This is a genomic window from Arthrobacter rhombi (assembly GCF_900163545.1).
GTDB classification, from domain to species: Bacteria; Actinomycetota; Actinomycetes; order Actinomycetales; family Micrococcaceae; genus Arthrobacter_H; species Arthrobacter_H rhombi_A.
On sequence record NZ_FUHW01000046.1, the window covers coordinates 1 to 57,671 of the forward strand.

The 57,671-nt window shown below is 64.7% G+C and carries 52 protein-coding genes (1 of these 52 running past the window's edge); 43 read left to right on the forward strand and 9 right to left on the reverse strand.

The window, feature by feature from the left end; all coding sequences use genetic code 11:
* Window positions 1-345 precede the first annotated feature (345 nt).
* From rpsD to nusB, 13 genes are all read left to right on the forward strand, one after another.
* Window positions 346-972 (forward strand): 30S ribosomal protein S4, encoded by a 627-nt coding sequence (rpsD, locus tag FM101_RS13820; RefSeq protein WP_087000669.1) that lies wholly within the window; start codon window positions 346-348, stop codon window positions 970-972.
* A gap of 250 nt (window positions 973-1,222) precedes the next feature.
* Window positions 1,223-1,594 carry a DUF948 domain-containing protein gene (locus FM101_RS13825; RefSeq protein WP_087000671.1) on the forward strand — a complete coding sequence of 124 codons (372 nt, stop codon included), beginning with the start codon at window positions 1,223-1,225 and terminating at the stop codon, window positions 1,592-1,594.
* Window positions 1,595-1,603: 9 nt separating this feature from the next.
* Window positions 1,604-1,849 (forward strand): hypothetical protein, encoded by a 246-nt coding sequence (locus tag FM101_RS13830; RefSeq protein ID WP_342744405.1) that lies wholly within the window; start codon window positions 1,604-1,606, stop codon window positions 1,847-1,849.
* 54 nt (window positions 1,850-1,903) lie between these two features.
* On the forward strand, window positions 1,904-4,597 hold the full coding sequence (gene alaS / locus FM101_RS13835) for an alanine--tRNA ligase (protein ID WP_087000673.1): 2,694 nt from the start codon (window positions 1,904-1,906) through the stop codon (window positions 4,595-4,597).
* A gap of 32 nt (window positions 4,598-4,629) precedes the next feature.
* On the forward strand, window positions 4,630-5,118 hold the full coding sequence (gene ruvX / locus FM101_RS13840) for a Holliday junction resolvase RuvX (protein WP_281255521.1): 489 nt from the start codon (window positions 4,630-4,632) through the stop codon (window positions 5,116-5,118).
* A gap of 16 nt (window positions 5,119-5,134) precedes the next feature.
* Window positions 5,135-6,748, forward strand: coding sequence for an endolytic transglycosylase MltG (gene mltG / locus FM101_RS13845; RefSeq protein ID WP_087000678.1), 1,614 nt, complete (start codon window positions 5,135-5,137; stop codon window positions 6,746-6,748).
* The gene (locus FM101_RS13850; protein ID WP_245806709.1) at window positions 6,745-7,611 is read left to right on the forward strand and encodes a shikimate dehydrogenase family protein; all 867 of its coding nucleotides are present in this window, start codon (window positions 6,745-6,747) and stop codon (window positions 7,609-7,611) included. The genes mltG and FM101_RS13850 overlap by 4 nt, the downstream gene beginning before the upstream one ends.
* Window positions 7,612-7,637: 26 nt before the next feature.
* Window positions 7,638-8,837 (forward strand): chorismate synthase, encoded by a 1,200-nt coding sequence (gene aroC, locus FM101_RS13855; protein ID WP_087000682.1) that lies wholly within the window; start codon window positions 7,638-7,640, stop codon window positions 8,835-8,837.
* A complete protein-coding gene (locus tag FM101_RS13860; RefSeq protein ID WP_087000684.1) occupies window positions 8,837-9,370 on the forward strand; it encodes a shikimate kinase in 534 nt (177 codons plus the stop codon). The genes aroC and FM101_RS13860 overlap by 1 nt, the downstream gene beginning before the upstream one ends.
* Window positions 9,367-10,458 (forward strand): 3-dehydroquinate synthase, encoded by a 1,092-nt coding sequence (gene aroB / locus FM101_RS13865; RefSeq protein ID WP_087000686.1) that lies wholly within the window; start codon window positions 9,367-9,369, stop codon window positions 10,456-10,458. Before FM101_RS13860 ends, aroB begins: the two co-directional genes overlap by 4 nt.
* Window positions 10,455-10,958, forward strand: a complete 504-nt coding sequence (locus tag FM101_RS13870; protein ID WP_087000688.1) for a tetratricopeptide repeat protein — start codon at window positions 10,455-10,457, stop codon at window positions 10,956-10,958. Before aroB ends, FM101_RS13870 begins: the two co-directional genes overlap by 4 nt.
* 98 nt (window positions 10,959-11,056) lie before the next feature.
* Window positions 11,057-11,617: an elongation factor P gene (gene efp, locus FM101_RS13875; protein WP_087000690.1), complete on the forward strand. Its 561-nt coding sequence runs from the start codon at window positions 11,057-11,059 to the stop codon at window positions 11,615-11,617.
* Window positions 11,617-12,027 (forward strand): transcription antitermination factor NusB, encoded by a 411-nt coding sequence (nusB, locus tag FM101_RS13880; RefSeq protein WP_087000692.1) that lies wholly within the window; start codon window positions 11,617-11,619, stop codon window positions 12,025-12,027. The genes efp and nusB overlap by 1 nt, the downstream gene beginning before the upstream one ends.
* Before the next feature lie 95 nt (window positions 12,028-12,122).
* Here nusB and FM101_RS13885 read toward each other — a convergent pair whose 3' ends face one another.
* Window positions 12,123-13,352, reverse strand: a complete 1,230-nt coding sequence (locus tag FM101_RS13885) for a PrsW family intramembrane metalloprotease (RefSeq protein ID WP_179204339.1) — start codon at window positions 13,350-13,352, stop codon at window positions 12,123-12,125.
* Between the two features lie 262 nt (window positions 13,353-13,614).
* On the opposite strand from FM101_RS13885, the gene FM101_RS13890 reads away from it, so the two are divergent.
* Window positions 13,615-14,898: an MFS transporter gene (locus FM101_RS13890; protein WP_179204340.1), complete on the forward strand. Its 1,284-nt coding sequence runs from the start codon at window positions 13,615-13,617 to the stop codon at window positions 14,896-14,898.
* A gap of 4 nt (window positions 14,899-14,902) precedes the next feature.
* Here FM101_RS13890 and FM101_RS13895 read toward each other — a convergent pair whose 3' ends face one another.
* The gene (locus FM101_RS13895; RefSeq protein ID WP_087000698.1) at window positions 14,903-15,640 is read right to left on the reverse strand and encodes an SDR family NAD(P)-dependent oxidoreductase; all 738 of its coding nucleotides are present in this window, start codon (window positions 15,638-15,640) and stop codon (window positions 14,903-14,905) included.
* Window positions 15,641-15,880: 240 nt separating this feature from the next.
* Here FM101_RS13895 and pyrR point away from each other — a divergent pair, with 240 nt between their 5' ends.
* The 13 genes from pyrR (at window position 15,881) to FM101_RS13960 (ending at window position 30,609) form a co-directional block, all read left to right on the forward strand.
* Window positions 15,881-16,486 (forward strand): bifunctional pyr operon transcriptional regulator/uracil phosphoribosyltransferase PyrR, encoded by a 606-nt coding sequence (gene pyrR, locus FM101_RS13900; RefSeq protein WP_087000700.1) that lies wholly within the window; start codon window positions 15,881-15,883, stop codon window positions 16,484-16,486.
* On the forward strand, window positions 16,483-17,463 hold the full coding sequence (locus tag FM101_RS13905; RefSeq protein ID WP_087000702.1) for an aspartate carbamoyltransferase catalytic subunit: 981 nt from the start codon (window positions 16,483-16,485) through the stop codon (window positions 17,461-17,463). Before pyrR ends, FM101_RS13905 begins: the two co-directional genes overlap by 4 nt.
* 14 nt (window positions 17,464-17,477) lie before the next feature.
* The gene (locus FM101_RS13910; RefSeq protein ID WP_087000704.1) at window positions 17,478-18,812 is read left to right on the forward strand and encodes a dihydroorotase; all 1,335 of its coding nucleotides are present in this window, start codon (window positions 17,478-17,480) and stop codon (window positions 18,810-18,812) included.
* Window positions 18,809-19,354: a hypothetical protein gene (locus FM101_RS13915; RefSeq protein ID WP_245806710.1), complete on the forward strand. Its 546-nt coding sequence runs from the start codon at window positions 18,809-18,811 to the stop codon at window positions 19,352-19,354. The genes FM101_RS13910 and FM101_RS13915 overlap by 4 nt, the downstream gene beginning before the upstream one ends.
* Entirely contained in the window at window positions 19,351-20,538 is a 1,188-nt protein-coding gene (carA, locus tag FM101_RS13920) for a glutamine-hydrolyzing carbamoyl-phosphate synthase small subunit (protein ID WP_087000706.1), read from the forward strand. Before FM101_RS13915 ends, carA begins: the two co-directional genes overlap by 4 nt.
* Window positions 20,538-23,837 carry a carbamoyl-phosphate synthase large subunit gene (carB, locus tag FM101_RS13925; protein ID WP_087000708.1) on the forward strand — a complete coding sequence of 1,100 codons (3,300 nt, stop codon included), beginning with the start codon at window positions 20,538-20,540 and terminating at the stop codon, window positions 23,835-23,837. Before carA ends, carB begins: the two co-directional genes overlap by 1 nt.
* Before the next feature lie 3 nt (window positions 23,838-23,840).
* Window positions 23,841-24,689 (forward strand): orotidine-5'-phosphate decarboxylase, encoded by an 849-nt coding sequence (gene pyrF / locus FM101_RS13930; RefSeq protein ID WP_281255522.1) that lies wholly within the window; start codon window positions 23,841-23,843, stop codon window positions 24,687-24,689.
* A gap of 119 nt (window positions 24,690-24,808) precedes the next feature.
* Window positions 24,809-25,144 (forward strand): integration host factor, actinobacterial type, encoded by a 336-nt coding sequence (gene mihF / locus FM101_RS13935; protein WP_087000710.1) that lies wholly within the window; start codon window positions 24,809-24,811, stop codon window positions 25,142-25,144.
* Between the two features lie 11 nt (window positions 25,145-25,155).
* A complete protein-coding gene (gene gmk / locus FM101_RS13940) occupies window positions 25,156-25,734 on the forward strand; it encodes a guanylate kinase (RefSeq protein ID WP_087000713.1) in 579 nt (192 codons plus the stop codon).
* Between the two features lie 48 nt (window positions 25,735-25,782).
* Window positions 25,783-26,049, forward strand: coding sequence for a DNA-directed RNA polymerase subunit omega (rpoZ, locus tag FM101_RS13945; protein WP_087000714.1), 267 nt, complete (start codon window positions 25,783-25,785; stop codon window positions 26,047-26,049).
* 8 nt (window positions 26,050-26,057) lie between these two features.
* Window positions 26,058-27,326, forward strand: a complete 1,269-nt coding sequence (gene coaBC / locus FM101_RS13950) for a bifunctional phosphopantothenoylcysteine decarboxylase/phosphopantothenate--cysteine ligase CoaBC (protein ID WP_087000715.1) — start codon at window positions 26,058-26,060, stop codon at window positions 27,324-27,326.
* Window positions 27,327-27,335: 9 nt separating this feature from the next.
* The gene (metK, locus tag FM101_RS13955) at window positions 27,336-28,541 is read left to right on the forward strand and encodes a methionine adenosyltransferase (protein ID WP_087000716.1); all 1,206 of its coding nucleotides are present in this window, start codon (window positions 27,336-27,338) and stop codon (window positions 28,539-28,541) included.
* Between the two features lie 10 nt (window positions 28,542-28,551).
* Window positions 28,552-30,609, forward strand: coding sequence for a primosomal protein N' (locus FM101_RS13960; RefSeq protein WP_087000717.1), 2,058 nt, complete (start codon window positions 28,552-28,554; stop codon window positions 30,607-30,609).
* Here the strand turns inward: FM101_RS13960 and FM101_RS13965 are convergent.
* A complete protein-coding gene (locus FM101_RS13965; protein WP_087000718.1) occupies window positions 30,575-31,486 on the reverse strand; it encodes an alpha/beta fold hydrolase in 912 nt (303 codons plus the stop codon). The two genes, FM101_RS13960 and FM101_RS13965, sit on opposite strands and share 35 nt — an antisense overlap.
* A 64-nt stretch (window positions 31,487-31,550) precedes the next feature.
* Complete coding sequence (locus tag FM101_RS13970) at window positions 31,551-32,573, reverse strand: sugar-binding transcriptional regulator (protein WP_087000719.1); 1,023 nt, start codon at window positions 32,571-32,573, stop codon at window positions 31,551-31,553.
* Window positions 32,574-32,699: 126 nt separating this feature from the next.
* On the opposite strand from FM101_RS13970, the gene FM101_RS13975 reads away from it, so the two are divergent.
* The 8 genes from FM101_RS13975 (at window position 32,700) to holA (ending at window position 45,232) form a co-directional block, all read left to right on the forward strand.
* Window positions 32,700-34,403, forward strand: a complete 1,704-nt coding sequence (locus tag FM101_RS13975; RefSeq protein ID WP_245806711.1) for a glycerol-3-phosphate dehydrogenase/oxidase — start codon at window positions 32,700-32,702, stop codon at window positions 34,401-34,403.
* A gap of 147 nt (window positions 34,404-34,550) precedes the next feature.
* Entirely contained in the window at window positions 34,551-35,279 is a 729-nt protein-coding gene (locus FM101_RS13980) for an MIP/aquaporin family protein (protein ID WP_087000721.1), read from the forward strand.
* Between the two features lie 47 nt (window positions 35,280-35,326).
* Window positions 35,327-36,841 carry a glycerol kinase GlpK gene (gene glpK, locus FM101_RS13985; RefSeq protein WP_087000722.1) on the forward strand — a complete coding sequence of 505 codons (1,515 nt, stop codon included), beginning with the start codon at window positions 35,327-35,329 and terminating at the stop codon, window positions 36,839-36,841.
* A 253-nt stretch (window positions 36,842-37,094) separates the two neighbouring features.
* Complete coding sequence (leuS, locus tag FM101_RS13990; protein WP_087000723.1) at window positions 37,095-39,599, forward strand: leucine--tRNA ligase; 2,505 nt, start codon at window positions 37,095-37,097, stop codon at window positions 39,597-39,599.
* Between the two features lie 9 nt (window positions 39,600-39,608).
* On the forward strand, window positions 39,609-40,661 hold the full coding sequence (locus tag FM101_RS13995) for a DegV family protein (protein WP_087000724.1): 1,053 nt from the start codon (window positions 39,609-39,611) through the stop codon (window positions 40,659-40,661).
* Window positions 40,662-40,752: 91 nt separating this feature from the next.
* A complete protein-coding gene (locus FM101_RS14000; protein ID WP_087000726.1) occupies window positions 40,753-41,556 on the forward strand; it encodes a ComEA family DNA-binding protein in 804 nt (267 codons plus the stop codon).
* A gap of 19 nt (window positions 41,557-41,575) precedes the next feature.
* Window positions 41,576-44,173 (forward strand): ComEC/Rec2 family competence protein, encoded by a 2,598-nt coding sequence (locus tag FM101_RS14005; RefSeq protein WP_087000728.1) that lies wholly within the window; start codon window positions 41,576-41,578, stop codon window positions 44,171-44,173.
* A 6-nt stretch (window positions 44,174-44,179) separates the two neighbouring features.
* Window positions 44,180-45,232, forward strand: coding sequence for a DNA polymerase III subunit delta (holA, locus tag FM101_RS14010; protein WP_087000730.1), 1,053 nt, complete (start codon window positions 44,180-44,182; stop codon window positions 45,230-45,232).
* An 83-nt stretch (window positions 45,233-45,315) separates the two neighbouring features.
* Here the strand turns inward: holA and rpsT are convergent, their stop codons facing one another.
* Together rpsT and FM101_RS16225 are read right to left on the reverse strand one after the other, a co-directional pair.
* On the reverse strand, window positions 45,316-45,576 hold the full coding sequence (rpsT, locus tag FM101_RS14015; protein ID WP_087000732.1) for a 30S ribosomal protein S20: 261 nt from the start codon (window positions 45,574-45,576) through the stop codon (window positions 45,316-45,318).
* 292 nt (window positions 45,577-45,868) lie between these two features.
* Entirely contained in the window at window positions 45,869-46,174 is a 306-nt protein-coding gene (locus FM101_RS16225; protein WP_428844167.1) for a type II toxin-antitoxin system PemK/MazF family toxin, read from the reverse strand.
* Between the two features lie 366 nt (window positions 46,175-46,540).
* On the opposite strand from FM101_RS16225, the gene lepA reads away from it, so the two are divergent.
* Together lepA and hemW are read left to right on the forward strand one after the other, a co-directional pair.
* Window positions 46,541-48,394, forward strand: coding sequence for a translation elongation factor 4 (gene lepA, locus FM101_RS14025; RefSeq protein WP_179204342.1), 1,854 nt, complete (start codon window positions 46,541-46,543; stop codon window positions 48,392-48,394).
* Between the two features lie 5 nt (window positions 48,395-48,399).
* Window positions 48,400-49,629 carry a radical SAM family heme chaperone HemW gene (hemW, locus tag FM101_RS14030; RefSeq protein ID WP_087000741.1) on the forward strand — a complete coding sequence of 410 codons (1,230 nt, stop codon included), beginning with the start codon at window positions 48,400-48,402 and terminating at the stop codon, window positions 49,627-49,629.
* Window positions 49,630-49,705: 76 nt separating this feature from the next.
* Here the strand turns inward: hemW and FM101_RS14035 are convergent, their stop codons facing one another.
* Together FM101_RS14035 and FM101_RS14040 are read right to left on the reverse strand one after the other, a co-directional pair.
* A complete protein-coding gene (locus FM101_RS14035) occupies window positions 49,706-50,119 on the reverse strand; it encodes a DUF4870 domain-containing protein (RefSeq protein WP_087000743.1) in 414 nt (137 codons plus the stop codon).
* 97 nt (window positions 50,120-50,216) lie between these two features.
* Entirely contained in the window at window positions 50,217-51,074 is an 858-nt protein-coding gene (locus FM101_RS14040; RefSeq protein ID WP_241895232.1) for a DUF3097 family protein, read from the reverse strand.
* Window positions 51,075-51,254: 180 nt separating this feature from the next.
* Between FM101_RS14040 and hrcA the strand changes: the two genes are divergently transcribed.
* From hrcA to FM101_RS14055, 3 genes are read left to right on the forward strand one after another with little or no spacing between them, the layout of a single operon-like run.
* Window positions 51,255-52,268, forward strand: coding sequence for a heat-inducible transcriptional repressor HrcA (hrcA, locus tag FM101_RS14045; RefSeq protein WP_087000747.1), 1,014 nt, complete (start codon window positions 51,255-51,257; stop codon window positions 52,266-52,268).
* A gap of 59 nt (window positions 52,269-52,327) precedes the next feature.
* The gene (gene dnaJ, locus FM101_RS14050; protein WP_087000749.1) at window positions 52,328-53,434 is read left to right on the forward strand and encodes a molecular chaperone DnaJ; all 1,107 of its coding nucleotides are present in this window, start codon (window positions 52,328-52,330) and stop codon (window positions 53,432-53,434) included.
* Window positions 53,434-54,237 carry a 16S rRNA (uracil(1498)-N(3))-methyltransferase gene (locus FM101_RS14055; RefSeq protein ID WP_087000751.1) on the forward strand — a complete coding sequence of 268 codons (804 nt, stop codon included), beginning with the start codon at window positions 53,434-53,436 and terminating at the stop codon, window positions 54,235-54,237. The genes dnaJ and FM101_RS14055 overlap by 1 nt, the downstream gene beginning before the upstream one ends.
* Window positions 54,238-54,252: 15 nt before the next feature.
* Here the strand turns inward: FM101_RS14055 and FM101_RS14060 are convergent, their stop codons facing one another.
* A complete protein-coding gene (locus FM101_RS14060; protein WP_179204343.1) occupies window positions 54,253-55,143 on the reverse strand; it encodes a GerMN domain-containing protein in 891 nt (296 codons plus the stop codon).
* Between the two features lie 305 nt (window positions 55,144-55,448).
* Here FM101_RS14060 and FM101_RS14065 point away from each other — a divergent pair, with 305 nt between their 5' ends.
* The 3 genes in view from FM101_RS14065 to FM101_RS14075 are tightly spaced (at most 3 nt apart) and all read left to right on the forward strand, a layout consistent with a single transcriptional unit that may run on beyond the window.
* Window positions 55,449-56,591 (forward strand): PhoH family protein, encoded by a 1,143-nt coding sequence (locus tag FM101_RS14065; protein ID WP_087000755.1) that lies wholly within the window; start codon window positions 55,449-55,451, stop codon window positions 56,589-56,591.
* 3 nt (window positions 56,592-56,594) lie between these two features.
* A complete protein-coding gene (gene ybeY, locus FM101_RS14070) occupies window positions 56,595-57,068 on the forward strand; it encodes an rRNA maturation RNase YbeY (protein WP_087000757.1) in 474 nt (157 codons plus the stop codon).
* A protein-coding gene (locus FM101_RS14075) for a hemolysin family protein (RefSeq protein ID WP_087000759.1) crosses the window boundary here: on the forward strand, window positions 57,065-57,671 show its 5' end (the start). Its footprint extends 719 nt past the window's final position; 607 of the gene's 1,326 nt are visible here — the first part of the coding sequence; it begins with the start codon at window positions 57,065-57,067; the stop codon falls past the right edge of the window. Before ybeY ends, FM101_RS14075 begins: the two co-directional genes overlap by 4 nt.

Genomic DNA, 57,671 nt, shown 5'->3' on the forward strand with positions numbered 1-57,671 from the left:
GCTCCGAGCGCCCGGCCTTGGACCTCCACCATCCGGAGCTCTCGGCGAGGGTGACGCCCACGGCCGCCGCAGCCTCCGTCTTCGGACCTGCCGACCAAAGGGATCGAGAGGAACGACGATAAGGGGTTTCCGACGGTCCAGGGGTTTGAGCACGGGGCAGGGCCGTCGGGAGTGTTAGGATGGTTCCTTGGCTGGCAAGCCGATCACATCCGCATGACCTTTTGGGTGGCACCTTCGTGCCGCGGATGGAGATCGAGTTGTAGTACCAAGGGAGCGGCTTCCCTTAACTCTCCGACATGGAGGCCAGTTACACACAGCCGCCGATAGAAAAGAAGAAGGACACCAGTGGCTAATAACACCCGTGCCCGCCGTAAGGTTCGCCTGTCGCGTTCCCTCGGCCTCGCCTTGACCCCCAAGGCAGAGAAGTACATGGAGCGTCGTCCCTATGGCCCCGGCCAGCATGGACGCGCCCGCAAGAAGCAGGACTCCGACTACGCCGTGCGTCTGCGTGAAAAGCAGCGCCTACGCGCCCAGTACGGCATCCGCGAATCGCAGATGGCCCGCTACTTCGAGGATGCCAAGCGCTCAGCTGGCGACACCGGCGAAAACCTGGTGGAGTTCCTCGAAATGCGTCTGGACGCCCTGGTTCTGCGTTCGGGCATTGCCCGCACCATCGCCCAGGCCCGCCAGCTCGTCGTTCACCGCCACATCGTGGTTGATGGACAGCGCGTTGACCGTCCGTCGTTCCGCGTAGGCGAAGGCCAGCTGGTCGCCGTCCACGAGCGGTCCGAGACCATGGTCCCGTTCCAGATTGCCGCCGCTGGCGCGCACCGCGACGTCCTGCCGGCCGCACCGGCCTACTTGGACGTCAAGCTGGAAGCACTTCAGGCACGCCTCGTGCGCCGCCCGAAGCGCTCGGAGGTCCCCGTGACCTGCGAAGAGAACCTCGTCGTCGAGTACTACGCACGCTAAGAACCAGCCACCGCTGATTCTCGGCACGTAGTCCGCGTCAAGCAGGGAGTCCATGACCTTCGGGTCGTGGGCTCCCTGCTTTCGTGTGGCCGGTCGGGGGAGTCACCGCGCGGGGCCGACCAATAACTCCCATGGGCTACTTCCCCCGGAAAACACGGTACCGGGTGAGCCGACTGCGTCACCGGTGACGTAAAAAGGTAATGTTGTCCTTTGTTTGTTGATTAGTACCTAGTAAGAGGAGCAGTTCCATATGACCGGGTCCGATATTGCCGGCCTCATCGCCGCAGGGGTCTTTGCCATTCTGGTGGCGCTGCTGGCCGTTCCCGTGATCAAGCTGGGAAGGGTCTTTGATGAACTGCGTCTGGCCGTGCGCGAGCTCTCGGAAGGGACCAGCCCGCTGTTGGAGGAAGTGACCACCACGATCTCCACCACCAACGCCCAACTGCAGAAGGTCGATGGCATCACCAATAATGTCTCCGACGCCTCGGCAAACGTCACGGCACTGTCTTCCTTGGCCGCCACCGTGCTCGGCGCCCCACTGATTAAGATCGCAGCATTCAGCCATGGCGTCCGCAGTGCCATTAATACCCAAACGGGCGGCACCGGCCGCCGCAGCCGCTAGGAGGCCAGCATGATCAAGAAACTCTTTTGGGTGGGGATCGGCGTCGGCGTCGGCGTGCTCGCGGCCCGTAAGGTCGCCAGCGTGAAGCAGGGGTTGGGACGCGAGAACCTGAACCGTTCCGTCGGACGACTGGCCGACGCCATGACCGCGTCCGCCGAGGCTTTCCGCGACGGCATGCACGGTCGCGAAACCGAATTACGCACCGCTCTGGGGCTGGACAACCCACAGGACACCGGAGCTACGCACCGCCGCTAAGGCCCAGCTCACCACACGTCGCAGTACCGTTCCATGAAGGGATCGCCAGCACTTATGAAATCGCAGGAAATCGCCAACCGTTGGGTTGAGTTCTTCGCCGCCAAGGGACACACCCCAGTGCCCAGCGCCTCGCTGATCTCCACGGATCCCTCCTTGCTGTTCACCGTTGCCGGCATGGTTCCCTTCATTCCCTACCTCACTGCCCAAGAGGAAGCCCCCTACCCGCGCGCCGTGAGCATCCAGAAGTGCCTGCGAACCGGAGACATCGAAGAAGTCGGCAAAACGGCCCGCCACGGCACGTTCTTCCAGATGTGCGGGAACTTCTCCTTCGGCGACTACTTCAAAGCAGAAGCCATCGCCTACGCTTGGGAACTGCTGACCGGCTCGGTCGAGGATGGTTGCTTCGGTTTGGATCCCGAACGCCTCTGGGTCACCGTCTATGAGGACGGAGAGGAACGCGACGATGAAGCCCGGGCCATCTGGCGCGACCAGTTGGGCGTTCCCGACGAGCGCATCGTGGGAACCGGCAAGGAAGACAACTACTGGAGCACCGGCCAACCGGGCCCCGGTGGGCCTTGCTCGGAAATTTATTATGACCGGGGTCCCGCCTACGGGCTCGACGGCGGGCCCGCGGTGGACGAAACCCGCTTCGTGGAGATCTGGAACCTGGTCTTCATGCAATACCAGCTCTCGGCAGTGCGCTCCAAGATCGATTTCGACGTCGCCGGGGAGCTACCGCAAAAGAACATTGACACCGGTTTGGGTCTTGAACGTCTGGCCATGATCCTGCAGGGCGTCGAAAACATGTATGAGACCGACCAGGTCCGCCCGGTTCTGGACCGTGCCGCCGAATTGGCGGGGCGCGAATACTCATCCACTGAAGACCCGGAAGATCCGCGGCATACCGATGATGTGCGCCTGCGGGTCGTAGGAGATCACATCCGTTCGTCGCTGATGCTCATCAGCGATGGCGTGAGCCCCTCCAATGAGGGACGCGGGTACGTCCTGCGCCGCCTGATCCGCCGCGCGGTGCGCGCCATGCGCCTGCTCGGAGTCGAAGACCCGGTCCTGCCCGAACTGCTTCCGGTCTCACGCGACGCCATGAAGGGCGTCTACCCGGAGGTCGAAACTGATTTCGCCCGCATCTCACGGATCGCTTACGCCGAAGAGCGGGCCTTCCTCCGCACCATCGCCAGCGGTACGGCACGGCTGGAACAAGCCGTCACTGCGTCGAAGGCCGCCGGCACCTCACTGTCAGGGGAGGAAGCCTTCGCCTTGCACGACACCTACGGTTTCCCCATCGACCTAACCCTCGAGATGGCCTCTGAAGCCGGTTTAGCGGTGGACGAGGGGGCCTTCCGTTCACTGATGACCGAACAGCGCCAGCGGGCCCAGAAGGACGCGAAAGACAAGAAGGCCGGTCACGCGGACCTGACGGTCTTTAGCCGGCTCCACGGCGCCGGGGATACCACCTTCACCGGCTACGACGAGCTGACCACCGGTTCCTCGGTACGCGGGATTGTCCGTGACGGTGAGCTGGTGCGCTATGCCGAACAGGGCCAAGAGATCGAACTGGTCCTGGATGAGACCCCGTTCTATGCAGAAGCCGGTGGCCAGGCCGCCGACGTGGGGCTGATCACCGGAGACGGCTTCGTGGTGGAGGTCCTGGATGTGCAAGCCCCCGTCAAGGGACTTTCGGTGCACCGTGCCATCGTCCGCGAGGGCGAATTGCCTTCCGACGCCCTGGTGACCGCGGAAGTCGACGCGCAGCGCCGACGTTCGGGGGAGCAGGCCCACTCGGCCACCCACCTGGTCCACGCGGCCCTCCACCAGATCCTCGGCCCCGAAGCCTTGCAGTCCGGTTCCTTCAATAAGGCCGGCTATTTGCGCTTCGACTTCAGCTGGACCGAGGCGCTTTCCCAGGCCGCCCGTTCGGAAGTTGAAGAAGTCACGAATCTGGCCATCCGCAACAGCCATGAAGTCCAGACCAACGTGATGGGCCTGGACGAGGCGAAGACCCTGGGGGCCACGAGCCTGTTCGGCGAAAAGTATGGGAACACCGTTCGTGTCGTGGAAATCAATGGAGCCTGGTCCCGCGAACTATGCGGTGGCACCCATGTGGCGAATACCGCCCAGATCGGCAGCCTGACCTTGCTCGGCGAGCAGTCGGTCGGTTCAGGTAACCGACGGGTCGAGGCGCTCGTGGGCATGGAGGCTTTCCGTCACGGTGCTGCCGAACGGGCGCTGGTCAACGAACTGACCGACCTGTTCAGGGTCCCTTCGGTGGAATTGACTGATCGGATTCATGCCACGTTGTCCCGGCTGAAGGCTGCCGAGAAGGAAATCGAGAAATTGCGGGCCGAACAGCGGGCCGCGCAGGCAGGCTCCTTGGTCTCTCAGGCACGCGAGGTATCGGGTGTGAAGGTCTTGGCCCACAACGTCGGAGTTGTCGCCTCCGCTGATGACCTGCGCGCCCTGGCCCTCGACCTGCGCAACCGGCTGGGCTCCGAGCCTTCGGCCGTGGCCTTGACCGGTGTGGCCAATGCGCGACCGTTGGTTCTGGTGGCCACCAATGAGGCCGCACGCGGTCTGGGTGTCAAGGCCGGCGCCCTGGTGCGCACGGCTGCCGGCATCCTCGGTGGCGGTGGCGGCGGAAAAGACGACGTCGCCCAAGGCGGAGGTTCCGACTCCACAAAAACTGATGATGCGCTGGCCGCTGTCCTGCACCAGATCGCGGAGCGACCCTGATCGGCTCGGCCGATCCGCGCCCTCCACGCGGTGTGAAATTCGGCGTCGACGTGGGCATGGCACGCGTCGGGGTGGCTCTTTGCGACCCCGACGGCGTTCTGGCCACACCGCTGAAGACTCTGAAACGAGATCTGAAAAAGCACAGTGACGTGCGCGTTCTACTCAAACTGGTGGCGGAGCACGAGGCAGTACAGGTCTTCGTGGGCTTACCCCGTTCCCTGCGCGGCCATGAAACCGGGTCCACGCAGATGGCACGTGAATATGCGGCCCTCGTGGCCGAGGGACTCCAGGACCCTGCTCCAGGGGTTTCCGTGCGCCTGATCGATGAGCGCCTGACCACGGTTTCCGCCCATCGTGCCCTCCACGAATCCGGGTTGGATGGAAGAAAACACCGTGAAGTGGTGGATCAGGTCGCCGCAGCGGATATTCTGCAACAAGCGCTGGATATGCAAAAATCACTAGGGCGCGATGTGGGGGACCCTGTGGTCCCCGGAGAACGTCCCACCAGCACAGATCTTTAGTGAAGGACATCAGACGATGAACGACCAGCAATCCGAGGGCCCCGGCGCCGAACCCGGGACTCCTCGGGAGCGCGCCCAGGACACCGACGTGCCTGATGCGCCCGCGCCGTTCCGTCGTCTACGTTCGGGCCGCCGCCGTGCGGGCGGCACAGCCCCCTGGGATGCCCCAGCCCAGCAGGGCGACCCCGCCTACTCGGTTCCTGCGCAACATGCCGCCGAACCCGTTGACCCCGTGGAAGCCGTTGACCCCGAGCCGACGGCCGCTCATCCGGCCCCGGCTGAACCCGCCGACGAGGTGGCTTCACCGGAGCTGCCGGTCCGGGATCATCATCAGGCGGAAGTCCTCCAGGCCCACCCTCCCGTAGATACCGAGAACGACGACGCCGCCGGTTCGGCAGCCGCGGACCACTCCACCGAACTGCCGGTCAATGACGCTGGGGCACCAACGGAAGATCCGGTCATGGGCTCGTCCACCGTGCTGGCCGACCCCGAGGAAGTCCCGGAGGAGGAGGAGAGTCCCACGGAATCCCTCCTGAATGGGGGGCATTCCGCTCCCGGAGTGCGTAAGCGTCGCCGGCGTCGCCGAAATGTCATCATGGGCATCGTCTTAGGCATCTTCGCCGTCATCTTGGCGGTCACCGTGCTGCTGCTGCAGAACATCCTGGGCATGTGGAGCGCCGAGGACTACCCGGGTCCCGGGGAAGGCGAAGTGACCTTCACCGTCGAACCCGGTTGGGGCCCCTCGGTCATCGGCGGGCACCTGACCGAGAAGGGCATCGTTTCGGATCGGAAGATCTTCCTCGAGGCCGTCCAGGAAGTGGATGCCGAGAATAAGGAAATCCATCCGGGGGAGTACCACCTCAAATACAAGATGGCCGCCAAGGATGCCGCAACCGTGCTGGTCGGCGAGGCCGCGGAAAAGGTCAGCTATGTGGCGGTGAAACAGAACGTCAGAACCAAGGCGGTCTTCGAAGAGATTTCCAAGGCCACCGAAATTCCGATCGGTGACCTCGAGGAACTCAACGACCAGCCTGAGAAGTTCGGACTCAAGAAACCGGTCAAGAATCTCGAAGGCTATTTGCATCCCGGCGAATACCGTTTCCCGCTCGATGCCAGCGCCCAAGACATCCTGCAGGAAATGGTCGATGCGACCCTGAAGGAACTCACCAGCCAGGACGTCACAGATCCGGCCAAACAATATCGGATCCTCAAGATCGCCAGTATCTTGCAGGCCGAGGCCAGCCCGAAGGACTATAAGATCGTTTCCGGTGCCCTGGATAACCGGCTGAAACCGGATAACAAGGAGACCGACGGACTGCTCCAGGTCGACTCCAGCGTGATCTACGGGTTGAACCGCTATACCTTGCAGCTGAGCAAGGAAGAGAAAGCGGATAAGGGTAATAAGTACAACTCGTACCAACATCGGGGTCTTCCCCCGACTCCCATCGGCTCGCCAGCCGATCAAGCCATCGAAGCTGCCATCCACCCGGATAAGAACGACTACTACTACTGGGTGACCGTGAACACCGAAACCGGTGAGACGAAGTTCGCCAAGACCTATGAGCAGCACAAGGTCTACCAGCAGGAATTTAGGGACTGGTGCGCCGACAACGAGGACACCTGCAAGTGATCGCGCCGGGAAAAGCCGCCGTCTTCGGCCAACCCATCGCGCATTCGAAGTCCCCGGCATTGCACCGGGCCGCCTATACGGCCCTCGATGTCCCGATCGACTACCAATGCCTCGAAGCTGGCGCCGGCCAGGCGCCGGAACTGGCAGAAAGGATGCGCGAGGAAGCGGGCTGGCGGGGCGCCTCGGTGACCATGCCACTGAAAAACGTCATGGTGCCGTTAATGGATAGTGTCTCCGAACGCGTCCAGCGGCTGGGGGTACTGAACACCATCGTGGTCAGTCAGGCTTCGGGTCGGGTCCACCTGCGCGGAGAGAACACCGACGTCGACGGGATCATCCGCGCCCTGGCCGAAGCTGGCGCCCAACACGTGAACACGGTGGCAGTCCTTGGCGCAGGTGGTACCGCTACGGCGGCCACTGCGGCCCTCCAAGCGATGGGTGCAACCACGGTTGACTACGTCGTCCGCGACGCCGGCAGGGCCACCGGAGTCATCGAACTGGCAACGGAGCTGGGGTGCACGGCCACGGCCATCGATGTGGCCGCCGCAGGCCAGGACCTGAACCGCTATGATGCGGTGGTCTCCACCTTGCCCCCACGCGCTGCTGATGCCCTGATCGCGGATCTACAACTCCAGAAACTGCGTCCGGGCACCGCCCTGCTCGATGTCGCCTACGACCCCTGGCCCAGTGCCCTGGCCACAGCCTGGGAAGCCGCCGGTGGGATGGTCATCGGCGGACTGTCCATGCTCTTGCACCAGGCCGTCGAGCAAGTGCAGATGTTCAGCGGGGTCACCGAAGCCGACTGGGGCCAAGTCACAAATGTGATGTGTGACGCAGTAGGGCTGCCTCACCCCCGAACCTGAGCCTTGGGCATGGCAGGATGGAGATCATGTTGCGATGGTTGACGGCGGGCGAATCACACGGACCCGCACTCGTAGGAATATTGGAGGGTCTGCCGGCTGGCGTGCCCCTGACCACATCCGATGTCCAGGACGCCCTGGCCCGTCGCCGGCTCGGTTACGGACGTGGTGCCCGGATGAAATTCGAGAAGGATCAGGTCACTTTCGTCGGCGGCGTCCGCCACGGACTCACCCAGGGCGGTCCGGTGGCGATCGAGGTCGCGAACACCGAATGGCCCAAATGGGAAAAGGTCATGAACGCCGACCCGGTGGACGACGCCGAATTGTCGTCCATGGCACGTAACGCGCCGTTGACCCGGCCCCGACCCGGCCACGCAGACTTCACCGGCATGCAGAAATACGATTTCGACGACGCCCGTCCCGTCCTGGAGCGAGCCAGTGCCCGGGAAACCGCAGCACGGGTCGCCCTGGGCACCGCAGCCTCACGCTTCCTAGCCGGCCTGGGCATCGAACTGATCAGCCACACCGTGGCCGTGGGCAGCGTTTCGGTCCCCGAGAACGCCGCCCTGCCCATCCCGGAGGACGTCGTCGCCCTCGACGCCGACCCGTTGCGCTGTTACGACCGCGATACCTCGGACGCCATGGTCGCCGAAGTCGACGCTGCCCATAAGGACGGCGAAACCCTCGGCGGGATCGTTGAGGTCATTGCCTATAACTTGCCCCCCGGTTTGGGCTCCTACGTCCACTGGGACCGCCGCCTCGACGGGCGTCTAGCCGCAGCCCTGATGGGCATCCAGGCCATTAAGGGGGTCGAGGTAGGAGACGGCTTCCTCACCGCCGCCCGCCGCGGTTCGGCAGCCCATGACGAAATCGTCCGTGGCGAAGACGGGATCATCCAACGCTCCTCCAACCGTGCCGGAGGCATCGAGGGCGGGATGAGTATTGGTGACCCGCTCAGGGTCAGGGCAGCGATGAAACCGATCGCGACCGTGCCACGGGCCCTGCGCACGATTGACACGGCCACCGGCGAAGCGACCACCGCCCACCACCAGCGCTCCGACGTCTGTGCCGTACCGGCCGCCGGGGTCGTGGCGGAAGCCATGGTCGCCCTGGTCCTGGCGCAGTCGGTCGTGGAGAAGTTCGGCGGCGACTCGTTGGGCGAGACCCGCAGAAACCTGGACTCCTACCTGGATTCCATTCCCGAGGCGTTGGGAACGGTCCGCCACTAATGGCGCAGGACATTTTCCTGATCGGCCCCATGGCCAGCGGCAAATCGGTGGTGGGCCGGGCCCTGGCACGCCGGCTGGGGTTCGATTTCATCGACACCGACGAGGAAATCACCGCCGAGCACGGCAGTATCGCCGGGATCTTCGCTGACGGTGGAGAGGCTGAGTTCCGGCAACTCGAAACCGCCGTCTTGTTCCGGACAGCTTCACGGGATCAACCCTCGGTGGTCGCCACCGGTGGAGGAGTGGTCTTGGCCCCGGGGAATCGGGACCTGCTGGCCGGGCATTTCACGGTCTACCTGGACACTGATCTGGAGACGGTTCGTCCCCGGATCGAGGCGGATACGGGCCGTCCCCTGCTGGAAGGTCATCCGGCGCAGCGCTGGACAGATATTCTGGCCGAACGCGAACACTTGTACCGCGCTTGCGCGAGCCTAACCGTCGACGCGCGGACGCAATCCGTCGCGGAGTTGGCGGAAATCATCGAGGGCGCCTACCGGCGTCGTGCATCAACATCTGGAGGCATCACCACATGAGCAGCGCTTCGACCCGCATTAGCGTGACGGGGACGGCCCCTGAAGACAACTACGACGTCGTCGTGGGAGAGCAACTGCTCGGGGAACTACCTGGCCTGCTCGGCGAGCGGGTCCGCAAGGTCCTGATCATTCACCCCCGTGCCCTGCGCACCACCGGGGATACCGTCAAATCCGATCTGGAGGCTGCAGGGCTGACGGCGATGACCGCTGAGATCCCCGACGCCGAAGAGGGCAAGCACATCGAGGTCGCCTCCTTCTGTTGGAAGGTCCTGGGCCAGAACGACTACACCCGTTCGGACGCCATCGTCTCCGTCGGCGGCGGGGCCGTGAGCGATCTTGCGGGGTTCGTCGCGGCCACCTGGCTGCGCGGGCTCAAGGTCATCCACGTTCCCACCTCGCTGCTGGGCATGGTCGACGCGGCAGTGGGCGGCAAGACCGGGATCAACACGGCCGAAGGCAAGAACCTGGTGGGTTCCTTCCACCCGCCGGCAGGGGTCCTGGTTGACCTTGACGCCCTGGCCACCCTGCCGCCCAATGAGCTGGTCACCGGGCTGGCCGAAGCCGTTAAATGCGGTTTCATCGCCGACCCGCGCATCCTGGAGATCATCGAAGCCGACCCGAAGGTGGCCTCCACGGCGGGAACACCAGAACTGCGCGAGATCATCGAGCGGGCCATCGCCGTGAAGGCCAAGATCGTTTCGAGCGACCTGCGCGAAGCAGGCCAGCGAGAGTTCTTGAACTACGGCCACACCCTGGCCCACTCCATCGAATTGGCCGAGCGGTACCAGATGCGCCACGGGGCTGCGGTATCGATCGGTCTGGTCTTCGCCGCCGAACTGGCCCGTTCCATGGGCCGGATCAGCGATGAGCTGGCGGACCGTCACCGGAACATCCTCGAGTCACTGGGGCTGCCGGTGTCCTACCGTCGGGACCGTTGGCAGTCCCTGCTCGATGGGATGCGCCGGGATAAGAAGGCCCGCGGCGACCTGCTGCGTTTCGTGGTCCTGGACGGGCTGGCCAAACCGGGAATGCTCGAAGTCCCCGATACCTCGCTGCTCTTTGCCGCCTACCAGGAAATTGCCGAATGAGTGCCACAGCGAATTGGATCCGCACCGGGATCCCCGGGCTCTCCATCGACCCCGAAACCTTGCTCGCCGAGGTCGTCGACGCGGAGGCCGCCCGGCAGGCCTATTCGACGGCCAACCCGGTCGAGAAGGTCATGATCCTGGTGGCCCGCGGCGATGTGGCCGACGCGGCGGAGCTGGTCACCGAAACCCGGCTCGTGGAACCGCAAAACTTTCCGATGCGCGTCGTGGACGCCGACGTGGTCCGCGCCAACGGTGACCCCCATCGGGCCATCGACCGGCTGCGCAACCTCCTCGAGGAATATAAGGACCTGCCCCATGAGTCGGTATTGCAGCAGCAACTCGGGGTCTTGTATTACACGGTGGGCGATTTCCATGCCGCGGTGACCCGCTTCAAGCGGGCGTTGGACCTGCGCCTGGAGGCGGGAGATGAGCAGTTCAGGATCGAGATCTCCCGCAGGTCCCTTGAGGCCGCGCAGGCCAAGGCCTCGCCTGTACGTTAGAATGGCTATGGTTTTTTGATAAGGCGACCCGAACCGCAGTCCTGCCCCCACCTGAGCGGGCACTGACCGCGGAGCGGGAATCAACAGAGAGAGTATTTGTGGCTACCACTAACGACATCAAGAACGGCACCGTGCTGAAGATCGACGGCCAGCTATGGACGATCACCGAATTCCAGCACGTCAAGCCCGGAAAGGGTGGAGCGTTCGTCCGCACCAAGATGCGCAATGTGCTCTCCGGAAAGACCGTTGACAAGACCTTCAACGCCGGCCTGAAGATCGAAACCGCGAATGTGGATCGCCGCGATTACCAGTACCTGTACCAGGACGGCGCGGATTACGTCTTCATGGACACTTCCGACTACGACCAGCTCACCGTCGAAGGCAAGGTCGTCGGGGACGCCGCGAACTTCATGCTCGAATCCCAGATGGTCACCATCGCCATGCATGAGGGCTCCGTGCTGTACGTGGAACTGCCCCCTTCGGTCACCCTGGAGATCACCTACACCGAGCCGGGCCTGCAGGGCGACCGCTCCTCGGCCGGCAATAAGCCGGCCACGGTGGAAACCGGCTACGAGATCCACGTCCCGCTCTTCCTCGAGCAGGGCACCAAGGTCAAGGTCGACACCCGCACCGGCGAGTACCTGGGACGTGTCAACTAGTGAGTGCCCGCACCAAAGCCCGGCGGAGGGCGCTGGACGTCCTCTTCGAAGCCGAGCAGCGTTCCGTCTCCCCGCTGGAGGCCATGCGTCTGCGTCGGGAGACCACCGACATCACGGTCAACGACTACACGTTGACGCTGATTGAAGGGGTCATGGCCCAGGGGGAGAGGATCGACGAGATCCTGAGCACCTATGCCAAGGGCTGGACACTGGAACGGATGCCGGCGGTGGATCGCACTCTGCTGCGGCTGGGGACCTGGGAGCTGCTCTATAACGACGACGTTCCCGACGCGGTGGCGGTGGCTGAAGCGGTCGCCACGGCGAAGGTCTTCTCCACCGATGACTCCCCGGAATTCATCAACGGCCTGCTCGGACGCATCCAGCAACTCAAGCCAACGCTGCTGGCCTAGCCGGCGCCGGGCTCTTCCCGGAAAAAAGACAGTGCACGACGGCGGGTGCCACCCCTGGGAAGGGGAGGGCACCCGCCGTTGCTCTCTGTGCCGCCTCAGGCGAGGCCCGGGGCCTGCGGGCTGCCGGTCAGCGCCAGCCGGTAGTCGAGGATGAGTGCCAGCAGTCTGGCCTCGTCGCGTTGGGCCTTCTGCCGGTGGGAGCCGGCAATGATCCGGTTCCGGGTGGCTGCCAGACGCATCGCCGTCCGGGTGAAACCGCGCATGGCCTTCCGACGTCCGGTGGCCGAAGCCCAGCCATTGGCTTGGCGGCGTCCCCTGCGGGTGGCGAACATTTCGACCTCCTCCGGGCTGAACCAGCCGGCCTGGGCATAATCGTTCAACCGTTGGGCCACCAGCCGGCGTTCGGCCCGGCGCAGCATGATCACCGCCACGATGGCACAGATGAACAGGGGGACCTGCAGCAGCACGTAGAACGTCCAGAAGTTGTGGAAGATCAGCCCCACCCCGCCGTTCCACAGGAAATGTCCGAGCATCGCCGGGATCAGACCGGCCAGGAAGTATAGGGGCCAGTAGCGACGGGCCCCGCGTTGCACGGCCAGGCCCAGGGCGAATCCGGTCCACGCGGTGAACATCACGTGGGCGAAGGGTGAGAACAGGCCGCGCAACACGAACACCTGCACCGCCCCGGATCCGGCCCCGGCAAAGGCGTCGGAGAAGTAGAGAATATTTTCGGTGAACGCGAAGCCTGCGGCAATCGTGCCCCCGTAAACGATCCCGTCGACCGGCCCGTCGAAGTTCCTCCGGGCGACGAAGAAGATCAGCAGCACCCCCAGACCCTTCATGGTCTCCTCGATGACCGGGGCCTGCACCACGGCGCCGAAGAGATCGGGTCCGGTGACCGCGGCCAGGGACGCGAAGGCCCGCTGGAACGCTGCCCCGAAGATCAGTGACCCGGCGACGGAGACCCCGGCACCCCAGGCGAACGCGCTGATCAGGATCAGTTTGGGTTCGGGATCCCACCGGTCCACCCAGGCCAGTCCCGCCAAACAAATACCGAGCGGAAACAAGGCCAGCAAGCCCACGACAAAGAGTGTTCCGGCCCCCAGGACCAGTCCCAGCCACAGAGCGACCCCGAGCAGGATCAGCCCGCTGAGCACCAGAACGACCACCAGCCCCGGGCTATAGCGCCGCGGCGGTTTCACGGGGGACAGCCGGGTCGGATGGAACAGGTTTTCGGCCGGCTCGTGATGGGGCCAGGCAGGAGTCGAGGGTGCCGACGGATCCACTCCGTGGAGCTGGGGTTCCCGGGGAGGGTATGCGTTCATGGTTTCCAGCATATCCATTCGTCGGATAGATTCGTTGACGCCCAGGCAGCGGGCAGGGACATACGGCGTCTTGGACATCGTGCCGGAGCGGCCCGGTCCGTAGACTGCTTGCGGCGCAGACCACCGCAGGAAATCCCTTCACGTTCCTGCGTGCATCCCCGGATGCGAGACACCCACCCTTTTTGGAGCGACCATGGTTTCCCCGACGCATCGCGAGACTCCCCCTCCCGCAGTGCAGCCCTCGTCCTCCACACTTCGGCGGGTGATTACCTCCGCCGCGCTAGGCCAGTTCGTCGAGTGGTACGACTTCGTGATCTATGCCTACTCGGCGGTGATCATCGCCAAATTATTCTTTCCCTCGGAGGACCCCGTGGCGGGGGTGCTTGCCGTCTTTGGCGTCTATGCCGTGGGTTTCCTCATGCGCCCGCTGGGCGGCATCGTCTTCGGGCTGCTGGGTGACCGGATGGGACGGCGGCAATTGCTTGTCATCGTCATCGTCACGATGGGTGCCGCGACCATGGGAATCGGTCTGCTGCCCACCTACGGGCAAGTCGGCGTGCTGGCGCCCCTTCTACTCATCTTGTGCCGAATGGTCCAGGGCTTTGCCGCTGCCGGGGAAACCGTGGGATCCAACGCTTTCGTGGCAGAGCATGCACCCACGGGCCGACGTGGACTCTATGTGGCTTTCACCTATAGTTTCTCGACTGTTCCGTCTGTGGCCGCTGCCCTCTTCGTCCTGTTCCTGACCAACACGCTCGGGGAGGCGACCTATAACGCGTGGGGCTGGCGCATCGCCTTCCTGATCGGTGGCCCCATGGCATTGATCGGGCTCTACATCCGCATGAAGGTCGATGAGTCCCCCGTGTATGAAGCGGCGCGAGCCGCTCAGGCGGCGGATGGCCAACCTCAAGAGCATCTCTCATCGACCCGTCCGGCAGTGGTGAGGACCATCGCCTTGGCAGCTCTGGCCAGTCTCGCGTTCTATACGCTCAGTGGATACTTCGTCACGTTCCTCACCACCGGTGCGAATTTGTCCAGCAGCGATGCCCTGCTGAGCAACGGCATCGCTCTGAGCATTTCCTTCATGGCCTTTTGGGTTGGGGGAGCGCTTTCGGATCGTTGGGGCCGCAGGCCAGTGCTGTTCACTGCCATTTGGGCAGTCATCGTGTTGTATTTGCCGGCTCTCTGGCTCGCCAGTCTGGGGACCTTCGCGTCGGCTTTGGCTGGACAGCTCGTCATCGGGATGGTCTTCGGCGTGTACTGGGGAGTTTTCGGTGTGACCGTGATCGAGCTCTTTCCGACGCGTAACCGGCTCAGCGGGGCAACGATCAGCTGGAATCTGGCCTACACGGTCTTCGGTGGCACGGCCCCGCTCCTGGCGACCTGGCTCATCGACAGGACCGGGAGTCTGGTGTCCCCGGGAATCTACATGATGGTCATTGCCTTCATCGCTTTTCTCTGCGTGCGCGGCATGCCCGAAACCGCCGGGTCCAATCTGCTGCATGAACAAGATCGAAGCCAGCCGAGCGGTTCCGAACGGCTCTAGAGGCCTACACGGCCAGGCCACCATCAACCGGCAGGAGGACCCCATTGATATAGGAAGCCTCCTCCGAGAGCAGGAAAGCCACCGTGGCAGCAATTTCCTCCGGCTCGGCCATGCGTTGCATGGGCCCGAAGCCCGAGAGATCCGCTGATTCGGGCATGCCCGCGGTCATGGCCGTCTTCACACCCCCCGGGCACACGGCGTTGATGCGCAGTCCATGCGGGCCGTACTCGCTGGCCGCCGTCACCGTCAGCCCCGCCAAGGCGTGTTTGGTCGCGGCATACATCCCCATCGTCGGTTCGGCGCGAATGGCCGCATGCGAAGCCGTGTTCACGATCGACCCCGAACCCTGGAGCATCATCTGCTCCAAGACGTACTTCATCCCCATGAAGGCCCCGCGCAGGTTCACCGCAACGATCTGGTCGAAGTCCTCGATGCTGGACTCGTGGAGCAGACCGGGGACCTGCAGGATGCCGGCGTTATTGTGGAACAGGTCGACCCGCCCAAAATTCTCGATCGCGGCCTGGACGTAGCCGTGCACGGCACTGGTGTCCGAGACGTCTGCGCCGACCGCATGGGCTTCCGCGCCATGGCCCGTGACCAGATCCAGCGTTTCGTTCAGGGCTTCCTCGTTGTAGTCGACCAGGATCAGCTTCGCCCCGTCTTCGGCCAGCCGTCGCGCCGTGGCACGCCCGATACCGCTCGCCGCCCCGGTAATGATCGCGGCCTGGTCTTTGAACTTCATGTCGGTTCCTTTCCTCGATGGTCTGTGCACCTTCAAGCCATCCTCGGTCGAAAGGTCCGTAAAGGCCAGCATCCTGATGAAGAACCAGCCGTCCGCCGCCGTGGCACGTGATCAACGCCTCCCGAGGCAGCTAGGTCACGCAGCTTCCCCGGGGCGAGAGCCGTCGTCCTCCTGTGGTAATTTTGATCGAGCAGTCACCCTTTAAATTCCGTCCAGTGAGGCGGGGAAGGAGGCGGCATCATGGAAACCTACGGCGCCACCGACGAGACCGGGTCCACCGGTCCCACCAGCGTTCGCACAGTACTTTCAGAAGCCGACATCTCGCGGGCGCTCACCCGCATCGCCCATGAAATCATTGAAGCCAATAAGGGCACCGAGGACCTGGTTTTGCTGGGTATTCCCACCCGCGGCTTCCCCTTGGCGCAGCGGCTCGCGGAACGCATTGCCCGCGCCGAACCGAGCACCAATCCCGCAGCGATCACCGGTCAACTCGATATCACCATGTACCGGGACGATCTGCGCCATTCCACCACCCGCACCCCGCTGCCCACGAAACTGCCGGCCGGCGGCATCGACGGCAAGGTCGTGGTCCTGGTCGACGACGTGCTCTACTCGGGGCGAACCATCCGCGCCGCCCTGGACGCCCTCTCCGATCTGGGCAGGCCGCGTATCGTGCGCCTGGCAGTGCTGGTGGACCGGGGCCACCGCGAATTGCCGATCCGTGCCGACCATGTGGGCAAGAACCTGCCCACCGCCTCCTCCGAAAAGGTGAGGGTCCGCCTGGGTGAATTGGACAGCGCCCACGGTGAACCAGTGAACGACGTCGTCATCGAGTCCCGCGCATGAGGCATCTGCTCTCCACCGCCGACCTGGCCCGCGCCGACGCCATCCGGATCCTGGACATCGCCGAAGACATGGCCGCCGTGGGCACCCGTGAGGTCAAGAAGTTGCCCGCTTTGCGCGGACGCACCATCGTGAACCTGTTCTTCGAGGACTCCACCCGCACCCGGATCTCCTTCGAAGCCGCCGCCAAACGGCTCTCGGCCGATGTCATCAACTTCTCCGCCAAGGGCTCCTCGGTGTCCAAGGGAGAATCCCTGAAGGACACCGCACAGACGTTGAAAGCCATTGGTGCCGATGGGGTGGTCATCCGCCACGGTTCCTCCGGCGCTCCGGCCCGGTTGGCAGCCGCCGGCTGGATCGATGCCCCCGTGGTCAACGCCGGAGACGGAACCCACGAACACCCAACCCAGGCACTGCTGGATGCGTTCACGCTGCGCAACCACTGGGCGAAGGTCCAGGGCGTGGAATCCACCGGCTCGGACCTGACCGGGATGCGCGTGGTCATCGTCGGAGACATCCTGCATTCGCGGGTGGCCCGTTCGAACCTGTGGCTGCTGCGCACCCTGGGGGCCGAGGTCACCCTGGTCGCACCACCCACCCTGCTGCCGGTCGGCGCCGCCGCCTGGCCGTGCACCATCAGCTACGACCTCGACGCCACCCTGGCCGCGGGGGCGGATGCGGTGATGATGTTGCGCCTGCAGGCCGAACGCCAGCACGCCTCCTTCTTCCCCAGCACCCGCGAATACTCGCGCATCTGGGGTTTCGACGACGCCCGCCTGGCGGCACTGGACGCGCAGCCGGGCCGGGAGACGATCATCCTGCACCCCGGACCGATGAACCGCGGGTTGGAGATCTCCTCGGCAGCCGCCGACTCACCCCGCTCCACCGTGCTGGAACAGGTCAGCAACGGCGTCGCCGTACGCATGGCCGTCCTGTACCTCCTGCTTTCCGCGGACCCGCAGCAACCGGGCTCCCTCTGAGAATCGAGAATCACATGAGCACCACCACCTACTTCATCCGTGGGGCGAGCCTCGCCGGCGGCGAACCCTCCGATCTGCTGCTGATTGACGGCCGTATCGCCGCCATCGGCGCCGACGCGGGAACCCACGAAGCAGCAAACACAGCAGAAGTCATCGAAGCAACCGGCCTGATCGCCCTGCCGGGCATGGTCGACCTGCACACTCATCTGCGCGAACCCGGCCGCGAAGACGCAGAAACCGTCGAAACCGGCACCCGGGCGGCGGCCCGCGGCGGATTCACTGCGGTGCACGCCATGGCCAATTCCACCCCGGTGGCCGATACCGCGGGCGTCGTGGAACAAGTCCATAATCTGGGTCAGCGCAGCGGCTGGGTCGATGTGCGGCCCGTCGGCGCCGTCACCGTCGGGCTCGCCGGGGAACGACTTTCGGAGATCGGGGCCATGGCCGATTCCAGGGCCCGCGTCCGGGTCTTCTCCGACGACGGGATCTGCGTCTGGGATCCGGTGCTGATGCGCCGGGCACTGGAATACGTGAAGGCCTTCGACGGGGTGGTTGCCCAGCACGCCCAGGAACCCCGGCTGACCGAGGGCGCCCAAATGAACGAAGGGGAGGTCTCCGCCGTTCTGGGTCTGGCCGGTTGGCCGGCGGTGGCCGAGGAATCGATCATCGCCCGCGACGTCCTGCTGGCCCAGCATGTCGGCTCGCGCCTGCACGTCTGCCATGTCTCCACCGCCGGCTCGGTGGAAATCATCCGCTGGGCCAAATCCCTGGGCATCAATGTCACCGCCGAAGCGACCCCGCACCACCTGCTGCTCACCGACGAAATGGTGCGCAGCTACGACCCCGTCTACAAGGTCAACCCGCCGCTGCGCCGCGAAGCCGATGTCATGGCGTTGCGGGCCGGTCTGGCCGACGGGACCATCGACATCATCGGCACCGACCACGCCCCGCACCCCTCGGAGGCCAAGGATTGCGAATGGGCGCAGGCAGCCATGGGGATGACCGGGCTGGAAACGGCGCTCTCGGTCGTCCAACACACCCTGGTGGAAACCGGGATGATGACGTGGGCGGATGTCGCCCGCATCACCTCGACCACCCCGGCACTGATCGGCCGGCTGGGCGACCAAGGCCGGCCGCTGGCGCTCGGGGAACCGGCCAACCTGATCCTCGTGGACCCGGCAGCACGCTGGACGGTGGACCCCACCACCATGTCCACCAAGGGCAGGAATTCGCCGTTCGCTGGGATGGAACTGCCCGGCAGCGTGCGCGCCACGTTTTTCCACGGCCACCCCACCGTCCTGGACGGCGCCTTGGCCACCCCTCGGCCCTATACCGGAGTCCCAGCATGAGCGAATACGTCCCCTACCTCATCGGCCTGGTCGTGATCGCCGCCGTCGCGATCCTGCTGATGCGCCTCGGCTGGCGTCACCGCCAAGGCCGCCAAGCAGATATCACCGCCCCCGTGGCAACCCCGGCAGCATTGAATGCGCCGCTGGCCGAAGCCGTCGGACAATACGTGTGCACCACCACGGCGGGGGACTGGTTGGACCGCATCAGCGTCCACGGTCTGGGCATGAAATCCAACGCCGAACTCTCCCTGCACCCCGAGGGCGTCCTGTTCTCCCGCAGCGGAGCCCCCGATGTGTTCATCCCCGCCGCCGACCTGGAATCGGTCCGCAGGGAATCCGGAATGGCCGGCAAATTCGTCGAATCCGGTGGCCTTCTGGTCCTGGGCTGGCGGCTGGGAGAGCACGACGTCGATACCGGCTTCCGGCCGCGCGCCGCCGAGGATATGGCCACCCTGGTCTCCGCAGCAGAAACATTGATCCCCGATCACGGCGCCCCCGCGCCCACCGATGACCACACAGCACCGAAGAAGGACAAGCCATGAGCGTCAACACCACCCCCGAACCGGCAGTACTGGTCCTGGAGGACGGCCGGATCTTCCGCGGCCGCGCCTATGGCGCCGGCGGCACCACCTTGGGAGAGGCAGTCTTCACCACCGGCATGACCGGCTACCAGGAGACCCTCACCGACCCCTCCTACGCCCGCCAGCTCATCGTCCAGACGACACCCCATATCGGCAATACGGGAATCAACGTCGAGGACAACGAATCCGATCGCATCTGGGCTGCCGGCTACGTTGTCCGTGACGCGGCCCGCCGCCCCTCCAACTGGCGTTCCGAAGGCAGCCTGGACGATGAACTCATCCGGCAGGGCATCGTGGGCATCCAGGGGGTCGACACCCGGGCCATCACCCGGCACCTGCGCGAACGCGGAGCCATGAAGGCGGGCATCTTCTCCGGGGACGACGCAGCGGCCACCGATGCCGAACTCGTCGCCCGGGTCGCCGAACAGGAATCGATGGAGGGCTCCCAGCTGGCCGAGGAGGTCAGCGCGAAAACCGCCTACACCGTCGAACCTGCCGACTACGGTTGGCAGGGCGAACCGCGGTTCACCATTGCCGCCATCGACCTGGGCATCAAATCCACCACCCCGGAACGGCTGGCCGAGCGGGGACTGCGCGTGCACGTGATCCCCGCGACCAGCAGCTTCGAGGACATCACCGCATTGAATCCTGATGGCGTGTTCATCTCCAACGGGCCAGGGGACCCGGCCACCGCCACCGACCAGGTGGCCACCCTGCGCCGGGTGCTCGACGCACGGATCCCGTACTTCGGCATCTGCTTCGGCAACCAGATCCTGGGCCGGGCGCTGGGCTTCGGGACCTATAAACTGCGCTACGGGCACCGCGGCATCAACCAGCCGGTCATGGACCTGTCCACCGGGAAGGTGGAGATCACCAGCCAAAACCACGGCTTCGCGGTCGACGCACCCCGCGGGGGCGCCTTCCAGGCCCCCGAGCAGAAATACGGTCGCGTCGAAGTGTCCCATGTCTCCTTGAACGACGACGTCGTGGAGGGGCTGCACTGCCTCGACCTTCCGGCGTTCTCCGTCCAATACCACCCCGAGGCGGCTGCCGGACCCCACGATTCCGCCTACCTCTTTGACCGCTTTTTTGACCTGATGGCCGCCAACGGCGCCCACTCCACGAACTCCAAGGAAGAGAACTAATGCCCAAGCGCGAAGACCTCAAGTCAGTCCTGGTCATCGGGTCGGGCCCGATCGTCATCGGACAGGCCGCCGAATTCGACTACTCCGGAACCCAAGCCCTGCGCGTGCTGCGCGAGGAAGGCCTGCGGGTCATCCTGGTCAACTCAAACCCGGCCACCATCATGACCGACCCGGAGTTCGCCGACGCGACCTACATCGAACCCATCACCCCCGAGGTGGTGGAAAAGATCATCGCCAAGGAACGCCCCGACGCCGTCCTGCCGACCTTGGGCGGGCAGACCGCCCTGAACACTGCTATCGCCCTGGATAAGTCGGGGGCACTACAGCGCTATAACGTCGAACTCATCGGCGCGAACATCGAGGCCATCGAACTCGGCGAGGACCGCGAGAAGTTCAAGGGTGTCGTCGAACGCTGTGGTGCCGAGTCGGCGAAGTCCATCATCGTGCACTCCATGGACGAAGCTTTTGCCGCCGTCGAGGAACTGAACTACCCCGTCGTCGTCCGCCCCTCCTTCACCATGGGAGGCCTGGGCTCGGGGATGGCCTATAACGCGCAGGACCTGCGCCGTATCGCCGGTGCCGGCATCCAGTACTCACCAACCTCCGAGGTGCTCCTGGAGGAGTCCATCCTGGGCTGGAAGGAATACGAGCTGGAAATGATGCGCGACGCCAACGACAACGTCGTCGTCGTCTGCTCCATCGAGAACTTCGACCCCGTGGGCGTGCACACCGGCGACTCCATCACCGTGGCCCCCGCCATGACGTTGACCGACCGGGAATACCAGAAGCTGCGCACCATCTCCATCGCGGTCATCCGTGAGGTCGGGGTGGACACCGGCGGCTGCAACATCCAGTTCGCGATCGAACCCGATACCGGTCGTGTCGTCGTCATCGAGATGAACCCTCGGGTATCGCGTTCCTCGGCGCTGGCGTCGAAGGCCACCGGTTTCGCGATCGCCAAGATCGCCACCAAACTCTCCCTCGGATACACCCTGGACGAGATCCCCAACGACATCACCCGCAAGACCCCGGCCAGCTTCGAACCGGCCCTGGACTATGTGGTGGTCAAGGTCCCGCGGTTCGCCTTCGAGAAGTTCCCGGCAGCGGATCCGACACTGACCACCACCATGAAGTCGGTGGGGGAGGCCATGGCCATCGGACGGAACTTCACCGAGGCCCTCCAGAAGGCACTGCGTTCACTCGAGCAGCGTGACGCCCAACTGGAATTCAGCAAACCCAACGCCCTGGACGTCCCCGGCCTGCTCGAACGCAGCCGGGTGGGCACCACCGGCCGGCTGGCCATGGTCCAGCAGGCACTGCTGGGTGGGGCGAGCATCGAGGAAACCTACGAGGCCACCGGAATCGACCCGTGGTATCTGGACCAGCTGGTCCTCATCAACGAGATCGCCGAACAGATCCGGGAGGCCGGTTCCCTCACCGAGGACGTGCTGCGCCTGGCCAAACGCCATGGCTTCTCCGACGAGCAGATCGGTGCACTGACCCACACCCCCGAGGCAGTGGTTCGCGGTATTCGCCACGCCTTGGGCGTGCGGCCGGTCTATAAGACCGTCGATACCTGCGCCGCCGAATTCGCCGCCTACACCCCGTACCACTACTCCTCCTACGACGAGGAGACCGAGGTCGAGCTCCATGAGAAGCCCTCGATCATCATCCTGGGTTCCGGGCCCAACCGGATCGGCCAGGGCATCGAGTTCGACTACTCCTGCGTCCACGCGACCATGGCCCTGCGGGAAGCCGGACATGAGACGGTCATGATCAACTGCAACCCCGAAACCGTCTCCACCGACTACGACATCTCCACCCGGCTCTACTTCGAACCGCTGACCCTGGAGGACGTGCTGGAGGTCATCCACGCAGAGGAGGCCACCGGTGGGGTGTTGGGCGTCTTCGTTCAGCTCGGCGGGCAGACCCCGTTGAAGCTGGCCCAGGAACTGGCCGACGCGGGGGTGCCGATCCTGGGCACCTCACCGGAGGCGATCGATCTGGCCGAACACCGGGGCGCCTTCCAACAGGTCCTGGACGCCGGCGGGCTCATCGCCCCGAAAAACGGGACAGCAGTGTCCTTCGAGGACGCCAAGCGCATTGCCGACGAGATCGGCTACCCGGTCCTGGTCCGCCCCTCCTACGTGCTGGGCGGCCGCGGCATGGAAATCGTCTACGACGAGGCAAACCTCGCCCGGTACATCGAAAACGCCACCGAAATCACCGTTGACCACCCGGTGCTGGTGGACAGGTTCCTCGAAGACGCCATCGAAATCGACGTCGACGCCCTCTATGACGGCACCGATATCTACGTCGGCGGAATCATGGAGCACGTGGAGGAAGCGGGGATCCACTCGGGAGATTCTGCTTGTGTGCTGCCCCCGATCACCCTGGGCACCGAAGTCCAGGCGCGGGTCGCCGAGGCCACGTTGGCCATTGCCCGCGGGGTGGGGGTCCGCGGACTGATCAACATCCAGTTCGCCCTGGCCTCCGACGTGCTCTACGTCATCGAAGCCAACCCGCGCGCTTCCCGCACGGTGCCCTTCGTGTCCAAGGCCACCGGCGTGCAACTGGCCAAGGGTGCGGCCCTGATCGGTACGGGTGTTTCGATCAAGCATCTCCGCGAGGTCCATCACCTGCTGCCCGCCACCGGCGACGGATCGCATCTTCCCGACGACGCCCCGGTCTCGGTGAAGGAAGCCGTCCTGCCCTTCGCTCGATTCCGCACCCCGGAGGGTCGGGTCGTCGATTCCCTGCTGGGCCCGGAAATGCGCTCCACCGGCGAAGTGATGGGGATCGACAAATACTTCGATACCGCCTTTGCCAAGAGCCAGGCTGCGGCGAATTCACCGTTGCCCACCCACGGGCGCGTCTTCGTTTCGGTGGCCAACCGGGATAAGCGCTCCATCGTGTTGCCGGTCAAACACCTGGCGGATCTGGGCTTCGAAATCATCTCCACGGGAGGTACGGCCGAGGTGCTGCGCCGTAATGGCATCACCGCCACCGTGGTGCGCAAGGTGCGGGAGGGCACCGAGGACGGTGAACCGACGATCGCGGATTTGATCACCGACGGCAAGATCGACATGATCCTGAACACCCCTTCGGGGGGCGACGCCCGCGGCGACGGCTACGAGATCCGGGCTGCCGCCACCTCGGTCGGGACGCCGGTCATCACCACGGTGGCCTCCTTCGGGGCAGCCATCCAGGCCATCCAGGCGATGCGCCAATTCGAATGGTCGGTCACCTCCTTGCAGGAGCACGCCGAACGGCTCAACAATTCCCGCCAGGGAGTCTGAGTCGTGACCGCAGAACACGACGCCGGCCGGGAGCCTTTCGGCTCCCGGCTCGGGCGGGCCATGAGGCAGTACGGCCCCCTCTGCGTCGGCATCGACCCGCATCCCGGGCTCCTCGCCGACTGGTCGTTGCCGGACAGTGCTGCAGGGGTGGAACGCTTCGCCCTGACCGTCGTGGAGGCCATGGCGGGTCAGGTGGCCCTGGTCAAACCCCAGGTCGCCCTCTTTGAACGCCACGGTTCCGCCGGTATGGCCGCACTGGAACGGACGCTGGCCGCCTGCACCGAGGCCGACCTACTCACTTTGGCCGATGCCAAACGCGGGGATATTGGCTCCACCATGGCCGCCTACGCTGACGCGTGGCTCCGCGATGGCTCCCCGCTGGCAGCCGATGCCGTGACGTTGAGCCCCTATCTGGGCTTCGGTTCGCTGCGCCCTGCCCTGGAGCTCGCAGCCTCATCTGGCCGGGGGGTTTTCGTGCTCGGACTAACCTCCAACCCCGAGGGGGCCAGCGTCCAACATGTTGGCGGGGCAGCCTCGGTGGCTCGGAGGATCGTCGAAGCAACAGCCGTGGAGAACGAGGGCTCCGTTCTGGGGTCCACGGGGCTGGTGATCGGTGCGACCGTCGGCCCAGCCCTGCGGGAGCTGGGGATCGACTTGGCGGCCAGCCATGCACCGATCCTTGCCCCCGGACTGGGGGCACAAGGGGCGACGCCGGCAGATTTGCGTGCGGTGTTCGGCTCCGTCTGGGATCAGCTGGTTCCGACGTCGAGCCGCGATATCTTGCGAAACGGACCCGACGTTGCCTCCCTGCGTGCCGCCGCAGCCGGCGTGCAGGATTCCTTGCGCGACTGAGGATCTGCGGCTCAGCCCATTGCGCCTGCTCCCAGGGTTCGCTAGGTTCGGATCACATCGTCACTAGGGACGTTCGGTTCCTGGCGACGACAGATTCCTAGCCGGCAGGGGATTACGCTATGGTTTTGAAGTCATTATCGGAGGAAGACCGCGCGAAGGCGCGGGCCAAGGCTCTGGTCTCGCGAACGCGACGAGCCGAAGTGAAGAACAGCTTCGGTCGCGGTGAGCTGACCATTGCGGAACTGCTTGAACTGGCCAGGAGCGATGAGGCGGTCGGACGTTTACGCGTGACGGATCTGCTGGAGTCGGTTCCCGGGATCGGGTCGGTCAGGGCCGCGGCGTTGATGGAACGCATCGGCATCTCGGCTAATCGTCGGCTCCGCGGCCTGGGCCGCAAACAGCAGGCGGCGCTGCGGTCCCACTTCGACGACACGCCGCCCCACGTAAAAAAGTAACAAAGGACACCATGCCGGCTTCCAGCCACCCGCCCGTCACCGTTCTCGCCGGTCCCACAGCAGTAGGCAAGGGGACCGTATCCACCTATATTCGCGATCATTATCCGGAGGTGTGGCTCTCCGTTTCGGCTACGACGCGTGACCCGCGGCCGGGCGAGCAGGATGGGGTCCACTACTTCTTTGTCGGGCCCCAGGCCTTCGACGAACTGGTCGGAGCCGGGGACATGCTCGAATGGGCGGTGGTTCACGGGCGCAACCGCTACGGGACGATTCGTACCAAGGTCGAGGAAGCCGTTGCCGCCGGTCGCCGGGTCCTGTTGGAGATCGATTTGCAGGGTGCCCGCCAGGTCAAGGAGTCGCTTCCGGAAGCAAAATTCGTCTTTCTTGCCCCGCCCAGTTGGGAAGAATTGGTGCGCCGACTCATCGGACGAGGCACCGAATCCGAGGAGGAGCAGCAAAGACGGCTCGATACCGCTAAACTGGAACTTGCTGCCGAATCCGAATTCGACGTCACCATCGTGAACGACGATATTCGGCGTGCAGCCGACGAGCTGGTTTCCCAGATGGGCCTGACTCCGCACGAGCGGTAGTCAGGGTCAACCGGCACCGACGAACACCACACAGAATTTGGAGGCTTCGTGTCTACGAACACCGAAGGCATCATCAATCCGCCGATCGACGAGCTGCTGACCACCACGGATTCCAAGTACGCCTTGGTGATCAACTCGGCCAAGCGCGCACGCCAGATCAACGCCTACTACTCGCAGCTGCATGAGGGCCTGTTTGAGTATGTCGGCCCGCTGGTCGATACCCAGCTGAACGAAAAGCCGCTGTCCATCGCCTTGCGTGAAATCAACGAAGGTCTCCTGCAGGTCAAGCCGTTGGCCGCCGAAGACGCCGAGTAGCACCACCCGTGACGGCCCAGCAGCGCATAGTCCTCGGTATAGGCGGCGGGATCGCCGCCTATAAAGTTGCGTCGCTGCTGCGCCTGTTCACCGAATCGGGTCATCAGGTCGATGTTGTTCCCACCGAATCCTCGCTTCAGTTCGTCGGCAAGGCCACGTGGGAAGCCCTGTCCGGGCGTCCGGTGAACACCAGCGTGTTCGAGGCCGTGGAGGACGTCAATCACGTCCGTCTCGGCCAGGACGCGGACCTGATCGTCATCGCCCCGGCCACCGCAGACCTGATGGCACGGCTCGCCGCAGGGATGGCCAACGACCTGCTGACCAACACCGTTTTGGCCAGCAGGGCGCCGGTCGTCCTGGCGCCGGCGATGCATACCGGAATGTGGGAGAACGCCGCCACCACCGCCAACGTGGCCACCTTGCGCTCCCGGGGGATCACCGTCATCGATCCGGCCGTGGGGCGTCTGACCGGCAAGGACACCGGGGCGGGGCGCCTGCCCGACGCCGAAGACCTTTTCGCGGCAGTGCAACGCTTCCTGCCGCCACCTACACAGCAAAAACCCCCGGGGGAGGCGGCGCCCCCCTCGGGTGAAACTGCCTTGACGGGCCGAACCATCGTCGTCTCCGCCGGCGGTACCCGTGAGCCCCTGGACCCCGTCCGGTTCCTGGGTAACCGTTCCTCGGGTAAACAAGGTACGGCCATCGCCCGGGCCGCCCTGGCTGCCGGCGCCACCGTCCGGCTGGTCGCTGCCCACTTGGAAACCGACGTCCCCGAAGGCGTCGAGCTGAGCACCGCCTCCACTGCACTGGAACTACGCGACGCCGTCACCGAAGCCTGCCAGGGGGCCGACGCCGTGATCATGGCGGCGGCTGTCGCCGACTTCCGGCCCGCCGATTATGCCGGCACCAAGATCAAGAAGGTGGGCGAGGACGGGGCCCCCACCGTATCCCTGGTGCGCAACCCGGATATTCTCGCCGGTCTCGTCGGCCACCGCCGGCAGAACCCGGACGCGGGCCCGGGCCTCATCGTCGGATTCGCCGCCGAAACCGGTGACACCCACGGCTCGGTCCTGGAGTACGCGCGGGCCAAGCTGACGCGAAAGGGCTGTGACCTGCTGGTTGTCAATGAGGTCTCCACCACCCTCGGCTTCGGTACCGAAGACAACACGGTGACCATCCTGGCCGCGGACGGCGGCCCAGAGGCCCGGTTTGCCGGGACCAAGGACGAGGTTGCCCGCGGACTGATCGCGACGTTGGGAACCCTTTTGAACCGGTAGAGTAATCGGGTGACTTCCCAGAATCCCGCCTTGCGCCTGTTCAGCTCCGAATCCGTCACTGAAGGCCACCCAGATAAGATCTGCGACCAGATCAGCGACGCCATCCTTGATGCGATGCTCGCCCAGGACCCCAACTCGCGGGTGGCCGTGGAAACGTTGGTCACCACCGGGCTGGTGCACGTCGCCGGGGAGGTCACCACCGCAGGCTACGTCGAGATCCCGCATCTGGTGCGCAAAACGATCCTGGACATCGGCTATGACTCCTCGGCCAACGGGTTCGACGGGGCCCGCTGCGGGGTCTCGGTCTCCATCGGCCAACAGTCCCAGGAGATTGCCGATGGCGTCTTCAACTCGTGGGAACAGCGTCAAGGCACGGGCCAGGATCCCCGGGACGCCCAAGGCGCGGGGGACCAGGGCATCATGTTCGGCTATGCCTCCGATGAGACCCCGGTTTTGATGCCCACCCCCATCTGGCTGGCCCAGCGGCTATCCGAGAAGCTCACCGAAGTCCGCAAGACCGGCTCACAGCCACTCTTGCGTCCCGACGGCAAAACCCAGGTCACCATCGGCTACGACGGGAACGTGCCGGTCTCGGTGGAGACCATCGTCGTCTCCTCCCAACACGCCCGCGAACTGGAACTCGAAGCGTTACGGACCGACCTCCATGAACTGGTCGTCCGCCCCGTCCTGGCGGGAATCGACCTGGACATCACCAATACCCGGATCATCCTGAATCCATCGGGCCCGTTCATCATTGGTGGCCCCGTCGGAGATGCCGGGCTGACCGGACGCAAGATCATCGTGGACACCTACGGCGGTTTCGCCCGCCACGGAGGTGGCGCCTTCTCCGGTAAGGATCCCTCCAAGGTCGACCGGTCGGCAGCGTACGCCATGCGTTGGATCGCCAAGAACGTGGTGGCCGCAGGTCTGGCACGCCGCGCCGAAATCCAGGTGGCCTACGCCATCGGTGTCGCCCGGCCCGTCGGTCTCTATGTGGAGACCTTTGGTACCGAAACCGTGGATCCGCTGAAGATCGCCACTGCCATCGAGGAAATCTTCGATCTGCGCCCACTGGGTATCATCGAGGACCTTGACCTGAAACGACCTATTTACCAGCGCACCGCAGCGCATGGCCACTTTGGCCGAGAGGAACCAGGCTTCACCTGGGAGCAGACGAACCGCGTCGACGCGCTGCGGCACTACTTCAACTTCTAGGAGGGCCCGCGTGGACCGGTCAGCGTCCGAGCCCGAGCAGCCCACGTTGCTGCAGGGTTTCGACCTGCGCCGGCCCCTGCCAACCGGTGTCACCCCGGCGGCCTCGCTGCCCGTCGCGCGGGTTTTGTTGGAGACCCAGGTGCCCCATCTGGACCGGTTCTACGACTACCTGGTCCCCGCCGACCTGGACGCCGTCGCCGTCCCCGGGGTTCGTATCAGGGCCCGTTTCGGCGGGCAGGAACTCACCGGCTACCTCGTCGAGCGGCTCACCGAAACCGACCCCGGACTGAAGCTCCAACCCCTGGGCAAGGTCGTCTCGCCGGAGGTCGTCCTGCGCCCCGACGTCCTGGCGCTGTGCCGGGCGGTGGCTGACCGCTATGCGGGAACCCTTCCCGATGTGGTCCGCTCGGCCATCCCACCGAGGATGGCGCGCGTCGAAACCGAAATCAGTGCCGCGGACGCCTCGGATGCACCACGGGCCGCGCAGCCCATGATCCCCAAAGACCAGAGCGAGGCCTGGCCTCCGTCCTGCCTGATGCAGTACGACGGCGGCACCGGGTTCGGGCAGGCCCTCACCGCTGGCGAGTCTCCACGGGCCGTGCTCAGCGTGATCCCCAACCAGCCGGGCGGCTGGCCGGCGCTACTCACCGAGGCGGTGGCTGCCTGTTTGGATTCGGGACGCGGAGCCCTGGTGGTCGTGCCCGATGCCCGCGACCTGGAACGGCTCAGCGAGACACTGACCGCGACGCTGGGACCTGCCGCCGTCGCCCGGCTCAGCGCCGAGGATGGCGCCACCCCGCGGTACCGCGAATTCCTCCGGGTATCGCGGGGGCAGGCCACCGTCGCCGTGGGGACGCGGTCGGCGGCCTACGCCCCGGTCCATGACCTGGGCCTGGTGGTGCTCTGGGAGGACCAGGATTCCAGCCACGCAGAACCGCGGGCCCCCTACCAACATGCCCGCGAAACCCTGCTCTTGCGCGCCCAACTGGCCGGCTGCGCCTTGCTGATGGCCGGCACATCGCGCAGCGCTGAGGCCCAACGCCTCGTGTTGACCGGATGGGCCGTCGAACTTGCGGCCCCGCGGCCGCTGCTGCGGGCCCAGGCGCCCCGCGTGGTGGCCAGTTCGGACTCCTTCGAACAGGAACGCGATCCCGTCCTGCACGCCGCCCGGTTGCCGCGGTTGGCCTGGACGACGGCCTCGAAGGCGTTGGATCACGGTCCCGTCCTGGTCCAGGTCGCACGCACCGGGTTCCTGCCGGCGGTGCGCTGTGAACGGTGCCGCGAACCGGTGCGCTGCACCGAATGTTCGGGCCCCATGGGACTGGATCATTCCACTGCCGTACCCGGCTGCCGCTGGTGCGGGGTCCAAGCGCCGAACTGGAGCTGCCCCACCTGCGGGGGTCACCGTCTGCGGGCCGCGGCCATTGGCGCCGACCGTACCGCCGAAGAACTGGGGAGAGCCTTCCCGAAGGTCCCTGTCATCAGCGCCACCGGCGGCCTGCCCCGACGTCGCGTCCCCGGCTCCCCGTCACTCGTGGTCGCCACCCCGGGAGCCGAGCCGGTAGCCGAGGGAGGCTACGCGGCCGTGTTGTTGCTGGACGGGGACCGGATGCTCGCCCGTGACGAACTGCGCACCGGGGAGGAAGTGCTCCACCGGTGGCTCGCGGCGGCCTCATTGGCCAAAGCATCGCGCGACGGTGGTGTCGTGGTGATTGCCGCGGGGGAGTCGGATCCGGTGCGCGCCCTGGTGCGCTGGGATGCCGCCGGCTTCGCCGAACGCGAGCTGAACCTGCGTCGGGACCTGGAACTGCCTCCGGCGGTGCGCACTGCTTCCCTGTCCGGCCCCGCCCGGTCGGCAGACGCCTTTGCCGAGGCCCTCGAACTCCCGGAGGGTGTCCGGCTGACCGGGCCGGTCATCGAAGAGGACGGGGTCCACCGCTGGCTGCTGTTCTTCAGCTACGGCCAAGGAGGTGCGGTCTGCACCGAATTACGGCGGGTCAAGGCCAGATCCTCGGCCAACCGGGACCCGGTGGTCAACGTGCGGGTCGACCCGCAGGGCCTGCTGTAGTTCGGGCGTCCACGAAGTTGCTGATCAGGCGCGCCGCAGTGCGTGGACGTTCATAATGGATGAGATGCCCCACCCCGGCGATGATCTCGATCCAGGCCTGCGGGAAGGTGGCAGCCAACGAGTACTGTCCCGGGACGGAGCCCAGGTCATCGACTTCACCGACAATCAGCAGGGTCGGTTCCTGTACCGTTGCGGCAACGTCGCGGACCGTATCGGTGATCGAGGAAGCGAAGGCCTCCTGGAGGCTGGCCCGGGTGGCGAATTTGCTGAAGTATCGTCGGTGCTGGTCCACCACGTAGGCCTGGGTTCGGGCATCACCGGAGGTTCCCATCGTGGCCGACATCAGGTCCACAATCAGCCGGTTGCGTAGTATCGCCAGCCCCCACCGTTCGGGGAGCAGACGTCCCGCCGCATAGTATCCCGCAGCCAGCCGGGAAAAGAGGGCCTGCCGTCCCTCCAGGGCGGGTTCGCAGATGGGGTTGATCAGGATCAGGGAGGCGAAGCTGCCCGGATGTGCTGCCAAGTACCCGGCGGCGACGATGGATCCGAAGGAGTGCCCCAGCAGGAGGGCCGAGGCGGGAATCCCCAGATCTGTCCGCAAGGTATCGATGACACCGGCGTAGGTGACCGCGTCGTGGCGGGCGTGAGTGAAGGCCGTGGAGTCGCCGAACCCCGGGAGGTCGGGAACGATGATGGTGTACTCCGGCAACTGGCGGACCAACAGGTCCAAGCCGTGGTGGTCTCCACGGAAACCGTGGATCGCCAGGATGATCCCGTGGGATGGTCCGTGTGAAGGGTAGGTCCGAACCGATAGGTCCGATCCCAGATGGTGGTGGTGGGTGACCCACGGGGGACGGTAATCGGTGGGGGAGTTCATGAACCGAGCCTATCGGGCAGTGGGGTGGGGGTACCGCTGTGGCACACCGAGGGTGGGGTTCCTCCTACTTCAACAACCGCCAGGCGGTTCCCTCGTCGATCACCAGGTCGGTCATCAGCCGGCCCTCCAGGGCGCCTCGTACCGCTTCGAGCTTGCCGCGTCCGGCGACGATCGCCAGACGCTGCGGAATCCTGCGCAGGGCCTCGAGCGGGGGACCGGTCGAGCGATCGTTCATCGCAATCGAATCGTCGCTGCCGTCCCGGCGGTAGAAGACGGTGGCCACGTCCCCGACAACCCCCTGATCGCGCAGCCCGGCGGCTTCCCGGGCACTGACATAGCCTCCACGGTAGATCTGGCTCGGGACGGCAGCGTCGATGGAACCCAAACCGAAAACCGCCAATCGGATCTCCGTTCGGGTGTCCAGCACGCGACGGACGGAGCGTTCCTGCCACATGGCGGCCCGCGTCTCGGCACGATCGAAGAAGGCCGGCACCGGGAACTGTTCCACCCGGGCGGTGAAGGCTGCCCCGAACCTGAACAGGATTTCACTGGCATAGGAGATGCCGGTGGTCTGGGGGTTGGCGGCGCCGTTGAGCTGGACGAACACCGTGTCATGGGTGGGTTTATGAACCAGGTGCCGGCTCAAGGCCGTGAGCGTGGAACCCCACGCCAGGCCAACGGTCATCCCCGAAGAAATCAGGGGTTGGACCACATGCGCCCCATGCGCTGCCACGCGTTCGAGGACCTCTGCCTCGGACAGCGAACCGTCGGTGGGCACCACATGACCGCGCACCCCGTACCGTGTCTCCAGCTCCTTCACCAGTGAGGTGGCTCGGCCCCGCGGTGGGTTCAACTCGATCTTCACGAGGCCGTTGCGTTTGGCCAGCGATAGCAGGCGGGAGACGGTTGACCGGGAGACCCCCAGGTCCCGGGCAATGGCCTCCATGGTCAACTCCTGGACGTAATACAGCTGGGCAGCACGCAAGGCATCACGTTCTCGCCGATCACCGGAAATGTGTCGTGCGCCATGAACGTTCGGCTCACCTATTCCGTCTCCCGGCTGCTCTGCCAGCGGGTCCCGAGCCATGATTCCTCCGGTTCTTGCACATTTGTGCAATGTGATTGACGGCAACGTTCTGCACTGGCAAGACTACTGGTCGGTTGCCCGTTCAGGGGACCAACAGTTCCATTTCGCAGCAAAGGATTGATCAGAGTGTCACCCACGCAAGCAGCCCGCCAGAGCGTTTCACAATTGTCGGAGCGGCCTCAGGCCCAGGTCCTGATCGTCGGTGGCGGCATCAATGGGGTCGCCACGTTCCGCTACCTGGCCCTGCAAGGAATCGACGTCGCGCTGGTCGAGCGCGGAGACTACTGCCAAGGGGCCTCGGGGGCCTCCTCCCATATGATCCATGGGGGCATCCGCTACCTCGAAAACGGTGAATTCCGGCTCGTGCGCGAATCCGTCCAAGAGCGCAACACCCTGCTGGCCATCGCCCCGCATTACGTCAAACCCCTGCGCACTACCATTCCGATCTTCTCCACCTTCTCCGGGATCCTCAGTGCACCGGCCCGCTTTCTGACCCACCGCAACGGCAAGCCCCAAGAACGCGGGGCACTGCTGATCAAGGCGGGACTCATGATGTATGACGCCTTCGCCGGTTCAGGGCGCCTGACCGAACGCCACCGCTTCCATGGCCGCCGCCAGGCCCTCCACGATCTCCCGGCCCTGCGGGACGACGTGAAGTATGCGGCCACCTACTTTGATGCCTCCGTGCACAACCCCGAACGGCTCACCTTGGATGTGCTCCACGATGGCCTGCGTGCCAACCCGGACTCGAGGGCCTCCAACTACGTTTCCTTGGTCAACGAGCACGACGGCGTCGCGAGACTGCGCGACGAACTCACCGGCGAGGAATTCGATTTCACTGCCCAGGTCATCGTCAACGCCACCGGCGCCTGGGTCGATGAGACCAACGGCGCCCTGGGCCAGAAGAGTCGGTTCATGGGAGGCACGAAGGGATCGCATATCGTGCTGGACAGCCCCGAACTGCTGGCAGCCTGCGGTGGACGCGAAATCTTCTTCGAGCACAGCGATGGACGGATCGTGCTGATCTACCCGATGGGGGACCGGGTGCTGGTGGGCACCACGGACATCGACGCGGATATCAACGAGCCCGCACGCTGCACCGCCGAGGAAGTCGACTATTTCTTCGAGCTGATCAACCATGTCTTCCCCGAAGTTGCCGTCTCCCGGCAGGAGATCGTCTACCGTTTCTCGGGTATCCGCCCCCTTCCGCGCCACGACGACACCCAGCCCGGGTTCGTCTCGCGTGATTACCGCATCGAAAAGCGAGCAGGTGCCCAGGGATCCACGATGCTCAGCCTGGTCGGCGGCAAATGGACAACATTCAGGGCTTTGGCCGAACATTTGGGAGGCGAGGTCCTCACAGCGCTGGGACGGTCCGGCGGCCCCGATACCAGTTCCCTAGCCATCGGTGGTGGCGTTGATTACCCGCGCAACGACGTCGAACGCGAACAGTGGATCTCCGCCAGGGCTTCACAGGCAAGCCGCGAACGACTGGCGGTCCTGCTCGAACGCTACGGAACCCGTGCCGACGAGGTCCTGGATGCCAGCGGAGCCGATGACGCACTGCTGCTGAGCAGCAGCGAACTCAGCGTGGACGAGCTGACCCATATGGCCAACCACGAGCAGATCGGACGGCTGGTGGACGTCTTCATTCGCCGGACCTCGCTGGCCTTCCGTGGTCTGGTCACCACCGAACTGATCGACGAATGCGCCGACGTGTTGGCGCCCGTGCTGGGCTGGGACGCCGCTCGCGTCGAGTCCGAGCGAGCCGATACCCGCCGCGTCCTGTCCGAAGAGCATGGAGTCGCCTTCACGCAGGCATCTGCCTAGCCAACACAGCGAAACACCACCGTGCCGGACCGCGCTGATGAGCCCGGCCCGGTCCCATGATTTCCGCGCCGGCAACCGCCGGCTGCCGGATCACCGCGGGAGCATCGAATGATGCCCTGACAATTGAAATCTACATAGGAGTCAACGATGTCTCTTCAAGTTTTTAGCGCCGAAGCGCTCGGCACCATGCTGCTGATGCTCCTCGGCTGTGGCGTGGTGGCCAACGCCGTGCTCAGGGGCGCCAAAGGCAATAATGGCACCTTCCTGATGGTCAACTTCGGCTGGGGACTCGGCGTCTTCGCCGGCGTGTGGGTCGCTGCCGCTTCCGGCGCCCACCTCAACCCCGCAGTCACCGTCGGGCTGCTGGTCAACCCCAACGTCGACGAGTACGCCCCGGGTGTGGCCATCACGCTGGCGAGCACTTTGCTCTACTTCGCCGCCCAAATGGTCGGCGCCATCATCGGCGCCGTGTTGGCCTACCTCTCCTATAAGCAACATTTCGACGCCGAGGAGGACCCCGCAGCGAAGCTGGGCGTGTTCGCCACCGGCCCCGTCTACCGCCATAAGGGCTGGAACCTGCTGACCGAGATCATCGCGACGTTTGTCCTGGTGTTCGTCATTGCCGGCTTCGGACTGACCCCCAACGGATTGGGCCCGCTGGCCGTGGCCCTGATCGTGGTCGGCATCGGCGCATCCCTCGGTGGCCCCACCGGTTACGCCATCAACCCGGCCCGTGACCTGGGCCCCCGCATTGCCCACGCCTTCCTGCCGATCAAGGGCAAGGGTCCCAGCGACTGGGGCTACTCCTGGATCCCGGTCGTCGGCCCACTGATCGGTGGAGCCATCGGTGGCCTGGCCGGAGGCGCCCTCTTCTAGGGAACGATCGCGCTGCTCATCACCCGTACTTCGAAGGGAAGAAACCCATGACCAAAAACATCATCGCCATCGACCAAGGCACCACGAGTTCACGTGCCATCATCTTCGACCACAACGGTTCCATCGTCTCCGTCGGACAGAAGGAACACGAGCAGATCTTCCCGAAGGCAGGGTGGGTCGAGCACGACGCCGAGGAAATCTGGACCAACGTCCGTGAAGTCGTCGGCAGCGCCCTCTCCAAGGCCAACCTGACCCGGCACGACATCGCCGCCGTGGGCATCACCAACCAGCGTGAAACCACGGTGGTCTGGGACAAGAACACCGGCAAGCCGGTCTACAACGCCATTGTCTGGCAGGACACCCGGACCCAGAACACCGTCGAGGAGCTCTCCGCCGACGGCGGCGGGGACCGTTATAAGGACCGGGTGGGCCTGCCGTTGGCCCCGTATTTCTCGGGCACCAAAATCAAGTGGATCCTGGACAACGTCGACGGCGTCCGTGAACGCGCCGAAGCAGGGGAGTTGCTGTTCGGCAACACGGATACCTGGGTGACCTGGAACCTCACCGGCGGCACCGACGGCGGCATCCACATCACCGATGTCACCAATGCCTCCCGCACCCTGTTCATGGACCTGGAGAAGTTGGCCTGGGACGAAGAGATCCTCGCCGACTTCGGCGTCCCGATCTCGATGATGCCAGCCATCAAATCCTCCTCGGAGGTCTACGGCACGGTGCACACCAACCAGCTGTTGCGTGAGGTCCCGGTTGCGGGCATCCTGGGGGACCAGCAGGCCGCGACCTTCGGCCAGGCAGCGTTCAACGCCGGCGAAGCGAAAAACACCTACGGCACCGGTTGCTTCTTGATCTTCAACACGGGTGAAGACATTGTGAAGTCCTCCAACGGGCTACTCACCACCGTTGCCTACCAGCTCGAAGGCGAGAAGCCCGTCTATGCCTTGGAGGGCTCCATTGCCGTGGCCGGCTCCCTCGTCCAGTGGCTGCGCGACAACATCGGCATGATCTCCTCCGCCGCGGAGGTCGAGGACCTGGCCGCGCAGGCCGAGGATAACGGTGGCGTCTACATCGTCCCGGCGTTCTCGGGGCTCTTCGCCCCCTACTGGCGTCCCGACGCTCGGGGCGCGATGGTCGGGCTCACGCGGTTCGCCAACCGCTCGCATATCGCGCGGGCGGCCATGGAAGCCACGGCATTCCAAACCCGGGAGGTCCTTGACGCGGTCAATGCCGACGCCGAAGTGCCGCTGACCGAGTTGCGGGTCGATGGCGGCATGGTCGCCAACGAGACCCTGATGCAGTTCCAGGCCGATATGCTCGGTGTCCCGGTCGTCCGACCCCAGGTCACCGAGACGACGGCCCTGGGTGCCGCCTACGCTGCCGGGCTGGCCGTCGGATTCTGGTCGGACCGCGACGAATTGCGGGCCAAGTGGGCCGAGGATAAGCGGTGGGAACCCGAAATGGATCCCACCGAACGTGACCGTCAGATGCGTCTGTGGAAGAAGGCCGTCACCAAGACCTTCGACTGGGTCGACGAGGACGTGCGCTAGACCACCGTGCCGATGCTCTGATCTGCAGGCTGGGGCCGTGACATCCACCGTGTCACGGCCCCGCCGTACTGTAGACTGGCCCCATGTCAGCAGTCCTACTTCTTTTCTAGCCGGGCCCGAACCGTCCGGCTGCCCCTTGTATGCCAAGGGGTTTTTTCATGTTCGGCCTTCGTTGGAACCCCGTGGGGGAACATCGGCGGCTGCCGGGACTGCATGACCAACCGAATCTGCACTACCAGAAGGCGAACCCACCGTGAGCACAGAGGCACCCGGAACCCCGGAGACCGGCACCACCTACAGCTTTAGTGAGCTCGAGGCACGGTGGCAACCCGTATGGGAGGAACTGGGAGTCTTCACCCCCAAGGACGACGGCAGCGCCGAACGCCGCTACGTGCTGGACATGTTCCCGTATCCGTCGGGTGACCTGCATATGGGCCACGCCGAAGCCTTCGCCATGGGTGACGTGATTGCCCGGTACTGGCGCCAGCAGGGGTACGACGTCCTGCACCCGATCGGGTGGGACTCCTTCGGCCTGCCCGCCGAGAACGCGGCCATCAAACGCAACGCCCATCCTGCGGAGTGGACGTATAAGAACATTGAAACCCAGGCAGCGTCCTTCAAGCGTTACGCCATCAGCGCCGACTGGTCACGACGGATCCACACGTCGGACCCGGAATACTACCGGTGGACCCAATGGCTGTTCACCCGCTTCTACGACAAGGGGCTGGCCTACCGCAAGGACCACCCGGTGAACTGGTGCCCCAAGGACCAGACGGTGCTGGCCAACGAGCAGGTCGTCAACGGCACCTGCGAACGCTGCGGAACCGCGGTGACCAAGAAGTCCCTGAACCAGTGGTACTTCAAGATCACCGACTATGCCGACCGTCTGCTCGAGGACATGGACGCCCTGAAGGGCCACTGGCCCGAACGCGTGCTGGCCATGCAGCGCAACTGGATCGGCCGCTCCGAGGGGGCGCATGTCGATTTCGTGATCCAACCGACCGACGAGGACGCTGCGGAGCGTCAGGTGACGGTCTTCACCACCCGGCCCGACACCCTGCATGGGGCAACGTTCTTCGTCGTTGCCGCCGACGCCGTCTTGGCCGACGATCTCGTGGCACCGCAGCACCGCGAGGAACTGGCCGCCTACCAGGATCAGGTCAAGGCACTGACGGAAATTGAACGTCAGTCCACCGAACGCACCAAGACCGGGGTGTTCCTCGGCAGGTATGCGATCAACCCGCTCAACGGTGAACGCCTGCCGGTCTGGGCAGCCGATTACGTCCTGGCCGATTACGGCACCGGGGCCATCATGTCAGTGCCCGCCCACGATCAGCGTGACTTGGACTTCGCCAGGACCTTCGACCTGCCGATCCGCGTCGTCCTGGATACCGGCGAAGAGGACCCGGCAACCAGTGGGGTCGCCACGACCGGTGAGGGGACCTTGGTGAACTCCGGGGAGCTGGACGGCCTGGAGAAGGACGCCGCCATTGCCCGCGCCGTGGAAATTGTTGAAGCCGCAGGAACCGGCCAACATACGGTGAACTACCGGTTGCGCGACTGGTTGCTGTCGCGCCAGCGTTTCTGGGGAACTCCGATCCCCATCATCCATTGCCCACGGTGCGGTGAGGTCCCGGTCCCCGACGACCAGCTGCCGGTGCGTCTGCCGGATGACCTGCGGGGGGAGCAGCTGGCCCCACAGGGCACCTCCCCGTTGGCTGCGGCCACCGACTGGGTCAACACCACCTGCCCCAGCTGCGGTGGTGCCGCAACCCGCGACACCGACACGATGGATACCTTCGTTGACTCCTCCTGGTATTTTCTGCGCTTCTTGTCCCCGGACTACACCGAGGGGCCCTTCGACCCGGAAGCGGCCGACGCATGGATGCCGGTGGGCCAGTATGTCGGTGGGGTCGAGCATGCGATCCTGCACCTGCTGTACGCCAGGTTCTTCACCAAGGTCATCCACGATCTCGGCTTGATCCAGGCCAGCGAACCCTTCTCCGCCTTGTTGAACCAAGGGCAGGTTCTGAACGGTGGCAAGGCCATGAGCAAGTCGCTGGGCAACGGGGTGGACCTGGGCGAACAGTTGGATAAGTACGGAGTCGACGCGGTACGCCTGACCATGATCTTCGCCTCACCGCCTGAAGACGACGTCGACTGGGCGGATGTTTCCCCGGCGGCTGCCGGAAAGTTCTTGGCCAGGGCCTGGCGCCTGGCCCAAGACGTCAGCAGTGAGGTAGGGGCCGACCCGTCCACCGGGGACCAGGGGTTGCGTACCGTGACCCACCGGGCGATCTCCGAAGCTGCCGACCTGTTGGATTCAGGAAAATTCAACGTCGTGGTAGCCAAGCTGATGGAAATGGTGAACGCCACCCGCAAGGTGATCGATTCCGGCGTCGGCGCCTCCGACCCGGCCGTGCGGGAGGCGGCTGAGGCCGTGGCCGTGATCCTGAGCCTGTTCTCCCCGTATACGGCCGAGGACATGTGGGAGCGTCTGGGCCACAGCCCGTCGGTGGCCAATGCCGGCTGGCCGACGGTGGATCCCGCGTTGCTGGTTCAGGACACCGTGGTCGCCATCGTGCAGATCAAGGGCAAGGTGCGTGATCGGCTCAATGTGCCGGCCGATATCGGCGAAGAGGAGCTGCGGGAACTGGCCTTGGCCTCGGAGACGATCCAACGGGCCCTGGACGGACGCGAGCTGCGAACGGTCATTGTCCGGGCGCCGAAGCTCGTGAACCTCGTTCCAGCCTCCTAAGGTAGGGACATGCCTTCAGCTCCGCGCCGGGGCGTCCCGACGGCTCATACCGCGGGACGTCCGACCGGCTTCCTGGAACGGTTCCTTCCCCGTGAGCGGCGCCAACGCGCGCGGGGGAGTAGCGGACCGCGTACCGCAGTGGTGACGGATACGGCCGCTGCCATCCCGGCAGCGTGGGCGCAGGAGCATGCCGAATATCTTCGCATCCTTCCCTTGCCCGTGATGATCGACGGACAGATCTACACCGAAGGACTGGACGACGTCGAGACGGCCCTCGCCTTGGCGCTGGCCACCGGAGCTTCCGTGCAGACCTCCAGGCCAGCCCCCGGGGCCTTTCAACGCACCTATGAATCTCTCGCCGCCGCAGGTTTCGAACGGATCTATTCGCTGCACCTGTCCAAGGAACTCTCGGGAACCGTTGATGCGGCGAGCTGGGCCGCGGAGCAGGTCGACGTCGAGGTCACCGTCCTTGACACCAGGACCGTTGGGCTGGCCCAGGGATTGGCGGTGATGGAGGCAGTCATCGCCGCGGAGTCGGGGGCCACGGCACAGGAACTCGAACACGTGGTGAACCGCGCACAAGACCATGGGCTGTTCTTCGTCGTTCCCAGTTTGGAACAATTGCGCAAGGGCGGACGGATCGGTGCCGCGGCCAGCGTGTTTGGCACCCTGTTGGCTGTCAAACCCTTGCTCGCCATCGAAAATGGCCGCATCGGTGTCCACGAAAAAGTGCGGACCATGCCGCGGGCCATGTCCCGGCTGGTCGAGATCTCGCGAGAAGAGGCAGCTGCCGCACCGGCCGGCGCCCGGATCGCCGTCCATTATTTCGGCAACCCCGACCAGGCCCATGAGCTCTGCGCCGAATTGGAAAGCTCCAGCATCGGCGACGTGCTCTGCGAACCGCTTCCTACCGTCCTGGCAGCCCACGCGGGTGCCGGGGTGCTGGCCGTGGTCATCGCAGCCCTGCCGGACCCCGACGAGCCGCAGGAACCGGACACCGGATCCGAAGCTGCCAACGATACCGATGACCTGGAGGAACCAGGGCCCATCCAGCACGACTGAGGCGGGCCTCCACAGCAGGCCGGACAGCGGCGTTGTCCACATCCGCGAACCCCTGCTTGGGGCGGCCGCCGGCCGTTCCTAGGCTGGGGGAATGGTCCGACACCGTTGGGAACAGCGCACCGATATGGCAGCGGGCCCCGCCCCGCGTCTGCGTTTCCGCTTCCGGTTGGGGCGCGGGGCCATCATGTGCTTGCTGTTCACCGCAGTCATCTGGATCGCGGCCAGCCTGCTCTTCCATCCCCCGGAGGGCGCGGGCCAACAACTCGACGCCGTGGCCATGGATCCCAGTGCCGAAACCACCACGGCGTCCGCCCCGCCGACGCCTGACGCCCGTGGCAACGCGCCGGGTTCAACGAGGGCAGCGCCTGAGCCGGGAGCCTCTGCTGCGGCCCAAGGAAAATCCAACGGTTCCGCCGCGGCTGACCCCGCAACGGTTCTGGTCCATGTTGCCGGTGCAGTCAAAAAGCCGGGCGTCTATCATTTCCCGTCCGGCGCCCGGGCCCAGGACGCTGTCCGCTCCGCCGGGGGTTTGGCCTCCGGTGCGGCACCTGCAGCCGTAAATCTTGCGGCACCCTTGGTGGACGGACAACAACTGTATCTACCAACCACCGACGAACTTCCGGCCGCCGCAGACCGGGCAGCACCCCCGCAGGCGGGAGCGCCGGGAGCAGGGACGGCTGGCGAAGCTGGCGCTCCCGAGGGCAAGATCGACGTCAATACCGCCGATGGAACCGATCTGCAGGAACTGCCAGGCATCGGCCCTGCCCTTTCCGCGAGAATCATCGAATTCCGTGCGGCCAACGGACCTTTTGCCTCCATGGAGGAACTCGATGCCGTGTCAGGCATAGGTCCCGCCATGATGCAGCGGCTCGAACCGCTGCTCCGGTTCAACTAGTGGACGGGGCTACGCCGTCATGCTGAAAGCTGTCGGCACAGCCTTCATTCCGCGCCTTTTCGCCCGCTGGACACGCCCCCAGGCCGTGACCACCTCAGGGCCCGTTGACGACGGTTACCTCGACCTGCGCAGTCTCGCCGCGGCAGCCGGAGCATGGATTGCTGCTGGGGAGCTGGTCCAACACGATCCGCTTTTTGCGCGGACGCTCACCGTAGCGTTGGGCTTTGTCTTGGTTTCGCTGTTCTGGGTGCTGTTACGCAACAGGGGCCTGTTGGCATGGTCCCACCATTGGTGGACGCCGGTGGCCGCGGCAGCGGTCGGGGTGTTCTTGGTAGCGGCGGCGATCTCCACCCATTCCCTGGCCCAGCGGGATCCGACCTTCGCGGCTTTGGCAGCAAGTTCGAGCACGGTGCGGGTCGAGGCCGTCATCACCGGGGACCCGCGTTGGCTGAAATCTCACGGGACGGATGCTGCGGGGGAGTCGATCATTGGGCAGCAGGGCCCCGAAAAGGTGGAGGAACCTGCCACAACACTTTTGGTGGATGTCAGGATCCTGAAGTACTCGGCCGCCGGCAACTGGCATGCCGGGGCGGCCGAAGCAGTGCTGGTCATGGACCGTGGGCACATCACTGACGAAGATCCGGCACCGGGGCGAATCGTCTCCGGGTTGGCACGTCTTCGTCTCGCGGATCCGGGAGAACGTCAGGGGTACTGGTTGCGGGCGGCCGCGTCCATGCATACCCACGACGCCGGGGCGCAGGAACCACTTTCCGAAGAGTGGCGACGACGGTTTGCCCGGGAGTCCCAAGTCCTTCCCGGCCATGGTCCGGCGCTTCTTCCGGGAATGGTGATGGGGGACCGTTCGGCTCAGGATGCGGAACTGGACACCGCCATGAAAACCGCTGGTCTGGCTCATTTAACCGCGGTGAGCGGGGCCAACGTGGCGATGATCCTGGGGAGCGTGTTGTGGTTATGCCGGTTCTGCGGGGTCAACCGGTGGCTGGCCTTGGGGGCATCGCTGCTGACTCTGGTCGGCTTCGTCATCCTGGTCCATCCCGAACCCAGCGTCATCCGTGCCGCCGTGATGGGTGCCGTCGGCGCCGTCGCCGTCTACCTCGGCAGAGGCCGCCAGGCGTTGACTGCGCTTTGCCTCTGCGTCTGCGGCGTTTTGGCGTGGGATCCGTGGTACGCCCGAGAGCCCGCCTTTCAGCTCTCGGCCCTGGCGACCGCCGGAATCGTCCTCATGGGCCAACGGTTGGGTGCGCTGGGGCGCCGCATCATGCCTGGCTGGTTGGCAGATGGCGTGGCCATCAGCACCAGCGCCCAGCTCTTCTGCCTCCCTGTTTTGCTGGGCATGAACCCTGCGTTCAGTCTGTATGCGGTGCCGGCGAATGTTGTGGCTGCGCCCATTGTCCCGCTGGTCACCGTGGTGGGGATGTCGGCCTTGGTGCTGTGTGCCGTACCGGGCCCCTGGGCCCAGCCACTCATCTGGATCGCGGGCATCCCCACCGACTGGATCGGGAAGCTGGGCAACCTGATCAACGGCCTGCCCGCAGCGTTGCTGCCGTGGCCAGAAGGTTTGGGTGGACGGGGAGCCGCAGTCCTGCTGGCCTCTCTGGCCCTGATCTCGGTCTGGCTCGCCGCAACGCCGCCGGTCGGGGGAGCCCAGAAAGACACCGAGGCCAGTCGGCCGCGCCAGCAAGCTCTCACTGCCTGGTTGGTACCGGGCAACGAGCACTTCGCCGCCCCCGGCCGGCGAACCGTTGCCGTCGCCGCAGCGCTAGGGTGCCTGGGATTGCTGGCCGGGATCACGGTCCCGGCCACCAGCTGGTGGCCACCCCCGCAGGACGGCTGGCAGGTCGCGGCCTGCGATGTTGGACAAGGGGATTCCTTTGTCCTGCGCTCCGCCCCCGATCACGCAGTACTGATCGACACCGGTACGGAGCCCGCCATCGTTGATGACTGCCTCAGCGAGCTCGGTGTCCACACCATTGATGCCCTCTTCATCACCCATTTGCATGCCGACCATGCTGGCGGGGTGGCGGGCGCCGTCCGTGGCAGGACGGTGGAGCGTGCGTTTTTCTCCACGGGAACCAACAGCACGGAACTCCCGGGGTTGCCACCTGGGCTGGAAGCCACGAAACCGCCCGTCGGAGACAGCGGGACGGCCGGTCCAGTCAGTTGGGAAGTGATCGGCCCCATCGGAGACCCCCGGGGTGAGGAAGAAAATGATGCCTCACTCGTCGTCGTCTTCACGATCGCCGGGCACGGGCTGCCGACCTTCACCCTTCTGGCCACCGGCGACCTGGAGGAGGAGGCGATGGATGCGGTCATCCGCACCCAGCCCGATCTTCGGGTAGACGTGTTGAAGGTCAGCCACCATGGGGCGAAAAACGGCGGGACCGCCATCATCGATCATTCCGGTGCCCGGGTGGCGCTGATCGGTGTCGGGGCCGAGAACAGCTACGGACACCCCACACCGATGATCCTCAAGGCATTGCACCAAGCAGGTATGCATTGCTTCCGCACGGATCTTAACGGCACCATCCGGTTGCGGGCTTCCCGCACAGGCGAGTTGATCGTCACCGGAAGGTCGGCACCGGCCTCGGGACGATAGGATGCAATGTCAGACTCCAACGGAAGGTGGATCAGGGTGGCCAATAAGTCCGCGGGAGGATCCCGGGTTACGGGAACGCGAACACAGGATCGCACGGGCTGGCGTCAGGTGGCCCCCGCCCCCCTGGTTCTTCTCCAGGGGCCAGAGAACTACATCGCGGGCCGTGTTTTTGAAGCGATCCGCCAGCAGGTGCGCAAACGCGACGGGAACGCCGAGATCACCGCTTTCGATGCCTCCACGTATCAGCGTGGTGAGCTGCTTCTGGCGGCCAGCCCCTCCCTTTTCGGTGAAGCGAAGATCATCGAGGCCACCTCCTTGGCCACCATGAACGAAGACTTCCTTGAAGACGCGCTCGCCTACGCAGCATCACCCGCGGACGACGTGGTGATGGTCTTGCACCATTCGGGTGGGAATCGGGGCAAGAAGGTACTTGATGCGCTCAAGGCCGCCGGTGCCGGGGTCATCGACTGCCAACCCCTGAAAAGGGATTCCGAGAAGGTCGACTTCGTGTCCCAGGAATTCAAGGCGGCCGGCCGCCGCATTCTGCCCGAGGCAACGCGGGCCCTCGTGGCAGCGGTTGGTACCGATCTGGGGGAATTGGCGGCGGCTTGCTCCCAATTAATTCAGGACACCACCGGTGAGGTTGATCAGGAGACCGTGGACCGGTATTTCGGTGGACGGGTGGAAGCCACCGGCTTCAAGGTCGCCGATGCCGCCCTCTCCGGTCGCGGGCCAGCCGCCTTGGGGACGCTACGCCATGCCCTGGCCACCGGCACGGATCCGGTGCCGATCGTCGCCGCATTGGCCATGAAGCTCCGTCAAGTGGCCAAGGTCTCCGGGCAACGCCGTTCCGCTGGTGCCATGGCTCAGGAGTTCGGCATGGCGCCATGGCAGATCCAGCAGGCGCAGGAGCAGGCGAGGTATTTCTCAGCGGATGACCTGGTGCGTTGCCTGAGGCTGGTTGCCGAGGCCGACGCCCAAGTCAAGGGGGCTTCGCGGGATCCGCATTATGCGGTTGAGCGTGCCGTGACCGGTATCGCCTTGGCCGCGCAGCGCTGATGAGTCGCCCTCGGGCAGTTAAACGAAGAAGCCGCTTCCGGTTGACCGGAAGCGGCTTCTCACGATGAAACCTTGAACGAGCTTTAGAGCGCGTTGACCTTCTTGGAGATGGCCGACTTGTGGTTCGCTGCGTTGTTCTTGTGCAGGACACCCTTGGAGACAGCCTTGTCGAGCTTGCGACCGGCAACGCTCAGAGCTGCGGTCGCAGCATCCTTATCAGCCTTGGTCACGGCCTGCTTGACAGCGCGGATGGCGGTCTTCACATCCGAACGAACTGCCGCGTTGTTGGCGCGGGCCTTCTCGTTGGTGAGGATGCGCTTCTTCTGAGATTTGATGTTTGCCACTAGTTTAAACTCTCTTGCTTTCGCGGAAAATGGTCGGTGAGGGTCCCTCCCGAGCCATCGACTGAGCGGCGTGGGGATACCTATGGCGACCCGGGAGAAGTGCCCGTCGACCTGCGCGGACACACAGCAAGCAATCCTAGCAGCTATGCCCGGTCGTCGCGATTCGACACCGGCTGAGGCGGGTCGGGGATTCTGTTGAGATCAACTTGCTTTTCCACCTGAGCGGCACCCTTCGCCTCGACAACTGTGGCGGTAACCGACGGAGAAAGGTACCCGTTTCACGCGGGACGGCTCAGGCTTCCCTCAGGGCCCGGCTGACCCGTTCGAAGGCCTGCCGACCCAGCACGGCACCTTCGCGACGAATGGCCTGGGGGTCAACGCGGATCACCCGATCAATTTTTACTTCGCTGGGCCTGCCCTGCCGGTCCCAGGCTCCGGTTCCGATATCAACGTAGTCCGCGTCACGGTGATGGGGGTTGTCATGGTCCCGGGAGGTCAGCATCAGGGCCAGGAGTAGTTCCCCGTCGCGGCCCACCAGAAGGACGGGGCGGTCCTTGCCCTGGGTTGGGTCCTCCTCATAGGGGACCCACGTCCACACGATTTCCCCGGGGTCCGGGAGGCCATCGGGTTGCGGGGCATATCTGGGTGTGAACCTGCCGGTGTAGTCCCCGGGGTAGGGTCGTTCGGCCCACTGCCCCGACGATTGCTGCGGCGCAGTTCCGGGGCTCTGTGAGCGTTGCGTTGTGCTGCCTTGACTGGACCGAAAGAGCCGGATCGCTTGGGAACCAAGTCGAACAATTTTCCTCATACTGCGCGCACTGATCTGCATGCGCCTACGGTAACAGCGGTCCGCCACGCCCGCTTCGGGGACCGGCTTGAGGCCGAATCGTGGAACAATGAGGATCTGTGGTGCAACCGCGCCCACCATCAGTCCCATCAAGAACCCCAGAGTGAGGTCACCTACGTGTCACCCATGGCCCGCACCGCACCGGTGCCTGCCGCAACCGATCCGGCGATCCTCAGGAACTTCTGCATCATCGCCCATATCGACCACGGGAAGTCCACCTTGGCCGACCGGATGCTGCAATCCACGGGGATCGTCTCCCAGCGTGAGATGAAGGCACAATACCTGGACCGGATGGATATCGAGCGTGAGCGCGGCATCACCATCAAATCCCAGGCCGTTCGCATGCCGTGGGAAGTCGATGGCGTCTCCTATGCACTGAACATGATCGACACCCCGGGCCACGTCGACTTCACCTATGAGGTGTCCCGGTCGCTGGCAGCCAGCGAGGGAGCGATCCTACTGGTCGATGCCGCCCAGGGGATCGAAGCCCAGACTCTGGCCAACCTCTACCTGGCCATGGAAAACGATCTGACGATCATCCCTGTGCTCAATAAGATCGATCTTCCAGCCGCGCAACCCGAGAAGTATGCCGCCGAAATTGCCGGACTCATTGGGGGCAACCCTGAGGACGTGTTGAAGGTCTCGGGAAAGACCGGCGAAGGCGTCGACGCGCTGTTGGACAAAATCGTGCGCGACCTACCGCCTCCGGTCGGCAATGCCGATGCCCCGGCCCGAGCCATGATCTTCGACTCCGTCTACGACACCTACCGCGGTGTCGTCACGTACGTCCGAGTCGTCGACGGGAAGTTGAGCCCGCGCGAAAAGGTCCAGATGATGTCCACGCGCACCGCCCATGAGGTGCTCGAGATCGGGGTATCTTCGCCCGAACCGACACCTTGCAAAGGCCTGGGCGTCGGCGAGGTCGGCTACCTGATCACCGGTGTGAAGGACGTCCGGCTGTCAAAGGTCGGCGACACCATCACCTCCTTCGTCAATCCCGCTCCGGAGTCCCTCGGCGGTTACGAGGATCCCAAACCGATGGTCTTCTCCGGGCTGTACCCGATCGACGGATCGGATTACCCGGTCTTGCGCGATGCCCTGGACAAGCTCCTGCTCAACGACGCGGCACTGACCTTCGAACCGGAAACCTCGGTAGCCCTGGGCTTCGGCTTCCGCGTGGGTTTCCTGGGTCTGCTGCACCTGGAAATCACGCGTGAACGCCTGGAAAGCGAGTTCAACCTGGATCTCATTTCCACGGCCCCCAACGTCATCTACGACGTGGTGACCGAGGATAAGTCGGTGGTCACCGTGACCAACCCCAGCGAGTTCCCTGCCGGCAAGATCCAAGAAGTCCGCGAACCGATGGTGGCCGGCACGATCCTGACCCCGAATGAATTCGTCGGCTCGGTCATGGAACTATGCCAATCACGACGCGGCCAGATGCTCGGCATGGATTATCTCTCCGAGGACCGGGTGGAACTGCGGTACTTGCTCCCGCTGGCGGAAATCGTGTTCGATTTCTTCGATTTCCTCAAATCCAAGACGCGCGGCTATGCCTCCTTCGACTGGAAGGCAGAGGGCGAACAGGTCGCCGATCTGGTCAAGGTCGACATCCTGCTCCAGGGTGAGGCGGTGGACGCGTTCAGCGCGATCACCCATAAGGACAAGGCCTACCCCTATGGGGTCATGATGACCCGCAAGCTGCGCGAACTCATTCCGCGCCAGCAGTTCGAGGTCCCCATCCAGGCAGCCATCGGCTCGCGGATCATCGCCCGTGAATCCGTCCGGGCCATCCGCAAGGACGTACTGGCCAAATGCTACGGCGGCGATATCTCGCGTAAGCGCAAACTGCTCGAAAAGCAGAAGGAAGGCAAAAAGCGCATGAAGATGGTCGGCCGTGTCGAGGTCCCGCAGGAAGCCTTCATTGCGGCACTGTCCTCCGAAGGTTCCGCGGATAAGGCCAAGAAGTAGTCTTCATGCCTTCAGCTTTGCCCCTCGGGGATCCGGCGCCGGCCGATGGCCTGCTGCCTGCCAGCACCATCGACGGCGCCACCGAACGCGACTTCTGCATCTATGTGCATATCCCGTTCTGTGCCGTCCGTTGCGGATACTGCGACTTCAACACCTATACGGCTCATGAACTCGGCTCCGGTTCCAGTCAGGACACCTATGCAGCGGCAGCCTCCGCCGAACTCGAGTTCGGCGGAGGCGTGCTGCGTGCCAGCGGGTTGCCCGACCGGAAAGTCTCCACCGTTTTCTTCGGCGGCGGAACCCCGACCCTGTTGCCTGCAGAAGACTTGGCCTCGGTCCTGGAAACGATCCGCGAGACCTGGGGTCTGGTGGACGGCGCCGAAATCACCACGGAAGCGAACCCGGACTCCGTCACCTTCGAATCGCTCAGCACGCTGGCCGACGCCGGTTTCACCCGGGTGTCCTTCGGTATGCAGTCAGCCGTTCCTCACGTGCTGAAGACCTTGGACCGCACGCACCGCCCCGAGGGGGTCGGGCAGGCCGTGGCTTGGGCGCGCGAAGCCGGACTCGCTGTCAGCGTGGACTTGATCTACGGGGTACCGGGGGAGTCTCTGGACGATTGGCGGGCCTCCCTGCTGACGGCGCTGTCCTACGAACCCGACCATATTTCTGCCTACGCCCTCATCATCGAGGCCGGAACCCGGCTGGCCGCCCAGATTCGCCGCGGCGAAGTCGCGGATATCGATGACGACGACCACGCAGATAAGTATCTCCTGGCCGAAGAACTGCTCACCGCCGCAGGGTTCTCCTGGTATGAGGTCAGCAACTGGAGCCGCACCGAGGCGACCCGGTGCCGTCACAACATGGCCTATTGGAAGGGCGCCGACTGGTGGGGTGCCGGACCCGGAGCGCATTCGCATGTGGGCGGTCTACGCTGGTGGAACGTGAAGCATCCTGCGGCCTACCAACAGCGTATCGACGCCGGCACATCCCCTGCCGCTGGACGCGAAACCCCTGATGAGCAGGCTCGCCTGCTCGAACGCACGATGCTGTTGACCCGCATCGTCGACGGTCTACCCGTTTCGGAGCTGCCGTCCTCGGGACGCCAGGCAGTGGCCGGACTCATCGCCGACGGGCTCATTGACGGATCGGCAGCCGTGCGGGGACAGGTCATCCCGACCTTGAATGGTCGCCTGCTCGCCGATTCCATCGTGCGTCGGCTGCTGGACTTCTAGGAGAGATGCTCCCGGACGGGTGCAGGCCCGGGAACAAGGTTCCCGGGCCTGCACGAATATTTCCTGACGCGGACTGCTAGTCGATGAGTCTGAGGTTGAAGGGGTAACGGTACGGCCGACCGCGGTTGACCTCGATGCCGGCGACCACGCCGCTGACGGTGATATAGGTCCACAACGCTACGGCGATGATGGCGAAGACCCCACCGATCACCGGGATGAGCATCAGGATATTGGAGATGAGGGCCAGGACGGTGAGGGGAAGCGTGAAGTTCAGCGCTTCCTTGGACTCCTGCGCGGTGAACGCCCCGCGGTCACGGTAGACGAGGTAGATGATCCCCGAGGGAATGCACCCGAGAATGCCACCAAAGTGGGCGATCGTCGCCCACTGGCGGTCCTCCGAAGGAGTCAGCGGCAGGGGAGCCGACGACGAACCCTCGAAGCGCCGCGCGTCGGCTGAGCCTTCGCTGGGCTTCTTGCCTGATCCGTTCATCACTACGTCTTTCCTCCCGTCCTGCACAGTTTTGCCTAGTTTATCGCCACGTGGTGCACCAAGCACCCCTTCGCGGGGCTTGCGGCGCGCCGAGGCGTCAGTGACGTCCTGTCGTGAGGAAGTCAATCACCTCTTCGACCCGTCCGAGCAGGCTCGGTTCCAGGTCAGCATAGCTGTTCACCTGGCCCAGAAGCCGACGCCAGCCCAGGGCGACATCTGCCTGGCTGGCATGGGCCCACCCCAGGCCCTTGAGAATTCCCGTCTTCCAGTCCGTACCGCGGGGGACGACCGGCCAGGCAGTGATGCCGAGTACTTGGGGCCTGATGGCCTGCCAAACGTCGACGTAAGGGTGTCCGACGATCAGGACGTTGGATGTGGCTCCCGGAACACGCATGGCCTCGGCGGCGATCTTCTCCTCCTTGGTTCCGGAGATCAGATGGTCAACCAGGATCCCGAGTTTGCGGTGGGGGCCTGGGGAGAATTCGGCGATCGCTCCCGCCAGGTCGTCGACACCGTGCAGGGGTTCCACGACGATGCCTTCCACCCTCAGGTCATGACCCCACACTTTTTCGACCAGTTCGGCGTCGTGCTTGCCTTCGACCCAGATCCGACTGGCCAAGGCGGTGCGGGCTTTGAGATTCGACACCTTTACCGAACCCGAGGCGCTCCTACTTCCGCTGGCTCCGGTTCCAGACGCTGTGGCTTGGGGTTCGATGATCTCCACGGGCTCGCCTTCCACCAGGAAACCGAAGCCGGTGGGGAAGGATCTGGTCTTGCCGCGACGATCCTCCAGGACCACCAGTCGCAGGCCGCCGGAACGTTCGATCCGGACGATCTCACCTACCCAGCCTGACTGCACATCTTCGAGCAGTAGGCCCCGTGCGGCGGGGACTCGGCGTAGCTGTCGGGCTTTCGGCGCCGATAGATCCTGGGCTCCCCACTGGTGGATATCCAATTGCTGACACGGCCTTTCCCTGGGTCGGGCAGCCTCGTGGATCGGGCCACCAGCGCCGATGCGCGCGGCCACCATGCTAACAAGTGCTCCTTCGTATTAGACTTAGCACTTAGGCGTGTCGAGTGCTAAGCCACGAGGCCGTCATCAGTCCATCCACCACGAGACCCACAGGAGGATCGAATGTCAGTTCCACGGCGCCTCGAGGTCCTGCGGGCGATCGTCGAGGACTATGTCCATTCCCGGGAACCGGTCGGCTCCAAGGCCCTGGTAGAACGGCACCGTTTGGGGGTATCGGCGGCGACCATTCGCAACGATATGTCGGCGCTGGAAGAAGAGGGCCTCATTATCGCCCCGCATACGTCCTCGGGAAGGATCCCGACCGAGCGGGGCTACCGGTATTTCGTGGACCAGATCGACGCCGTCCGCCCCCTCTCGCCCGCCGAAAGCCGGGCCATCCACCGCATGCTTGAAGGCACCAACGATCTGGACGAAGTCCTGGAACGTACGGTCAGGCTCCTGGCCCAACTCACCAACCAGGTGGCAGTGCTTCAAGTACCGCAGTTTAGCGATGCGACGGTCCGCCACATAGAATTGGTGGGTTTGGGTTCCGGTCAGGTCCTCACGATCCTGATCACCAATACGGGCAAGGTCGACCAACGGGTGGTCCTGGTCCCCCCGGAGACCAGCGATGACTCACTCGCGGACCTGAAGGCCACGTTCTTGGCGGCTACCTCGGGTCAGCGGATGCAAAGCATCGGCGATCTGGCCCTGGCCGCCTGTGAGAAACTGGCTCCTTCCCTGCGCGATTCCGGGAGGATCCTGGCCCAGGCCTTGGCTTCGTTGGGGGATAACTCGGTGATCGAGCGAATGATCATGGCAGGAACCGCCAACCTCGCCCGTTCCACCGGGGATTTTCCGTTGACGATCACCCCGGTGCTCGAAGCCCTCGAGGAACAAGTTGTCCTCTTGCGGTTGTTCTCCGAATTGGAGCAGGACGCCCGGGGCATTGCCGTGCAGATCGGACGGGAGAACCTCTATGGCGGCTTGGCGGAGACCTCGGTCGTAGCCACAGGCTATGGTCCGGGATCCACTGCCAAAATCGGTGTCCTGGGTCCCACCCGGATGGACTACCCCACCAGCATGGCGGCCGTTCGCGCGGTCGCCCGTTATCTTTCCCGTATCCTGGCCGGCTGACGGATCAGGACTCGGGGATACAGCATGTACAGATTGTCGGAAAGGACACAGCACACACTGTGAGCAGCCACTACGAAACCCTCGGCGTCGCGCGCGACGCCTCCGCCGAGGAAATCAAGAAGTCCTATCGGAAGCTCGCCCGCAAGCTTCACCCGGATGTGAACCCGGGCGAGGACGTTTCGGATAAGTTCAAGTCGGTCACCCACGCCTACGAGGTTCTTTCGGACCCGCAGAAGCGGGAGATCTATGATGCGACGGGCAATGAGAACGGCACTGCCGGTGGCGGCTTCGGCGGCTTCGGGGACATCTTCGAACAGTTCTTCGGCGGGGGTGCGGCCCAGGGCCCGGCCTCGCGGACCCAACGCGGCCGCGATGCACTGGTCACCGCGAGCATCGAACTCAAGGATGCCGTCCAAGGCACCGTCTACACCCTGGACATCGAGACGGCGGTGACCTGTGGCGTCTGCCAGGGCACCTGCTGCCAGCCCGGAACCTCACCCGAAACGTGCACCATCTGCCACGGGCAGGGCCAGGTGCAACGTCCGGTCCGTTCATTCCTGGGCAATATGATGACCGTCGAAACCTGCAGTGCCTGCCGCGGCTTCGGCACCACCTTGCCCAGCCCCTGCAACGAGTGCATGGGCCAGGGCCGGGTGCGTGAGCGCGTGTCCAAGCAGTTGAAGATCCCCGCGGGTGTCGCCACCGGCACGCGCATCCACTTGGACAGCCAGGGGGAGGCGGGCCCCGGCGGCGGCCCCTCCGGCGACCTATACGTGGAAATCAACGTCAAACGCCATGCGGTCTTCGAACGTGAAGGCAACGACCTGCATGCCACCTTGCGCATCCCGATGACGGCGGCCGCCCTCGGCACCGATATGAAATTGGAAACCTTCGACGGCGAGCAGGACATCCAGATCGAACCGGGCACCCAGTCTGCCGATACGGTCAAGCTCTCCCAGTTGGGCGTCCCGCGACTGCGCGGTGGCAGCCGCGGCGACCTGATCGTTCACCTGCAGGTGGAGACCCCCACGAAGGTCGACGACGAACAGCGCGAGCTACTCGAGCGTTTGGCCACGCTCCGCGACGAAGAATTCGCCGAAGGCCGCCTGGCCGAACGCGGCGGAGTCTTCTCTCGATTGCGCGATAAATTGGGCCACCGCGCCTGATGAGCAACCAGGCGTTCCTGCTCGACGATGGGCTGCCGGCCTCCGCGGCCCCGGGCGACGCCGTCGTCATCGATGGCCCCGAGGGCCATCATGCGGTGACGGTAAAAAGGGTTCGTCCCGGTGAGCAGATCGATGTGCTCTCCGGGACGGGGACCCGCGCCGTCTGCACGGTACGGGAGACGGCGAAAGCAAGTTTAACCGCCATCATCGACCGGATCGAGCGGGAGGATGAACCTCCTGTCGAGCTGGTCCTGGTCCAGGCCTTGGCCAAGGGGGATCGGGATCTCCAGGCCGTCGAAGCGGCCGTCGAGCTCGGTATTGATGCGATTCAGCCGTGGCAGTCTGATCGCTCGGTGGTCAGATGGGCGGCAGCAAAGGCCGATAAGGGCCGGGCCAAATGGGCGGCGACGGTCAGGGCTGCGGTCAAGCAATCCCGGCGTACCCGACTGCCCGAGGTCGCATCGGTGATGACCACGCAGCAGTTGGCTGCCCGGTTGGCTCAACCAAAGACCCAGGATGGGCCCGAAGTGGCGATCATCCTCCACGAGAGCGCCACGGAACCGCTGTCCGCCGTCGTCCGGAATTTCATGGACGAGGTTGCCGCCGGCGATCCTGCAGCGGGACGCCCACGGATTCTGCTGCTGGTCGGCCCCGAAGGCGGAATCGCCGACGCCGAGATCTCCCGGCTCACCGAAGCGGGGGCCCAGACAGCGGTTTTGGGACGCCACGTCCTCCGAGCTTCGACCGCGGGACCTGCGGCGTTGGTGATCACCCGTCATATTGCCGGGGTTTTGGACCGGTAGAGACCAAACGCCGGATTATTTGACGGTGAACGTCGTGGAGTCCTCGGATTGCCGTGCCGTGGAGTCGTCCTTGCTGCCCCAGACGGCCAGCGTGTAGTCGCCCTTTTCAACGTCGGTGGTCAGGGCGAACGTGTTATCTGCCAAGTCGCCCTCACCCAGCTTCATGGTGCCCGAGTCCACCCGGACCTCCTCTTTGCCCTCGGCACGCATCAGCTCCCACTGCGTTCCACCGGGGAAGGCGACCGAGGTTCCCTGGACCTTGAGCTTGCCGGCAGGGACCTTGGCCCCCTCTTGCGGGTCAATGATCCAAATCGGGGCACGGAACCGTGTATTGCGCCGAATCGGTCCGGTGAGTTCTACATGCCCAAAGGCGTTGAACCCGGAATGGCCGTCCACCAGGATGTTGACGCTGGCGGGTGGATCCTGCCCGATCAAACCAGCAGCAGAGGCCGCGGCGGTCGCGGTGTACACCAATTGTTGGATGGCCCGCTGGGCCAGACCTTCATCGAGCTTGCGGCTAAAAGCATCGGCCGAGAGGTCCACGGTGATGACGTTATTGGCGTCGATCGAGGTGCCGATGCGGGTGGGCTTGCTCCACAGGTTGAAATAGTCGGGGTCATCGGGTTGGTGCTCGGTGAGGTATTTGATCGCGGTGGTGACCGGATCGCCCTGGTCCTCGGCGGCAAGATATTCCCGGTACAGGTAGACGGTCGAATCGCGTTCGCCGAGCCAGTAGATCGGGGACAGGTGCGGGCCGCTGAGGCTTTCCAACGCGGCCGAACTACTGCGCCCGGCCACCGAAGAGGAGACATCCGTTGCCGCCGGCATGCTGGTCGGGGCGCCCTCGGGTGTTCCGACACAGGCGGCGACCGTTCCCAACGAGAGCACCGCAACCAACATCACCATGCGGCCACGCATACGGCGGCTGGTGGGGGCGGCGATCACTGGGGTCCTCTGGTTCGGCGGAAATTTAACGACGGGCAGACACACGTGTGTCGCGGCCGACCATTAATCTTGGCACACGATGCCCGCCCCGGAACCCCGGATCGGGGTCCCGGGGAGGACCGTTGCAAGACCGATATATACACTTGCATGAATAACGGAAGCCTCCTGCGGGCCGGTCACGTAGGATGGAGGCGTGCCGAACGACCGCGAACCCGCGGCCGGAGCGGCTGTCAACCAGCACGAAAACGGGAGGGCAACCCACTAGGATGACCGACGAGGACAACACCACCGCACCGGAGGCGAACCGGGCCACGGTGATCACGTTTTCCAGCAGCGATCAGATGGTCGGTGCGCTCGGCGCAAACGACGAGGTGCTGCGCATCCTGCAGGGGGTCTATCCCTCCGTTCAATTGCATGTGCGCGGTAATGAACTGAGCATTACCGGGGAGGCTGCTGCGGCGGGCCGTGCCGAGCACGTGGTGAGAGAGGCCCGCTCCTTGGCCGCGCGGGGCACCCGGGTCTCGGCCCAACTGGTCGAACAACTGGTGCGCATGGTCGAATCCGATGGTGCGCTGCGCAGTTCAGGATCCGAAACCTTTGGACTGAACATTCTTTCGGGCCGCGGTAAACGGATTCGGCCCAAAACGGTCAATCAGAAGACCTATGTTGATGCCATCGACGCCAACACGGTCATCTTCGGCATCGGCCCTGCAGGTACCGGCAAGACGTTCCTGGCCATGGCCAAGGCCGTCCAGGCCCTGCAGGCCAAGGAAGTCAGCCGGATCATCCTCACCCGCCCGGCCGTCGAGGCGGGGGAGAAGCTCGGTTTCCTCCCGGGATCACTGAACGAGAAGATCGACCCGTATCTGCGCCCGCTCTACGATGCACTCCACGACATGATCGATCCCGAATCAATTCCCCGGTTGATCGCCGCCGGCACCATCGAAGTAGCCCCCCTGGCCTATATGCGCGGACGAACCCTCAACGATGCCTTCATCATCCTGGACGAAGCACAGAATACGACGCCGGAACAAATGAAGATGTTCCTCACCCGCCTGGGCTTCGGCTCCCGCATCGTCGTCACCGGTGACGTCACCCAGATCGACTTGCCCGGTGGTTCCAAATCGGGGCTGAAGGTCGTCTCACAGATCCTTGACTCGGTGGAGGACATTGCCTTCTGTCATCTCGACGCCACCGACGTGGTGCGTCACCGGTTGGTGGGCGATATCGTGAGCGCCTATGAGAAATGGTCCGACGGACCTGTTGAAGATGCCGAGTCGGAACGCCGGCGCACCGCAGCGCAGCATCAGGCGGCAGCCCGCGAACGCATCGCGGCCCGCAACCTGCCGGCGGAGACCTCCACCACCGAACAACCCACCGCCGACCACGCCACCGAGCCGGAGTCCTAGAACATGAGTATCGAAGTCAATAACGAATCGGGTGTCGATGCCGACCTGGAGGCCATTGAACGCCTCATCCGGCATATCCTGCAGACGCTGCGGGTCCACCCCGAGGCCGAAGTCTCCGTCATCCTGCTCGACGAGCAAGGCATCGAACGCCTCCATGTGGACTGGATGGACCTGGATGGACCCACCGACGTGATGTCGTTCCCCATGGATGAGCTGCGTCCGGGCACCCCCGGCGCCCTCAGCCCCGCAGGAATGCTCGGCGACCTGGTGATCTGCCCCCAGGTCGCCGCTCGGCAAGCCGAAAGCGGGGGCCACTCCACTGCGGATGAGATCCTGCTGCTGGCCACACACGGCACCCTCCACCTGCTCGGCTTCGACCATGAGGAGCCCGAGGAGAAGGAAGAGATGTTCTCCCTCCAGCGCACCCTCTTGGAGGAGTTCACCGGTCGGAAGGCTCCTCGCGAGACCACCGAATGATCCCTCTGGTGCTGCTCGTCCTGGCACTGGTCTTCGTCTGCTGCGCGGCCATCCTCACGGCTTCCGAGGCAGCCTTCCTGGCCCTGCCCCGGCAGGAAGCCGAAGACATGTTGGCGGAGCGTCCGCGTCGGCAGCTCCGGCTGATCCTCTCCGACCCGGCGGCCCATACCCATGCCGTGAGGTTCTGGAGGATCTGGTTCGAAACCGCCGGCGCCGTGGCCATCGCCCTGCTCTATTACGGCCTGTTGGACAACATCTGGTGGGCCGGCCTCTTGGCCACCATCACCATGGCGGCCGTCGGCTTCGTCCTGGTCGGTGTCTCCCCGCGCCGTTACGGTCGGGTCCGCAGCCGCAGCGTCGTCGTGCTCAGCGCCCCGCTGGTCCGGGTCCTCCGCATCATCTTGGGGCCCATTCCCGGCTGGCTCGTCAGCTTGGGAAGCAGCGTCGCCAAGGGGGCGCCGGTGACCGAAGAAGCATTCTTCACCGAACAACAATTCCGTGACATGGTCGACCGCGCCCACGAAGCCGACATCATCGAAGACGTCGAAGCCGACCTGATCCATTCGGTCTTCGAACTGGGGGACACCCGGGTCAGGGCCGTCA

What these genes read in the sequence shown, in the direction of transcription:
- FM101_RS13825 (WP_087000671.1), top strand. Translation starts at nt 1,223, where the DNA reads ATGACCGGGTCCGATATTGCCGGCCTCATCGCCGCAGGGGTCTTTGCC.
- FM101_RS13830 (WP_342744405.1), top strand. Translation starts at nt 1,604, where the DNA reads ATGATCAAGAAACTCTTTTGGGTGGGGATCGGCGTCGGCGTCGGCGTG.
- alaS (WP_087000673.1), top strand. Translation starts at nt 1,904, where the DNA reads ATGAAATCGCAGGAAATCGCCAACCGTTGGGTTGAGTTCTTCGCCGCC.
- mltG (WP_087000678.1), top strand. Translation starts at nt 5,135, where the DNA reads ATGAACGACCAGCAATCCGAGGGCCCCGGCGCCGAACCCGGGACTCCT.
- aroC (WP_087000682.1), top strand. Translation starts at nt 7,638, where the DNA reads ATGTTGCGATGGTTGACGGCGGGCGAATCACACGGACCCGCACTCGTA.
- FM101_RS13860 (WP_087000684.1), top strand. Translation starts at nt 8,837, where the DNA reads ATGGCGCAGGACATTTTCCTGATCGGCCCCATGGCCAGCGGCAAATCG.
- aroB (WP_087000686.1), top strand. Translation starts at nt 9,367, where the DNA reads ATGAGCAGCGCTTCGACCCGCATTAGCGTGACGGGGACGGCCCCTGAA.
- FM101_RS13870 (WP_087000688.1), top strand. Translation starts at nt 10,455, where the DNA reads ATGAGTGCCACAGCGAATTGGATCCGCACCGGGATCCCCGGGCTCTCC.
- FM101_RS13885 (WP_179204339.1), bottom strand. Translation starts at nt 13,352, where the DNA reads ATGAACGCATACCCTCCCCGGGAACCCCAGCTCCACGGAGTGGATCCG.
- FM101_RS13895 (WP_087000698.1), bottom strand. Translation starts at nt 15,640, where the DNA reads ATGAAGTTCAAAGACCAGGCCGCGATCATTACCGGGGCGGCGAGCGGT.
- pyrR (WP_087000700.1), top strand. Translation starts at nt 15,881, where the DNA reads ATGGAAACCTACGGCGCCACCGACGAGACCGGGTCCACCGGTCCCACC.
- FM101_RS13905 (WP_087000702.1), top strand. Translation starts at nt 16,483, where the DNA reads ATGAGGCATCTGCTCTCCACCGCCGACCTGGCCCGCGCCGACGCCATC.
- FM101_RS13910 (WP_087000704.1), top strand. Translation starts at nt 17,478, where the DNA reads ATGAGCACCACCACCTACTTCATCCGTGGGGCGAGCCTCGCCGGCGGC.
- FM101_RS13915 (WP_245806710.1), top strand. Translation starts at nt 18,809, where the DNA reads ATGAGCGAATACGTCCCCTACCTCATCGGCCTGGTCGTGATCGCCGCC.
- carA (WP_087000706.1), top strand. Translation starts at nt 19,351, where the DNA reads ATGAGCGTCAACACCACCCCCGAACCGGCAGTACTGGTCCTGGAGGAC.
- carB (WP_087000708.1), top strand. Translation starts at nt 20,538, where the DNA reads ATGCCCAAGCGCGAAGACCTCAAGTCAGTCCTGGTCATCGGGTCGGGC.
- mihF (WP_087000710.1), top strand. Translation starts at nt 24,809, where the DNA reads ATGGTTTTGAAGTCATTATCGGAGGAAGACCGCGCGAAGGCGCGGGCC.
- gmk (WP_087000713.1), top strand. Translation starts at nt 25,156, where the DNA reads ATGCCGGCTTCCAGCCACCCGCCCGTCACCGTTCTCGCCGGTCCCACA.
- FM101_RS13965 (WP_087000718.1), bottom strand. Translation starts at nt 31,486, where the DNA reads ATGAACTCCCCCACCGATTACCGTCCCCCGTGGGTCACCCACCACCAC.
- FM101_RS13970 (WP_087000719.1), bottom strand. Translation starts at nt 32,573, where the DNA reads ATGGCTCGGGACCCGCTGGCAGAGCAGCCGGGAGACGGAATAGGTGAG.
- FM101_RS13980 (WP_087000721.1), top strand. Translation starts at nt 34,551, where the DNA reads ATGTCTCTTCAAGTTTTTAGCGCCGAAGCGCTCGGCACCATGCTGCTG.
- glpK (WP_087000722.1), top strand. Translation starts at nt 35,327, where the DNA reads ATGACCAAAAACATCATCGCCATCGACCAAGGCACCACGAGTTCACGT.
- FM101_RS13995 (WP_087000724.1), top strand. Translation starts at nt 39,609, where the DNA reads ATGCCTTCAGCTCCGCGCCGGGGCGTCCCGACGGCTCATACCGCGGGA.
- FM101_RS14000 (WP_087000726.1), top strand. Translation starts at nt 40,753, where the DNA reads ATGGTCCGACACCGTTGGGAACAGCGCACCGATATGGCAGCGGGCCCC.
- FM101_RS14005 (WP_087000728.1), top strand. Translation starts at nt 41,576, where the DNA reads ATGCTGAAAGCTGTCGGCACAGCCTTCATTCCGCGCCTTTTCGCCCGC.
- holA (WP_087000730.1), top strand. Translation starts at nt 44,180, where the DNA reads ATGTCAGACTCCAACGGAAGGTGGATCAGGGTGGCCAATAAGTCCGCG.
- hemW (WP_087000741.1), top strand. Translation starts at nt 48,400, where the DNA reads ATGCCTTCAGCTTTGCCCCTCGGGGATCCGGCGCCGGCCGATGGCCTG.
- FM101_RS14035 (WP_087000743.1), bottom strand. Translation starts at nt 50,119, where the DNA reads ATGAACGGATCAGGCAAGAAGCCCAGCGAAGGCTCAGCCGACGCGCGG.
- hrcA (WP_087000747.1), top strand. Translation starts at nt 51,255, where the DNA reads ATGTCAGTTCCACGGCGCCTCGAGGTCCTGCGGGCGATCGTCGAGGAC.
- FM101_RS14055 (WP_087000751.1), top strand. Translation starts at nt 53,434, where the DNA reads ATGAGCAACCAGGCGTTCCTGCTCGACGATGGGCTGCCGGCCTCCGCG.
- FM101_RS14060 (WP_179204343.1), bottom strand. Translation starts at nt 55,143, where the DNA reads ATGGTGATGTTGGTTGCGGTGCTCTCGTTGGGAACGGTCGCCGCCTGT.
- FM101_RS14065 (WP_087000755.1), top strand. Translation starts at nt 55,449, where the DNA reads ATGACCGACGAGGACAACACCACCGCACCGGAGGCGAACCGGGCCACG.
- ybeY (WP_087000757.1), top strand. Translation starts at nt 56,595, where the DNA reads ATGAGTATCGAAGTCAATAACGAATCGGGTGTCGATGCCGACCTGGAG.